40 protein-coding genes (2 of these 40 only partly in view) are annotated in these 57671 nt (G+C 65.4%); 18 read left to right on the forward strand and 22 right to left on the reverse strand.

Annotation, left to right across the window (positions count from 1 at the left end; all coding sequences use genetic code 11):
* The 8 genes in view from GJ695_RS07960 to GJ695_RS07995 are tightly spaced (at most 46 nt apart) and all read right to left on the reverse strand, a layout consistent with a single transcriptional unit that may run on beyond the window.
* Positions 1–114, reverse strand: the 5' end (the start) of a protein-coding gene (locus tag GJ695_RS07960) for a hypoxanthine-guanine phosphoribosyltransferase (RefSeq protein WP_154363586.1). The gene continues 456 nt to the left of window position 1, outside the view; 114 of the gene's 570 nt are visible here — the first part of the coding sequence; it begins with the start codon at positions 112–114; its stop codon lies off the left edge, out of view.
* Positions 115–160: 46 nt separating this feature from the next.
* The gene (locus tag GJ695_RS07965; RefSeq protein WP_208023357.1) at positions 161–1414 is read right to left on the reverse strand and encodes a phenylacetate--CoA ligase family protein; all 1254 of its coding nucleotides are present in this window, start codon (positions 1412–1414) and stop codon (positions 161–163) included.
* An 8-nt stretch (positions 1415–1422) separates the two neighbouring features.
* Positions 1423–2232 (reverse strand): ABC transporter ATP-binding protein, encoded by an 810-nt coding sequence (locus tag GJ695_RS07970; RefSeq protein ID WP_208023356.1) that lies wholly within the window; start codon positions 2230–2232, stop codon positions 1423–1425.
* Positions 2229–3533 carry an ABC transporter substrate-binding protein gene (locus GJ695_RS07975; protein WP_154363590.1) on the reverse strand — a complete coding sequence of 435 codons (1305 nt, stop codon included), beginning with the start codon at positions 3531–3533 and terminating at the stop codon, positions 2229–2231. The genes GJ695_RS07970 and GJ695_RS07975 overlap by 4 nt, the downstream gene beginning before the upstream one ends.
* Positions 3534–3554: 21 nt before the next feature.
* A complete protein-coding gene (locus tag GJ695_RS07980) occupies positions 3555–4613 on the reverse strand; it encodes a branched-chain amino acid ABC transporter permease (protein WP_154363591.1) in 1059 nt (352 codons plus the stop codon).
* 3 nt (positions 4614–4616) lie between these two features.
* Entirely contained in the window at positions 4617–5513 is an 897-nt protein-coding gene (locus tag GJ695_RS07985) for a branched-chain amino acid ABC transporter permease (protein ID WP_208023355.1), read from the reverse strand.
* On the reverse strand, positions 5513–6337 hold the full coding sequence (locus GJ695_RS07990) for an ABC transporter ATP-binding protein (RefSeq protein ID WP_154363595.1): 825 nt from the start codon (positions 6335–6337) through the stop codon (positions 5513–5515). Before GJ695_RS07990 ends, GJ695_RS07985 begins: the two co-directional genes overlap by 1 nt.
* Before the next feature lie 19 nt (positions 6338–6356).
* Positions 6357–8300, reverse strand: coding sequence for an AMP-binding protein (locus tag GJ695_RS07995; protein ID WP_166455024.1), 1944 nt, complete (start codon positions 8298–8300; stop codon positions 6357–6359).
* Positions 8301–8413: 113 nt separating this feature from the next.
* On the opposite strand from GJ695_RS07995, the gene GJ695_RS08000 reads away from it, so the two are divergent.
* Positions 8414–9103 (forward strand): Crp/Fnr family transcriptional regulator, encoded by a 690-nt coding sequence (locus tag GJ695_RS08000; protein ID WP_154363597.1) that lies wholly within the window; start codon positions 8414–8416, stop codon positions 9101–9103.
* Between the two features lie 25 nt (positions 9104–9128).
* On the opposite strand, the gene GJ695_RS08005 is transcribed toward GJ695_RS08000, so the two are convergent.
* Complete coding sequence (locus GJ695_RS08005) at positions 9129–10043, reverse strand: LysR family transcriptional regulator (protein ID WP_154363599.1); 915 nt, start codon at positions 10041–10043, stop codon at positions 9129–9131.
* Positions 10044–10146: 103 nt separating this feature from the next.
* Here GJ695_RS08005 and GJ695_RS08010 point away from each other — a divergent pair, with 103 nt between their 5' ends.
* From GJ695_RS08010 to GJ695_RS08040, 7 genes are all read left to right on the forward strand, one after another.
* Entirely contained in the window at positions 10147–10920 is a 774-nt protein-coding gene (locus tag GJ695_RS08010) for an SDR family oxidoreductase (RefSeq protein ID WP_154363601.1), read from the forward strand.
* Between the two features lie 70 nt (positions 10921–10990).
* Complete coding sequence (locus tag GJ695_RS08015; RefSeq protein ID WP_166455023.1) at positions 10991–12817, forward strand: aminopeptidase P family protein; 1827 nt, start codon at positions 10991–10993, stop codon at positions 12815–12817.
* The gene (locus tag GJ695_RS08020) at positions 12814–13065 is read left to right on the forward strand and encodes a hypothetical protein (protein WP_154358090.1); all 252 of its coding nucleotides are present in this window, start codon (positions 12814–12816) and stop codon (positions 13063–13065) included. The genes GJ695_RS08015 and GJ695_RS08020 overlap by 4 nt, the downstream gene beginning before the upstream one ends.
* An 8-nt stretch (positions 13066–13073) precedes the next feature.
* A complete protein-coding gene (locus GJ695_RS08025) occupies positions 13074–13820 on the forward strand; it encodes an MgtC/SapB family protein (protein ID WP_154363605.1) in 747 nt (248 codons plus the stop codon).
* 11 nt (positions 13821–13831) lie between these two features.
* The gene (locus GJ695_RS08030; protein ID WP_154363607.1) at positions 13832–14404 is read left to right on the forward strand and encodes a DUF924 family protein; all 573 of its coding nucleotides are present in this window, start codon (positions 13832–13834) and stop codon (positions 14402–14404) included.
* Positions 14404–15231: a Rossmann-like and DUF2520 domain-containing protein gene (locus GJ695_RS08035; protein ID WP_154363609.1), complete on the forward strand. Its 828-nt coding sequence runs from the start codon at positions 14404–14406 to the stop codon at positions 15229–15231. Before GJ695_RS08030 ends, GJ695_RS08035 begins: the two co-directional genes overlap by 1 nt.
* Positions 15232–15462: 231 nt before the next feature.
* Entirely contained in the window at positions 15463–15825 is a 363-nt protein-coding gene (locus tag GJ695_RS08040; RefSeq protein ID WP_154363611.1) for a hypothetical protein, read from the forward strand.
* 100 nt (positions 15826–15925) lie between these two features.
* Here GJ695_RS08040 and GJ695_RS08045 read toward each other — a convergent pair whose 3' ends face one another.
* The gene (locus GJ695_RS08045; protein WP_154363613.1) at positions 15926–16504 is read right to left on the reverse strand and encodes a putative pterin-binding protein; all 579 of its coding nucleotides are present in this window, start codon (positions 16502–16504) and stop codon (positions 15926–15928) included.
* 43 nt (positions 16505–16547) lie between these two features.
* On the opposite strand from GJ695_RS08045, the gene GJ695_RS08050 reads away from it, so the two are divergent.
* From GJ695_RS08050 to GJ695_RS08060, 3 genes are all read left to right on the forward strand, one after another.
* On the forward strand, positions 16548–17144 hold the full coding sequence (locus GJ695_RS08050; RefSeq protein WP_154363615.1) for an alpha-ketoglutarate-dependent dioxygenase AlkB family protein: 597 nt from the start codon (positions 16548–16550) through the stop codon (positions 17142–17144).
* Positions 17145–17237: 93 nt separating this feature from the next.
* Positions 17238–18902, forward strand: coding sequence for a methyl-accepting chemotaxis protein (locus GJ695_RS30465; protein WP_308492371.1), 1665 nt, complete (start codon positions 17238–17240; stop codon positions 18900–18902).
* 186 nt (positions 18903–19088) lie between these two features.
* Positions 19089–19694: an outer membrane beta-barrel protein gene (locus GJ695_RS08060; RefSeq protein ID WP_154363620.1), complete on the forward strand. Its 606-nt coding sequence runs from the start codon at positions 19089–19091 to the stop codon at positions 19692–19694.
* A gap of 42 nt (positions 19695–19736) precedes the next feature.
* On the opposite strand, the gene GJ695_RS08065 is transcribed toward GJ695_RS08060, so the two are convergent.
* From GJ695_RS08065 to rarD, 4 genes are all read right to left on the reverse strand, one after another.
* Positions 19737–20000 carry a hypothetical protein gene (locus GJ695_RS08065; RefSeq protein ID WP_154363622.1) on the reverse strand — a complete coding sequence of 88 codons (264 nt, stop codon included), beginning with the start codon at positions 19998–20000 and terminating at the stop codon, positions 19737–19739.
* Between the two features lie 65 nt (positions 20001–20065).
* Entirely contained in the window at positions 20066–21733 is a 1668-nt protein-coding gene (gene ettA, locus GJ695_RS08070) for an energy-dependent translational throttle protein EttA (protein ID WP_154363624.1), read from the reverse strand.
* Positions 21734–21842: 109 nt separating this feature from the next.
* Complete coding sequence (locus tag GJ695_RS08075; RefSeq protein WP_154363627.1) at positions 21843–23753, reverse strand: CocE/NonD family hydrolase; 1911 nt, start codon at positions 23751–23753, stop codon at positions 21843–21845.
* Between the two features lie 63 nt (positions 23754–23816).
* Positions 23817–24701: an EamA family transporter RarD gene (gene rarD / locus GJ695_RS08080; RefSeq protein WP_154363629.1), complete on the reverse strand. Its 885-nt coding sequence runs from the start codon at positions 24699–24701 to the stop codon at positions 23817–23819.
* A gap of 207 nt (positions 24702–24908) precedes the next feature.
* Here rarD and GJ695_RS08085 point away from each other — a divergent pair, with 207 nt between their 5' ends.
* The gene (locus tag GJ695_RS08085) at positions 24909–26789 is read left to right on the forward strand and encodes a potassium transporter Kup (RefSeq protein ID WP_154363631.1); all 1881 of its coding nucleotides are present in this window, start codon (positions 24909–24911) and stop codon (positions 26787–26789) included.
* A gap of 115 nt (positions 26790–26904) precedes the next feature.
* Positions 26905–27744, forward strand: coding sequence for an FKBP-type peptidyl-prolyl cis-trans isomerase (locus GJ695_RS08090; RefSeq protein WP_229260296.1), 840 nt, complete (start codon positions 26905–26907; stop codon positions 27742–27744).
* A gap of 42 nt (positions 27745–27786) precedes the next feature.
* Here GJ695_RS08090 and GJ695_RS08095 read toward each other — a convergent pair whose 3' ends face one another.
* Genes GJ695_RS08095 through GJ695_RS08110 form a run of 4 tightly spaced genes read right to left on the reverse strand, consistent with a single transcriptional unit; the run spans position 27787 to position 34535 of the window.
* Positions 27787–30186: an ABC transporter permease gene (locus GJ695_RS08095; protein ID WP_154363636.1), complete on the reverse strand. Its 2400-nt coding sequence runs from the start codon at positions 30184–30186 to the stop codon at positions 27787–27789.
* Between the two features lie 3 nt (positions 30187–30189).
* The gene (locus GJ695_RS08100) at positions 30190–32580 is read right to left on the reverse strand and encodes an FtsX-like permease family protein (protein ID WP_154363638.1); all 2391 of its coding nucleotides are present in this window, start codon (positions 32578–32580) and stop codon (positions 30190–30192) included.
* A complete protein-coding gene (locus tag GJ695_RS08105) occupies positions 32580–33260 on the reverse strand; it encodes an ABC transporter ATP-binding protein (RefSeq protein ID WP_110846122.1) in 681 nt (226 codons plus the stop codon). The genes GJ695_RS08100 and GJ695_RS08105 overlap by 1 nt, the downstream gene beginning before the upstream one ends.
* A gap of 30 nt (positions 33261–33290) precedes the next feature.
* Entirely contained in the window at positions 33291–34535 is a 1245-nt protein-coding gene (locus tag GJ695_RS08110; RefSeq protein WP_154363639.1) for an efflux RND transporter periplasmic adaptor subunit, read from the reverse strand.
* Between the two features lie 227 nt (positions 34536–34762).
* Here GJ695_RS08110 and GJ695_RS08115 point away from each other — a divergent pair, with 227 nt between their 5' ends.
* Together GJ695_RS08115 and GJ695_RS08120 are read left to right on the forward strand one after the other, a co-directional pair.
* Entirely contained in the window at positions 34763–36217 is a 1455-nt protein-coding gene (locus tag GJ695_RS08115) for a sigma-54-dependent transcriptional regulator (protein ID WP_154363642.1), read from the forward strand.
* The gene (locus tag GJ695_RS08120) at positions 36207–37418 is read left to right on the forward strand and encodes a sensor histidine kinase (RefSeq protein ID WP_154363644.1); all 1212 of its coding nucleotides are present in this window, start codon (positions 36207–36209) and stop codon (positions 37416–37418) included. Before GJ695_RS08115 ends, GJ695_RS08120 begins: the two co-directional genes overlap by 11 nt.
* Here the strand turns inward: GJ695_RS08120 and GJ695_RS08125 are convergent.
* Both GJ695_RS08125 and GJ695_RS08130 read right to left on the reverse strand, forming a co-directional pair.
* Complete coding sequence (locus GJ695_RS08125; RefSeq protein ID WP_154363645.1) at positions 37415–37867, reverse strand: GNAT family N-acetyltransferase; 453 nt, start codon at positions 37865–37867, stop codon at positions 37415–37417. The two genes, GJ695_RS08120 and GJ695_RS08125, sit on opposite strands and share 4 nt — an antisense overlap.
* A gap of 93 nt (positions 37868–37960) precedes the next feature.
* Positions 37961–38386 carry an organic hydroperoxide resistance protein gene (locus GJ695_RS08130; RefSeq protein WP_154358113.1) on the reverse strand — a complete coding sequence of 142 codons (426 nt, stop codon included), beginning with the start codon at positions 38384–38386 and terminating at the stop codon, positions 37961–37963.
* A 190-nt stretch (positions 38387–38576) separates the two neighbouring features.
* Here GJ695_RS08130 and GJ695_RS08135 point away from each other — a divergent pair, with 190 nt between their 5' ends.
* Together GJ695_RS08135 and GJ695_RS08140 are read left to right on the forward strand one after the other, a co-directional pair.
* Complete coding sequence (locus tag GJ695_RS08135; RefSeq protein ID WP_371866509.1) at positions 38577–40970, forward strand: PepSY domain-containing protein; 2394 nt, start codon at positions 38577–38579, stop codon at positions 40968–40970.
* A gap of 25 nt (positions 40971–40995) precedes the next feature.
* A complete protein-coding gene (locus tag GJ695_RS08140) occupies positions 40996–42042 on the forward strand; it encodes a serine hydrolase domain-containing protein (RefSeq protein ID WP_208023354.1) in 1047 nt (348 codons plus the stop codon).
* On the opposite strand, the gene GJ695_RS08145 is transcribed toward GJ695_RS08140, so the two are convergent.
* Together GJ695_RS08145 and gshA are read right to left on the reverse strand one after the other, a co-directional pair.
* Complete coding sequence (locus tag GJ695_RS08145; protein WP_154363646.1) at positions 42008–43051, reverse strand: histone deacetylase family protein; 1044 nt, start codon at positions 43049–43051, stop codon at positions 42008–42010. The genes GJ695_RS08140 and GJ695_RS08145 overlap by 35 nt on opposite strands.
* Positions 43051–44652 (reverse strand): glutamate--cysteine ligase, encoded by a 1602-nt coding sequence (gene gshA / locus GJ695_RS08150; RefSeq protein WP_154363648.1) that lies wholly within the window; start codon positions 44650–44652, stop codon positions 43051–43053. The genes GJ695_RS08145 and gshA overlap by 1 nt, the downstream gene beginning before the upstream one ends.
* Positions 44653–44891: 239 nt before the next feature.
* On the opposite strand from gshA, the gene GJ695_RS08155 reads away from it, so the two are divergent.
* A protein-coding gene (locus tag GJ695_RS08155; protein ID WP_166455021.1) for an Ig-like domain-containing protein crosses the window boundary here: on the forward strand, positions 44892–57671 show its 5' portion. It continues 285 nt past the right edge of the window; the window shows 12780 of its 13065 coding nt (coding positions 1–12780); its start codon is at positions 44892–44894; its stop codon lies beyond the right edge, outside the window.

Genomic DNA, 57671 nt, shown 5'->3' on the forward strand with positions numbered 1-57671 from the left:
GGCGTTGAGGGTATCGGCCATGGCGGTGACGGCGTTGTCGACGTCCTGCTTGGTGTACAGTTCTTCGGCGCTCTGCATCAGCGCGCGGGCGCGGTTGTGGTGGAAGTCTTGCATGATATTTTTGTTAAACCAAAACGTGAAGGACGATATTATCCCTCAATTAGTCGTAATCACGCACATCCGCGATCACCTTGCCGTCGTTGGGCAGGCTGCCGACCATGACAAACCGCACCTCGCCACGCAGCTTGGTCAGCTTGCGGATCGATTCAACGATGTCCTCGCTGCTGGCGCTGGCGGGATCGGCGACTTCGCAATGCAGCGTCATCATGTCCTGCGCCACGCGTCCTGACACCACCAGGCGCGCCTTCACAATCGCCGGATGACGCTGCGTGATGTCATGCACCTGCGACGGATGCACGAACATGCCGCGTACCTTGGTGGTCTGGTCGGCGCGGCCCAGCCAGCCCTTGATGCGGGTGTTGGTGCGGCCGCAGGGCGAGGGCGCCGCATCGGTCAGAATCGCCGACAGGTCGCCGGTGGCAAAGCGGATCAGCGGGTAGTCGGGATTGAACACGGTGACCACCACTTCGCCCACTTCGCCCGCAGGTACAGGCTCGCCGCTGCCGGGGCGGACGATTTCCAGGATCACGTCTTCATCCAGCACCATGCCCGGATCGCGCACGCCGCCGCTGCGCGTTTCGTAGGCGATGTTGCCGATATCGGCGGAAGCGTAGACCTGCAGCACGCCCGGCAGGCCATGCTCGCCGAACCAGGTGCGCAGCGATTCAGGCAGCGCCTCGGCGCTGACCAGCGCATGCCGGATGCTGTTGATGTCGGCGCCCATCTGCTGCGCCTTCTCGATGATGATCTTTAAAAACGACGGCGTGCCGACGTAGGTGTCCGGTCGCAGCGCCTGGATGGCCTGCACCTGCATTTCGGTCTGGCCGCTGCCGGCCGGGATCACCGCGCAGCCGATGCGCGCGGCGCCGCCTTCGACCATGAAAGCGGCCGGCGTGAAATGGTAGGCGAAGCAGTTTTGCAGCAGGCCGCCGGCACGCACGCCGGCCGCGTACATGGGCCGCGCGAAGCGCCACCAGTCCTGGCCGCGTCCTTCCGGATCGAAGATGGGGCCGGGCGACATGTAGACGCGCGCCAGCTGGCCCACCGGCGTGGTGTTCAAGCCGCCGAATGGCGCCTGCCGCGTTTGCAGGTCGTGCAGGTCCGACTTGCGCGTGACCGGCAGCGTGGCCAGCGCCGCGCGGCTGTTGATATCCGCCGCGTTGACGTCCTTGAGGATGCGCGACCATCCGGCCGCCGCCTTGGCGCGCGCCACCAGCTGCGGCAAACGCGCCATCAGTTCACGCTCGCGCTGATCGGGTGGGCGGGCTTCCAGGTTGTCCAGTGTGTCGGTCATGACGGTCCTTATGCCAGCCAGCGCTTGCGGCGCCGGTAAAATTTCATGTCGCGGAAGCTCTTGCGGCCGGCGCCGGAGACGCCAAGGTAGAACTCCTTGACGTCTTCGTTGCAGGACAGGTCGGCCGCCGCGCCTTCCATCACCACGCGGCCGTTTTCCAGGATGTAGCCGAAGTCCGCATAGCGCAAGGCGATGCTGGTGTTCTGCTCGGCCAGCAGGAAGGAGACGTTCTCCTTGCTGTTCAAATCCTTGACGATGCCGAAGATCTCTTCAACGATCTGCGGCGCGATACCCATCGACGGTTCGTCCAGCAAAATCATCGACGGCCTGGCCATCAGCGCACGGCCGATGGCGCACATCTGCTGCTCGCCGCCGGAGGTGTAGCCGGCCTGGCTGCCGCGCCGCTCGCGCAGTCGTGGAAAGTAGTGGTAGACCTTTTCCAGCGATGCCTTCAGTTCCGAACGGGAGGCGTTGCGCGTGTAGGCGCCGGTCAACAGGTTTTCCTCGATGGTCAGGTGGCCGAAGCAGTGGCGGCCTTCCATCACCTGCGACAGGCCGCGCCTGACCAGTTCATTCGGCGTCAGCTGGTCGATGCGTTCGCCCTTGAACTGGACTTCGCCCTTGGTCACGTCGCCACGCTCGCCGCGCAGCAGCGTGGAGATGGTTTTCAGCGTGGTCGACTTGCCGGCGCCGTTGGCGCCCAGCAGCGCGACGATCTTCCCTTGCGGGACTTGCAGCGACACGCCTTTCAGCACAAGGATGACGTGGTCGTAGATAACTTCCACGTTATTCACAGACAGATACGGAGCGGCCATCATTTCGCGCAGGCCGGCGTGATTTTCTTCTCGGCCGCATAGGCCGCGGAGCTTTCTTCCAGCAGTTGGCGGGTCAGCGCCTTGTCGCCGACGATCCAGTTCGGCGTGACGGCATTCCACTTCTTGCCATCCCACTGCTGCACCTTGACCGCGCCGGAGCCTTCATGATCCTCGCAACTGGTCTTCACTACCGGCAGCATGCCGAAGGCGCCGATGGCTTTCTGCCGCGCCTCGTCCACGTTCAGGTTCTCCAGGCCCCAGCGCATTTGCTCGCCGGTGATGCGCTTGCCCTTGCCAAATTTCTCCTGCGCGGTGCGGATCGCCTCCACCCACAGGATCGCTGCGCTCACGCCGCGCATGTGGTACACGCTGCCGATGCGCGATGCATCGGCCATATTGCCCTTGCCGGCGTCGTAGAGTTTTTTGCGGATCTCATCGAGCACCGGGTAATTGCCGGGCGTGTTGAAGGTCATGGCGCTGTAGCCCTTGGCCGCATCGCCTGTCGGTACGGTGTCTTCTTCCGAACCGGCCCACCACACGCCGAGGATTTTCTCGCGCGGGAAGCCGTTGCGCTGCGCGGTCTTGATGGCCACCGCGTTCATTGATCCCCAGCCCCACAGGATCACGTGATCCGGCTTGGCCTGGCGGATCTGCAGCCACTGTGACTGCTGCTCGCTGCCAGGTGGCGTGACGGGGATCTTGATCAGTTCAAAGCCATATTGTTTCGACAGCGCCTCCAGCACCGGCAAGGGTTCCTTGCCGAACGCCGAGTCGTGATACAGGTGCACGATTTTCTTGCCTTTCAGCTTGGCCATGCCTCCTTCCTTGTCGCCAAGGTATTTGATCATCGCGGCGGCCTGGTTCCAGTAGCTGGTAATCAGCGGGAAGACATAGGGGAAGACCTTGCCGTTGGCGGCGTCCGAGCGGCCGTAGCCGATCATCGTCATCGGGATTTTATCGACGGCCAGACGATCCAGGATGCCGTAGGCCACACCGGTGGACAATGGTTCGACCAGCGTCGCGCCGCCGTTTTTGGTTTTCAGCCGCTCGTAGCACTCCACGCCGCGCGATGGGTTGTATTCCGTCTCGCACTCTTCCCATGAAATCTTCACGCCGTTCACGCCGCCGGACAGATTCACCAGGTTGAAGTAGTCGATAATCCCGCCATAAAAGCCGGAACCGCCCGCCGCATAAGGGCCGACGCGATACGAGGGCAGGGCGATGTACTGTTCCGCGGGCTGCGCGATGGCCGCGCCGTTGGCGGCCAGTAACAGCACTGCGATGAGGGATGCGAAGCGTTTCATAGACTTGTCTCCTGTATTTTTTTAGTGAGGGAACGGCCACAGACGCAATTTCTCTTTACCTATTTGCCACAAACGCGCCAAGCCATGCGGCTCGACGATCAAGAAGAAGATAATCAGTGCGCCGAACACCATCAGCTCCAGGTTGGAGGCAACGCTGGTCGGCAGCGCAAGGCTGTGCGCCACAATGTTCAGCATCACCGGCAGCAGCACGATGAAGGCCGCGCCCAGGAAGGAGCCAAGCACCGAACCGACGCCGCCGATGATAATCATGAACAGGATGCGGAACGACAGATCGAGGTTGTAGGCTTCCGGCTCCACGGTGCCGAGATACGCATATGCATACAGCGCGCCGGCCACGCCGCAGTAGAACGAGCTGACGGCGAACGCCAGCAGCTTGGTGCGCATCAGGCGGAAGCCGATCACTTCGGCCGCCACGTCCATGTCGCGCACCGCCATCCACGAGCGGCCGACATTGGAACGGATCATGTTCTTGGCCAGCAGCGCCATCACCGCCACCACGGCCAGCACCAGCAGGTATTTGCTGGCCGGCGTATCGAAGACATAGCCAAGGATGACGATGGGTTGCGCGGTGATGACGCCGGAAGAGCTGTAGTTGGTCAGATAGGGAATCTTGGTCAGGCACCAGACCACGAAGAACTGCGTGGCCAGCGTGGCGGCGGCCAAATAGAAGCCACGGATGCGCAGCGACGGCAGCCCGAACGCAATGCCGACCAGCGCCGCGCTCAAGCCTCCCAGCACAAACGCCAGCAGCACCGGCAGGCCGGGAATGCGCAGGATGAAGTTATACGAAGCGAAGGCGCCCACCGCCATGAAAGCCGCCGTGCCGAGCGACAGCTGGCCCGCGTAGCCGGTCAGGATATTCAGGCCGATCGCGGCCAGCGAGAAAATCAAAAACGGTATCAGGATCGCCGACAGCGCATACGGCGACGCAAGCAGCGGCACGGCGACAATCGCCACCGCCATCAGCGCCAGCAGCGCAATGCGGTCCTGCAGAATAGGGAAGATCTGGCCGTCGGCCTGGTAGCTGGTCTTGAACTGTCCTGCTTCGCGATAGAGCATGGTTCAGATTCTCCGGATGATTTTTTCGCCGAACAGCCCTTCGGGCCGCACCAGCAGGAACAGCAAGGCCAGCACGTAAGGGAACCAGCCCTCGATGCCGCCGCCGACTATCGGTCCGATGTAGACCTCGGCCAGCTTTTCGGAAGCGCCGATAATCAGCCCGCCGACAATCGCGCCCGGCATGGAGGTAAAGCCGCCAAGGATCAGCACCGGCAGCGCCTTCAGCGCCACAAACGTCAGCGCGAACTGCACGCCATTGCGCGCGCCCCACAGCATGCCCGCCACCAGCGCCACCAGTCCCGCCACCGCCCACAGCACGGCCCAGATGCGTTGCAGCGGAATGCCCACCGCCAGCGCGGCCTGGTGATCGTCGGCGACAGCGCGCAGCGCGCGGCCCACTTTGGTTTTCGAGAACAGCAGGGCCAGCGTGGTCACCAGCAGCCCGCACACGGCGGCGGCCATGATGTCGAACTGCGAAACGAGGATGTTGTAGTTGTCCATCAGGTACTGCGACGGCACGTCTTCTATCGGCAGCTCCAGCTTGCGCACCTGCGCGCCGAACATCAGCTGCGCCAGGCCTTCGATGAAGAACGCCAGGCCGATGGTGGCCATGAACAGCGTGATCTCCGGCTGGTTGACCAGGGGCCGCAGCACCACGCGTTCGATCGCCAGGCCAAGCACTATCATCACCGCGACGGTGATCGGCAGCGCGATCCACAGCGAGACGCCCAGCTTGTCCATCACGCCCACGCAGGTCAGCGCGGCGAAGTACACCATCGCACCCTGCGCGAAGTTGAACACGCCGGATGCCTTATAAATCAGCACGAAGCCGATCGCCACCAACGCATACATCACGCCCGACAGCAGGCCGCCAATCAGCACCTCGAAGAAGAAGTTCATCAGCATCCCACCCCAAGGTAAGCATTGATCACGTCCTGATTGCCGCGCACTTCATCCGGCGTGCCGTCGCCGATTTTCTTGCCGTAGTCGAGCACCACCACGCGGTCCGAGATATCCATCACCACGCCCATGTCATGCTCGATCAGCACGATGGTGGTGCCGAATTGATCGTTGACGTCGAGGATGAAGCGGCACATGTCCTGCTTTTCCTCGACATTCATGCCGGCCATGGGCTCGTCCAGCAGCAGGATCTCCGGTTCGGCGGCCAGCGCGCGGCCCAGTTCCACGCGCTTTTGCAGGCCGTAGGGCAGGCGACCGACCGGCGTCTTGCGGATGGCTTGAATCTCCAGGAAGTCGATGATCTCTTCGGCCTTGATGCGGTGGGCGATTTCCTCGCGCCGCGCCGGTCCCCAGTACAGCGCCTGCATCAGGAAGTTGGATGTCATCTTCAGGTTACGGCCGGTCATGATGTTGTCGAGGACCGTCATGCCCTTGAACAGCGCGATATTCTGGAAGGTGCGGGCGATGCCGGATTTGGCGGCGGCGTGGCAGTCCATATTCCTGCGCACCTCGCCGCGATAGACGATCTCCCCTTGTTGCGGACGATACACGCCGTTGATCACGTTGAGCATCGAGCTTTTGCCGGCGCCATTCGGGCCGATGATGGCGCGGATCTCGTGCTGGCGCACGTCGAAGGAAATGTCGGTCAGCGCCTTCACGCCGCCGAACGACAGCGAGATGTTTTTCAGGTCGAGGATCACCGCGCCCGTTTCGCGCCGCGCCGGCGTCGTGCCGAAATGTGCCTCTGGCTCGTTCATTTGCATTTGCGCCTCCCGCCCTCTGTTATGCCGCGGCCTGCACTGCAGGATAGGTCTTGCAGGATTCGATCTTCAGATCCGCCGCCACCAGGCCGGTGCGGCCATCCTCGAACTTGACCAGCGTTTCGATGTGCTGCGCGGCCTTGCCGCCGTAGAGCGCATCGATCAGCACCGCATACTTTTCGGCGACGAATTTGCGGCGCACCTTGCGCGTGCGGGTTAGCTCATCGTCGTCCGGGTCCAGCTCCTTGTGCAGCACCAGGTAGCGGTGGATCTGCGTGTCGCTCATCGCAGCTTCGGCGGCCAGGTCGGCGTTGACCTGTTCGATGCAGTCCTTCACCAGTCCATACACGGCGGGATGCGCGGCCAGGTCGGTGTAGCCGGAATAGGCGATGCTGCGGCGTTCCGCCCAGTTGCCCACAGCCTCCATATCGATGTTGATGAAGGCGCACACCGCATCGCGCCGGTCGCCGAACACCACCGCCTCCTTGATGAAGGGGAAGAACTTGAGTTTGTTCTCGACGTAGTTGGGCGCGAAGATGGCGCCGCTGTTCATGCGGCCGACGTCGGCGGCGCGGTCGATGATCTTCAGGTGGCCGTCGCTGTCGAACAGGCCGGCGTCGCCGGTGTGGAAGTAGCCCTGCGCGTCGATCGCTTCACTGGTGGCGTCGGGACGCTTGTAGTAGCAGTCCATCAGCGTCGGCGACTTGACCAGCACTTCGCCGTTGTCGGCCAGCTTGACCTCGACGCCGGGCGCCGGCAGGCCGACGCTGTCGAACTTGATCTGGCCGTCCGGTTGCAGACAGATGTAGGCGCAGGTTTCGGTGGAGCCGTAGAACTGCTTCAGATTCACGCCGATGGAGCGATAGAAGCGGAACAGATCCGGTCCGATCGCGGCGCCGGCGGTGTAGGCGACGCGGATGCGCGACATGCCCAGCACATTCTTCAGCGGTCCGTAGACCAGCGCCTTGCCCAGCGCGTAGCGCAGGCGGTCGCCCAGCGGCACCGGCTTGTTGTCTAAAATTTGAGCACCGCAGCGCCGCGCCACGCCCATAAAGTAGTGGAACATGCGGCGCTTGATGGCGCCGGCGTCCTCCATCCGTATCATCACCGTGGTCAGCATGTTTTCGAACACGCGCGGCGGGGCGAAGTAATAAGTGGGGCCGATTTCGCGCATATCGGTCATCACGGTCTCGCCGGATTCGGGGCAGTTGACGGTGAAGCCGGCGGTCATGGCCTGGGCGAAGGAGAACAGGCAGTCGCCTACCCACGCCATCGGCAGGTAGGACAGGATGTCTTCCTGATCGGTGAGGTGTTCGAAACCGACGCCGCCCGTGCCGGCCGCCGTCAGCGCGGCGTGGGTCTGGCACACGCCCTTGGGCTTGCCGGTGGTGCCCGAGGTGTAGAGGATGATGGCGTTGTCGCCGCCCCGGCCTTCGGCCACGTTGGCTTCGAAAAATCCGGGATGCGCCTTGTCCCAGGCGCGGCCCAGCTCCTGCAACCGGGCGAAGGACAGCAGGCCTTGCTGCCGGTAGTGGCGCATGCCGCGCTCGTCGTCGTAGGCGACGTGGCGGATGTGTGGGTATTGGGATTGCAATTCAAGCAACTTGTCGACCTGTTCCTGGTCTTCGACGATGGCATACTGGATCTCGGCGTTTTCCAGTACGTAGGCCATGTCGGCGGCCGGCGCGTCCTGGTACAGCGGCACCGGCACACCGCCCAGGCATTGGGCGGCCAGCATCGACCAGTACAGGCGCGGGCGGTTGTCGCCGATGATGGCCAGGTTCATGCCCCGTTTAAAGCCGAGCGCGGCCAGGCCGCAGGCGAGGGCGCGCACTTCGCCGTTGACCTCGGCCCAATTCCAGGTCTGCCAGATGCCCAGGTACTTTTCGCGGAACGCGGGCTTGCCGGGCCGGATCTGGCCGTGCGCGAGCAGTCGCCGAGGAAAGGTCTCGTGTTCGTTGTGCACCAGTGTCTCCTGTTGCTGTTTTGTTTTTTTGTGTGATGATATTAGCCTGCCGCGAGGAGGCAGGTTGTCTTTTCGACGACAATTCACGGACTTTTCTATGGTGCATCGCAAAAATGTCTGATCGAGATCAAATTACTTTGAAGGAAGCATTGCGTTCCGCGATCTGGGCGAAAGACCTGACGCCGGAACAAATGGCGCGCGTCGAGGCCGACACCTTTGAAACCTTTGTGCCGAAGGGTGGTTATGTCTGCCGCAAAGGGGAAATGGTCGAGAATTGGCTGGGTATTATCGATGGCATGGTGAAGATGAATAATTTTTCTTCCAATGGTAAAAGCGTGACTTTTACCGGTGTGCCGACCGGCGGCTGGTTTGGCGAAGGCACGGTGTTAAAAAATGAAACCTTGAAATATGACGCCATGGCATTGCGCGACAGCCGCATCGCACGCATGCCGGTCGCGACATTCATGTGGCTGCTGGATAATAGTCTGCCTTTTAGCCGATTCCTGCTGATGCAATTAAACGAGCGCCTCGGTCAGTTTATCGGCATGGTGGAAAACGATCGTTTATTGAATCCGGATACGCGCGTGGCGCGCTGTCTGGCGTCGTTATACCATTCGCATTTATATCCCAGCCTGGAGAAAAGCGTGCATATCTCGCAGGAGGAACTGGGATTATTATCCGGCGCCTCGCGCCAGCGCGCGAATCAGGCTTTGCAGCTGCTGGAAAGGCAAGGCCTGCTCAGTCTTGATTATGGCGGTATTCGTATACTCGATCTGGAGGGGTTACGGCGTTATGAGGCTTAGCAGGCTTTTTTTTCGCCAAAGCATGCTAATAATTGGCATGTATCCGCCAATTTCCGGCGCGTGCAAGGTCGATGAAGGCCCTCAGCTTGGCCTGCTGCTGGGTGCGGGCGGGAAAGTAAAGATATAGTCCGGACGTCGGCGGAATAAATTCCGACAGTGTTTTATGCAGCCGTCCTGCCGCCAGATCGGCGGTGATTTCCATTTCAGGCAGATAAGCCAGACCTTGCGACTGACGGCAGAAATCGGCGATTAAAGCCGTATCGTTGGCGATTAATCCGCCGCCGGTTTCCACTTCAAAATCCTGCGCATTACGCGAAAAGCGCCAGCGGTGCAAAGCGCCGGAACCGGTAAACCGATAACGTATCGTTTGCCGTGTAATTAAATCTTCCGGCGTGTCCGGGTGACCATATTCTCTAAAATAATCGGCCGAGCCTACGACACACCATTCCAGTTGCGCTGTCAGCGGCACCATCACCATATCCTGGGCCACAGCTTGTCCCAGCCGTATGCCGGCATCGAAGCCGCCTGCGATTAAATCGATGGCGCCGTCATCCAGTGATATATCCAATGTTATCTCGGGATATTCTCGACGGAATTGCGGAACCAGCGTGGTTAAAACCAGTCGACCCAGATTGCGCGGCACGGTTAAACGCAGCGTGCCTATTGGTTTGTCGCGGTAAACATTCAAGGCGGAAAAAGCGTCGTCTATTTGCGACGTTGCCGAACGCAGTTGCGCATATAAGGCTGCGCCGGCCTCCGTCAGCGCCACGCTGCGCGTTGTGCGTTTGAACAAAACCACGCCGTGGCGCTGCTCCAGCATCTTGATGGCCTTGCTGGCGGCCGTGGTGGTGATGCCTGTTTTTGCGGCAGCAGCGCTGAAACTGCGCTGCTCGGCCACCGCCAGGAAGGTCCGGACGCCGTCGAGGGAAGCTGTCTTCATGATCTTAATTGTGAACTTATGGTTCAGAGAGCATATCAGTTTGCGGTCTTTAAGATCACAATCGTCCCGCCTAAGATGGCCGTTTCAATCAACGGGGGACATCATGTTTTCTTTGCAAAACCAACGGGTACTGGTCACGGGCGGCACCAAAGGCGTCGGTCGGGAGGTGGTGGCGCTGATGCACGCCGAGGGCGCGCGCGTGCTGACCACCGCCCGCAGCCCGGGCGATCAACTGCCGCCGGGTGCTGTCTTTATTGCTGCCGACCTGACCACGGCGCAGGGCTGCACCGCTGTCGCGCAGGCGGTGCGGGAACACCTGGGCGGCGTCGACCTGATTGTCCACGTGGCGGGCGGCTCCAAGGCGCCGGTCGGCGGCTTTGCCGTGCTGGACGATGACGAATGGGCGCAGGCGCTGAATTTCAACCTGATGCCGTCCGTCCGCCTGGACCGTGCCCTGCTGCCGGGCATGCTGGAGCAGGGCAAGGGCGTGATTATCCACGTCACCTCGATCCAGAGTCGGCTGCCGCTGCCGGAGTCGACCACCGCTTACGCGGCGGCCAAGGCGGCGCTGTCCACCTACAGCAAAAGCCTGTCGAAGGAAGTCAGCCCCAAGGGCGTGCGGGTGTTGCGCGTGTCGCCGGGCTGGATCGAGACCGATGCCGCCACCGCCTTCGTCAACGACCTGGCCGCCAAGGCCGGCAGCGGCTACGAGGCCGCGCGCCAGAGCGTGATGCAGGCGCTGGGCGGCATTCCGCTCGGCCGTCCGGCCCAGCCGCGCGAGGTGGCCGAGCTGATCGCCTTCCTGGCCTCGCCGCTGGCGGCCGGCCTGACCGGCCAGGAATACGTCATCGACGGCGGCACTATTCCTGTGGCCTGAGCGTCCGCCGGAGGGAGGGCATTCGGAGTATCATAGCGACAAGCTATGCCGCAGCGGCGGCGCACGGAATTTGAACTCTGCCATGCATACTCCAGACCCCTCCCAAGTCGCCGAGCGCCTCGCGTTGCTGCGGGCCGCCATGCGCCAGTCAGGCATCGACGCGCTGATGATTCCATCGGCCGATCCGCACCTGTCCGAATACCTGCCCGAGCGCTGGCAGGGCCGCGAATGGGCCACGGGTTTCACCGGCTCGGTCGGCACCTTCATCGTCACGCCGGAATTCGCCGGCCTGTGGACCGACGCCCGCTACTGGACCCAGGCCGAGCAGCAACTGGCCGAAACCGGCATCCAGCTGATGAAGCTGACCTCCGGCGCCAGCGTGCAGTATGTGGACTGGCTGGCCGGCCACCTGAAATCCGGCCAGACGCTGGCCGTTGACGGCGCCGTGCTGGGCCTGGCCATCGCGCGCCTGCTGCAAACCGCGCTGGACGCCAAAGACGTCAAGCTGCGCACCGACCTCGATCTGCTGCAACAGGTGTGGCAGGACCGCCCGCCGCTGCCGGCCGCGCCGGTGTACGAGCATCTGCCGCCCTACGCGTCGAAAAGCCGCAGCGGCAAGCTGGCCGACCTGCGCGGCGCGATGCAGCAGGCCGGCGCCAACCGCCATTTGATCTCGACGCTGGACGATATCGCCTATTTGTTCAATTTGCGCGGCGCCGATGTCAATTACAACCCGATTTTCCTGTCGCATGCGCTGGTGACGCCGACCCGCGCCACGCTGTACGTCGCCGACGGCAAGATCTCGCCCGACCTGCGCGCCGCGCTGGCGGACGAAGGCATCGAGGTCGCGCCCTACGAATCGGCCGCCGCCGCGCTGGCCGCCCTGCCTGCCGACAGCACCCTGCTGCTCGACCCGCGCCGCGTCACCTACGGCACGCGCCAGTGGATACCGGCCAAGGTCAAAGTGGTCGAAGCGCTCAATCCGACCACGCTGGCCAAGTCGCGCAAGAGCGAACAGGACGCCACCCACGTGCGCGCCACCATGGAGCAGGACGGCGCCGCGCTGTGCGAATTCTTCACCTGGCTGGAACAGACCCTGTCCAACCCGGACCGCGATCCGCTGACCGAAGTCGACATCGACACGCACCTGACCGCCGCCCGCGCGCGCCGTCCCGGCTTCATCAGCCCGAGCTTCGCCACCATCGCCGGCTTCGGCGCCAACGGCGCCATCATGCATTACCGCGCCACCGAGGCGCGCCACGCCACCATCGAAGGCAACGGCCTGCTGCTGATCGACTCCGGCGGCCAGTACCTGGGCGGCACCACCGACATCACGCGCGTGGTGGCGGTCGGCCGCATCGGCGACGAGCACCGGCGCGATTTCACGCTGGTGCTGAAGGGGATGATCGCCTTGTCCGCCACCCGCTTCCCGCGCGGAACGAAATCGCCGATGCTGGACGCCATCGCCCGCGCACCGCTGTGGGCCGAAGGCCTGGACTTCGGCCACGGCACCGGCCACGGTGTCGGCTACTTCCTGAATGTGCACGAAGGCCCGCAGTCGATTTCGCCGTCGGCCATGCCGGAGCCGCACACCGCCATGGAGCCTGGGATGATCACCTCGATCGAGCCGGGCCTGTACCGGCCGGGCCGCTGGGGCATCCGCATCGAAAACCTGGTGCTGAACCGTGCCGCCGGCCAGGCCGAGTTCGGCGAATTCCTCAACTTCGAAACGCTGACGCTGTGCCCGATCGACACGCGCTGCATCGAACCCACGCTGCTGCGCGACGATGAAAAGCGCTGGCTGAACGATTACCACGCGACGGTGCGCAAGCGCCTGTCGCCACTGCTGTCCGGCGACGCGCTGGATTGGCTGAAAACCCGAACGGAGACCTTATGAGCGGACGCGCGACCCGAGCCACATCAGCGATAGACCGCCTGAAACGCCGCACCGGCAACGAAAAATACTCGATGTCGGTGACCGGCAGCGGCCATTTCTTCCTGGCCGAAGGCGCCGGCAATCCGCCGCTGTGCGCGCCGATGGAGCTGGACGACTTCGTCGCCTTCGTCAACAGCATCGCCCCGCTCGCGCCCAAGCGCGTGAGCAAACTGGATATCGCCTTCGAAAAACAGCTGGTTAAAAAATAAGGCACTTCATGCCCCCCATCGACTTCCTCACGGCTTACTGGTCGCAGTCCGAACTCGCCACCAACCTGGTGATTTTGCTGAATTTGCTGGGCGCCCTGCTGCTTGGGCTGATGGTGGGCTATGAGCGTTCGTACCATGGCCGCGCCGCCGGCATGCGCACCTATGGGCTGGTGTGCATGGCCTCCGCCGCGTTGACCGTGATTGGCGGCTATCCGTCGCACTGGTTCGGCGGCCACGTGTCGCAATACCTGGTCAGCTCCGACCCGACGCGCATCGTGCAGGGCATCGTCACCGGCATCGGCTTCCTTGGCGCCGGCGTCATCATGCGCGAAGGCTTCAACATCAGCGGCCTGACCACGGCGGCGTCGATCTGGGCCTCGTCCGTGATCGGCGTGATGGTGGGCGTTGGCTTCTACATGGGCGCCATGGGCCTGGCCTTGCTGTGCGCCGGCTCGATGGTGTTCCTGACGCGTGTGGAGGCCTGGCTGCCGTCGCGCCACGCCATCGCCATCACCATGCGCTTCAGGACCGGCTACAAGCCACAGGAACAGGCGTTGCGGACGATGGCTTTGCAACGCGGCTACGAAATCGCCGGCGGCTCGCTGATGATCGGCAGCGACGGCGGCATGCAGGAATGGCGCTTCGTCGCCATCGCCTTCAGCAAGCGCAGTGGCGCGCCGATGTCGGTGCTGTCGGCGGAACTGGCCGAATTTGAAGGCATCCACAGCTTCCAGCTGACCCACGCCCGTAACTGAAGAAGCACGCCATGAACGCACAAGCCCAAGCCATCATCGATTTCTGGTTCACCGGCGCGCCGCGCCGCGAGTGGTTTATGAAGGACGCCGCCTTCGACCGCGACATCGCCCAGCGCTTCGGCGCCGAGATCGAACAGGCGCTGGAAGGCGGCCTGCATCAGTGGGATGCCGAAGGCCCGCGCGCGGCGCTGGCGCGCATCCTGGTGCTGGACCAGTTCTGCCGCAACGTCTACCGCGACACGCCGCTGGCGTTTGCCGGCGACCACCAGGCCTTGCAGGCCGCGCTGGACATGATCGATGCCGGCGAGGACCAGCAGCTGTCCCCATTCGAGCGCGCCTTCGTCTACCTGCCGCTGGAGCACGCCGAGGATGTCGCCATGCAGGAGCAGGCGGTGGCGATGTTCACGCGCCTGGCCGAGGCGGAGCCGGGCGACAAGGGCATCGCCGGCATGCTGGATTACGCCAAGCGCCATCACAGCGTGATCCGGCGCTTCGGTCGCTTCCCGCACCGTAACGAGATCCTCAAGCGCGCATCGACGCCGGCCGAAGTGGAATTCCTCAAGCAGCCCGGATCGAGGTTCTGATGGCCTCCGCTTTGAATCTGATCGGCGCCGGCCACGTGGGCCGCGTGTTCGGGCGGCTGTTCGCGCAGCACGGCGTGTTCCAGATCGGGCAGGTGCTGACACGCTCGCAGGACTCGGCGCGGCAGGCGGTGGACTTCATCGGCGCCGGCATCGCGGTCGGCGCCTACGACCAGTTGCAGGCGGCGGCCGTGCACGTGCTGGCGGTGGGCGACGACCAGATCGTGCCGGCCTGCGAGGCGCTGGCGCGCGCCGTGCCGCTGGACGGCAGCATCGTGTTCCATTGCAGCGGCGCGCTGGCCTCGGACAAACTGCAGGCCGCGCGCGACGCCGGCGCGCTGGTCGCCAGCGTGCATCCGATCCGCAGCTTTGCCGATCCGGCCGCGGTGGCTGCACAATTTGCAGGCACCTTCTGCGGCATCGAGGGCGACGCCGGCGCGCTGGCGGTGCTGATGCCGGCGTTGCAGGCCATCGGCGCGCAGCCGGTGCCGATCGACGCCGCCGCCAAGACCGTGTACCACGCGGCGGCGGTGTTCGCGAGCAATTACCTGGTCACCGTCCTGGACGCCGCTTTGCGCGCCTATCAGGCCGCCGGCATTCCGGAGGCGGTGGCGCGCCAGCTGGCGCAGCCGCTGGCCACCGAATCGATGGCGAATGTGTTCCGGCTGGGCGCCGCCGCCGCGTTGAGCGGCCCCATCGCGCGCGGCGACCTGGCCACTGTGGCGCGCCAGCAGCAGGCCGTCAGCCAGTGGGATGCCGACACCGGGGCGTTGTATCAGGCGCTGGTGGCGCCCACCACAGCGTTGGCGCTTAGAAAACAGCAGAAATAGGGCTTCATCGCTTATCTCCTTGCAAATTACTACTTAACAACTATATTTTAAGTAGTTGCGCCCTTTGTCCGGGACAAGCGGCTTGCAGTTGTAATGCCACGAATTCACAAAATAAGTGCGGGATCAGTCGACAAACCGCACGATTAGCAATAAGCTTGTTTCTTAGAATGTTTTCTATAAGAATCAATCTGCAAGCTAACCGGCGCTAAATTTGGATAGTAGGGGTAGAACATGTTATTTCTGAAAAGTACGACCGTCACGAAAGCGCCTGGGATTTACGACGTAGACATCGCCGCCAAACCGCCAGGCAAGACCTTTGGCGTGTTCGTGGCAACCGACCCGGACAATCCTCCAACCGAAGTGCTGGCCCAACTGGCCGCGCTCGGCTTCAAGCAAACCTATAGCGGTGGCTACACCCACAAGGACCGCGGCAAGGTACTGGATCTGCACTTCCAGAAGGCCGGCACCGATCTGTTCGAAGGCTGGAAGGCTGAAGAGCTGGAAGCCAATATGGCGGCCATTACCGCGCTGTTCAGCGGCATCGGCATCACCATCGCGCCACGCGTCATGAGCCTGGCCGAAGCCTACGCCTAAGAGATCGTTTCAAAAAGACCGCAGCTTCGTTCCGGCTCCTCGCCGTGCAGCTGCACTGTCTTCGCCGCCGCGCCTCGCCGCGGCCATGTTGAAACAATCTCTATGGCGCCACGTCGATGTGATACAGCGCCCACGGCGCGCCGCCGAAACGTCCCGCCAGCGGGAGGGCGGCCAGCTCGGGCACTTTATCCGCATCGCACAGCGCCCATAACGGGCCCAGTCCGCCCAGCGCCATCGGCGCGCCGTCCATCTGGGTGGCGACGATCCAGCGCTGCGCGCGCGCCTGCGCCACCGTCACGGCCGCCGCATAGCCATCCACCGCCCGCAAGATCAGTTTGGTGTCGTCGCCCAGTTTCGCGCCGGCCGCCTGCACCACGTCCAGCAGCAGCGGGCCGCGCAGCGTGTGCGGTTTGGCGTCGTATTCCAGCGTCGGCTTGATGCTGACCGCCGGCAGCGCCGTCAGCGCCGCGTAATCGAAGGCGTGTGCCTGCTCGAAGCTGATTTTCTGCTTGGCCATCATCACATCGCGCGTCGGATCGAGCTTGCCGCGATTCGGCTTGCCGATGGCGCCGGTGACGGTCAGCAGCGTCGGGCCGGCCGCGGTGGCGGCGCGTGCCGGCAGCGCGGCGGCGGACAGGCCGGCCAGCGCGGCCGTGCCCAGGAACTGGCGTTTCTTCATGCGGAGAACTCCTCGAATGCGTAGTGCCGGTATCATACCGTGCATGGACTTATTTGCCGACGACACCACCCTCCAATCCATCCCGATCGACGATGGCGAACTATGGTTCCAGCAGCGGCTGGCGCTGGACCTGGCGCCGGACGAGGTGATGCGTCGCCTGCAGGCCGAGACCGACTGGCGCGCGGAAGAAATCCAGGTCTGGGGCAAATGGCACATGCAGCCGCGACTGTCGGCATGGCATGGCGAAGCCCGCTACCGTTATTCCGGCAAGACCTTCGATCCGCTGCCGTTCACGCCTTTGCAGCTGCACATCAAACAGGCGGTCGAGCGCGAGACGGGGCGGCGTTTCAACAGCGTGCTGCTCAACTACTACCGTGACGAGCGCGACAGCATGGGCTTTCACGCCGACGACGAGCGCGAGCTGGGACCGGACCCGGCGGTGGCATCGGTCAGCTTCGGCGCGCCGCGCACCTTCATCCTCAAGCACCGTACCTTGCCCAAGACCATCAAGCTGGCGCTGGGCGACGGCTGTCTGCTGCTGATGGCCGGTGCCTTGCAGCAGCACTGGCTGCATGGCATCAACAAGGAGCGCACGCCGCGCGGGCCGCGCATCAACCTGACCTTCCGCATGATCGTCTGAAACGGGCCGCGCACGGTTCGATAAGCAACAGCCAGACGCGGTGCAGGCTGCTATCGTAGTCCTCTTCACTTGGGAGGACCTATGCTTAGCAACATGAAAGTCGGTACCAAACTCATCATTGGCTTCACGCTGGTCGCGGTGATCGGCGCCATCGTCGCCTGCATCGGCATCATCAGCATGAGCCAGTTGAACACTGCGGCCGATGCCATGTACCGCGAAGACCTGGTCGGGCTTTCCTACATCAAGGAAGCCAACATCAACCTGATCTACGCTGGCCGCGCGCGCACCACCTTCCTGGCCGCCACCTCCGGCGAGGAGCGCGCCAAGGTCAAGGCCGATGTCGTGAAATACCTGGACGTGATGGACGACTATCTGGCCAAGGCCAAGCCGCTGTTCGTTTCCGAAGCCGGGCAGAAAATGCTGCGCGACTATGTGGCGCCGGCGCAGGAATACCGGCGCGTGATCGTCGCCGCGCTGGACGTGGCGGACCGCGAACCGCTGGCGACGCGTTCCGAAGAAACCACGCGCGCCCACGTGCTGGCGCGCACGCAAGCCGACAACCTGGACAAGCTGCTGGATGTCATGGTCGACCTGAAGGAAAAGCGCGCCAGCGAGAAGGCCGCCGCCACCAGCGCGCTGTACCACTTCAGCCTGACGCTGATGATCGCGTTGGTTGTGGGCAGCCTGGTGGCCGGCCTGGCGCTGGGCGCGCTGATCACCCGCGCGTTGACACGCCAGCTGGGCGGCGAGCCGGGCGACGTGGCCCAGGTGGCGGGCAAGATTGCCGATGGCGATCTGACGGTGGACGTGGACCTGCGGCAGAACGACAACCGCAGCGTGCTGTTCGCCATGAAGTCCATGCGCGACAGCCTGGGCGGCATCGTCGGCCAGGTGCGCAACGGTACGGACACCATCGCCACCGCGTCGGCGCAGATCGCCAGCGGCACGCAGGACTTGTCGGCGCGCACCGAGGAGCAGGCCGGCGCGCTGGAACAGACCGCCTCGTCAATGGAAGAGCTGACTTCGACCGTCAAGGCCAACGCCGACCACGCGCGCCAGGCCACCGAGCTGGCGCGCTCGGCCTCCAGCGTGGCGCAGCGCGGCGGCGTGGTGGTGGACGAGGTGATCGGCACCATGGGCGCGATCAACGCGTCGTCCAGCAAGATTGCCGACATCATCGGCGTGATCGACGGCATCGCCTTCCAGACCAATATCCTGGCCCTGAATGCGGCGGTGGAGGCGGCGCGGGCCGGTGAGCAGGGACGCGGCTTTGCGGTGGTGGCGTCGGAGGTGCGGACGCTGGCGCAGCGCTCGGCCACGGCGGCCAAGGAAATCAAGCAGCTCATCGACGAATCGGTCAGCAAGGTGGGCGATGGCGCGCGCCAGGTGGACGAGGCGGGCGTGACCATGCGGGAAATCGTCGCCAGCATCCAGCGCGTGGCCGACATCATGGCGGATATCCAGGCCGCCAGCCACGAGCAGACCACCGGCATCGAGCAGATCAACCAGGCCATCGTGCAGATGGACCAGGTGACGCAGCAAAACGCCGCCCTGGTGGAGGAGTCGGCGGCGGCGTCGGAAGCGATGCAGGATCAGGCCCGCAAACTGGCCGAACTTGTAAGCGTTTTCCGTGTCGAGCAGGGTTCGGCGGTGCGGCCGGCGCCGCGCGTCGCGCCCAAACCGGCGCTGAAATTGCCCAAACCGGCGCCGCGTAAGCCTGTTGTTAAGGAATCGACAACGGATTGGGAGGAATTTTAAGCTATCCTTAAGTTTGGCAGATCTTGAAATTTCCCAATGATCGTTTGGCTTACATCTCGTCACACTTCTTACTAATTCGGCCGTGACGAGGGTTGGCTGGAGTGCTATCTTGGATACATCGCAATTCAATAGCAACTGCGATCCCAAGCAAGTCCGCTTCAACCATTTTGCTGAAAGATCAAAATCATGAAAAAAATTATCTTTGCTTTAGTCGCTTCCGCAGCCGCCCTGGGTGGTTCCGCCGCTTACGCTCAATCGAACACCCAGGATGCCCCAGGCACTGGCTACATCGGTGCGGGCGTGGTTGGCAGCCGTTATGACTTCGACACCGCCGGCGCTGGCGCCGTCAGTGGCGACAACCACAGCGGCACCAAGGCAGCCGGCAAGATCTACGGTGGCTACAACATCGACAGCACCTGGGCAGTGGAAGCCGGTTATACCGACTTCGGCAAACGCAGCTACAACTACACGCAGAACGGCGCTGCCGGCGGCCTGAACACCGACGCGCACTCGTACTACGTGGCTGGTAAAGGCACCTGGCCTGTGGCCCGCGACTTCGCCGTGTTCGGCAAACTGGGTGTGGCCCGCAACCACAACGAAGTGACCACCTCGGGCATCGCCTCGGTGAACGGTAGCGACAACAAAACCGCGCTGTACGCATCGGTGGGTGGCGAGTACGCCATCAACAAAAACGTGAAGGTCTCGCTGGAGTATGAAAACTACGGCAAGGCTGACATCGACACCGGCCGCAAAGCCGGCGCCGTCACCGCCGGCCTGCGCTACAACTTCTAAGCGCGCCGCGTAGTCTCTTCAAGTAAGAAAAGCCGGTCCCTGCTAACGTGGGGGCCGGCTTTTTGTTTCACGGTCGATCAGGTGCATGATCAGGACGATGCCGACCATGATGAACAGCGAAATGCCGTGGATTCTGCTGTAGGTATAGACCGCTTCGCTGACCTCGGTGTATTTGCCGTGGTTGCCAAGGAAGAAGTGGCCGTCGACTTTCTTGCCGTTGAGCCCGTCGCCGCCGAGCAGCATCGAACTGGCAAACAGGCTGAAGAAGTTGATGTAGACCAGCGCGATGAAGATTTTTCGAAACATGGCGGTTTCTAAAGTAAAAAACCTCGAAATCCGTTGCCGGCTTTCGAGGTCTGGTGCGTCGACGTTTAGTTCGTCAGCGGCTTGTAGCGGATGCGTTTTGGCTTGGCGCCTTCTTCACCCAGGCGTTTCTTCTTGTCGGCTTCGTACTCTTGATAATTGCCGTCGAAGAAGGTGACTTGCGAGTTGCCTTCGAACGCCAGGATGTGGGTGGCGATACGGTCCAGGAACCAGCGATCGTGGGAGATCACCATCACCGAGCCGGCGAATTCCAGCAGCGCATCTTCCAGCGCGCGCAGGGTTTCGATGTCCAGGTCATTCGACGGTTCATCGAGCAGCAGCACGTTGCCGCCCTTGAGCAGCGTCTTGGCCAGGTGCAGGCGGCCGCGTTCACCACCGGACAGGTTGCCGACGATCTTCTGCTGGTCGCCGCCCTTGAAGTTGAAGCGGCCCAGGTAGGCGCGCGACGGCATTTCGAAGCGGCCCACGCTGAGGATATCGGCGCCGCCCGACACATCTTCAAACACCGTCTTGGCATCCTGCAGCTTGTCGCGGTTCTGGTCGACCAGCGACACGCGCGCGGTCTGGCCGATCACCACTTCACCGCTGTCCGGCTTGTCCAGGCCGGCGATCATCTTGAACAGCGTCGACTTACCGGCGCCGTTCGGGCCGATGATGCCGACGATGGCGCCCGGCGGAATCGTGAACGACACATTGTCCAGCAGCAGGCGGTCGCCGAAGCCCTTGGACACGTTCTTGAATTCGATCACTTCATTGCCCAGACGCTCGGCCACGGGAATGAAGATCTCCTGGGTCTCGTTGCGCTTCTGGTATTCGTACTCGCTCAGCTCGTTGAAGCGGGCCAGGCGGGCCTTCGACTTGGCCTGGCGCGCCTTCGGATTCTGACGCGACCATTCCAGTTCTTTCTGCAGCGCGCGTTGACGGGCCGATTCGGTGGCTTCTTCCTGCTTCAGGCGGTCCTGCTTCTGATCCAGCCACGACGAGTAATTACCTTTCCATGGAATGCCATGGCCACGGTCCAGTTCCAGGATCCACTCGGCCGCATTGTCCAGGAAGTAGCGATCGTGGGTGATGCCGACCACGGTGCCAGGGAAGCGCAGCAGGAACTGCTCCAGCCATTCCACCGATTCCGCATCCAGGTGATTGGTTGGTTCGTCGAGCAGCAGCATGTCCGGCTTCGACAGCAGCAGTTTGCACAGCGCCACGCGGCGCTTTTCGCCACCGGACAGGATGCCGACCTTGGCGTCCCATGGCGGCAGGCGCAGCGCGTCGGCGGCCATTTCCAGTTGCAGGTTCAGGTTGCCGCCATCGGACGACGAAATGATCGCTTCCAGGCGCGCCTGCTCGGCGGCCAGCGCGTCGAAGTCGGCGTCTTCCTCGGCGTAGGCGGCGTACACGGCGTCCAGCTTGGCTTGCGCCTCAAACGCTTCGCCCAGGCCCGATTCCACTTCCTGGCGCACGGTTTTTTCCGGGTCCAGCTGCGGTTCCTGCGGCAGGTAGCCGATGTTCAGGCCCGGCATCGGACGCGCTTCGCCCTGGATGTCGGTGTCGATGCCTGCCATGATTTTCAGCAGGGTGGACTTGCCGGAGCCGTTCAGGCCCAGCACGCCGATCTTGGCGCCCGGGAAGAAGGACAGCGAAATATCTTTCAGGATCTGGCGCTTGGGCGGGACGATTTTGCCCACGCGGTTCATGGTGTAGACGTAATTGGCCATTACTGAGGCTTTCTAAAAAAATAAACAATAACTAATTTTACAGGCGATGGCGTGCATTATAGGCGCGCCGCCATGCGGTGCGGCGCGCTTTGCCGGCCTGTACGCCGGTTTATTTGACGGCGGTGCTGGCCGGCACCACCGGCAGCAGCACGGCGCTGGCGCCGGCCGTACCGTGTTGCACCGAGATGGTGGCTTTCTTGAAATCTTCAGGTTTGGCGAAGAAGATATTCGGCACATAGGTTTGCGGATTGCGGTCGTACAGCGGGAACAGCGTCGACTGGATCTGCACCATGATGCGGTGGCCCGGCTTGAACACGTAGTTCACGGTCGGCAGGCGGAACTTGTACCGCTGCACGGCGCCGGCCGGAATCGCCGATGGATGCTCGAAGCTCTCGCGGTAGCGGCCGCGGAAGATGTCCATGCTCACCGGCAGCTCGTAGCCGCCCATTTCCGGCTGCTCGGCCACGGTCGGCGGGTAGACGTCGATCAGCTTGACGACGAAATCGCCGTCGGTGCCGGTGGTTTTGGCGTAGATGTCGGCATAGGGCGCGCCTTGCACGGTGACCGCCTCGGTCAGCACCGGCGTCTTGTACGACAGCACGTCGGTGCGGGTGGTCAGCGCGCGCTGGTCCTGCAGCAGCCAGGTGGTCCAGCGCGAACGGTCGCCAAAGCTCATCGGCGGCGCCAGGAACGGCACCGGCTTGGCCGGGTCGGACACATAGCTGTCCTCGCCGGCGGCGGCGGCCTTGAAGCCCAGGCCGCTGTCGGCCTGCAGGTACAGCGGCGTCAACGTGGTGGCGCCCGGCCAGTCGGCGAATTTGTCCCAGCGGTTTTCCGAGGCGTTGTAGATCAGCACCGGCGGCAGCGCTTCAGCCGGCTTCTGGTCCTTCAGGTAGGTGTTGAAGAACGGGATCAGCGTGTCCTTGCGGAAGTCGGCCGAGGCGTCGCCTTTCCACTTGAACGGACCCAGGCGCTCGGCCGAGCCGTTCACCTGGCTGTGATACCACGGACCCATCACCAGGTGGTTGTTGCCGGCCTTGCCCTTGGCCTTCAGCGCTTCCCAGGTGATGATGGCGCCGTACATGTCTTCCTGGTCCCACAGGCCCTGCAGCCACATGGTCGGCACGCTCGACGGCTTGGCCGCGACGAATTTGTCCAGCGCCTGGCCCTGCCAGAAGGCGTCGTAGGACGGGTGTTCCGACAGGCGCTTCCAGAAGCCCAACTGGTCGAAGCCGTTCTGCCTGGCCCAGTTGCCGGCGGTGCCGGCGTCGAGGAAGTTCTGGTAGTCGTCCACGCCCACGCGCGGCACCTTGTCGCCCTTGCCGGTCTTGCTGGTCTGGCCGCTGAAGTAGTCGAGGTTGACCTGGCGGAAGGCGCCGTAGTGGAACCAGTCGTCGCCCATCCAGCCGTCGATCATCGGGCTTTCCGGCGCCGCCACTTTCAACGCGGGGTGCGGGCCGAGCAGGGCCATGGTCACGGTCCAGCCGTCATACGACGAACCGATCATGCCCACGCGCTGGTTGCTTTCCTTGACGTTCTTCACCAGCCAGTCGATGGTGTCGTAAGCGTCGGTGGTGTCGTCGGTCTTGGTCGGATTCAGCGCGCCGATCGGCGGACGCGTCATCACGTACTTGCCTTCCGAGCCGTATTTGCCGCGGATGTCCTGGTACACCAGGATGTAGCCGTCATCGACCCACTCGCGGTTGGCCGAGCGCACCGAGTCGCGCATGTTCAGCATGCCTTTTTGCGCGAAGCCATCGGCGTCGTAAGGGGTGCGTTCCAGCAGCATCGGCAGGTTGGCGGCGCCGTGCGGCACCAGGATCACGGTGTGCAGCTTGACGCCGTCGCGCATCGGTATCATCACCTCGCGGCGGGCGAAGTTGTAGCCGGTTTCCGGCGCTTTCCATTTGGCCGGGATGTCCGTGCCGAGTTGGACCATGGAAGCGTCCGGCGCTTGTTGCGCCAGCGCGGCCGAGGCCAGTGTACTTGCCAGGAATACAGGGAGGAGATGATGTCGCATGTGCCGCTACCCTTCAAAAAGTGAGCCGAGGAAAAAATCCAATCGATTGTAGCTGAAGCGGCGTCAGGCGGCAGCAGCCTGGCGCCGGCTGATCCACAATCCCTCCACCACGTACAGCAGCAGCGCCGTCCAGATGATCAGGAAACCGACCAGCCGTTCGGACGAGAACGCTTCGTGGAACACCCATACGCCCAGCAGCGCCTGCATGGTCGGCGACAGGTATTGAATCAGGCCCAGCACCGCCATCGGAATCTTGCGCGCGCCGGCGGCGAACAGCAGCAGCGGAATGGCGGTGATCGGCCCGGCCGCCGCCAGCAGCCAGCGCGTGCTGTCGTGCGGCGTGTTGACGAAGGTGTTCTGGCCGTGCCAGCCCAGCCACAGCACATACACCAGCGCCAGCGGGAACAGGATCATGGTTTCCAGCGACAGGCCTTCCAGCGCGGCCAGGGCCGCCGTCTTGCGCAGCAGGCCGTAGCCGCCGAAGGTGATGCCTAAAATTAAGGCAATCCACGGCAATTGGCCGGCCTGCCAGGTCAGCCAGGCCACGCCGCTGGCGGCCACCGCCATGGCGATCCACTGGCCGCGGCGCAGTTTTTCCTTCAGCACCAGCACGCCCAGCAGCACGTTGATCAGCGGATTGATGAAATAGCCCAGGCTGGCGTCGATGACGTGGCCATTGTTGACCGACCAGATGTAAATGAACCAGTTGGCGGTCAGCAGTACGGCGCTGGCGACGAAGCTGGCCAGGATGCGCGGCTGGCGCAGCACCGCCGGCAGCCATTTCCACTGCCGCCGCACGGTCAGCACGATGACCAGGAACAGCAGCGACCACAGCATGCGGTGCGCCAAAATTTCCTGCGGCGGCACCTCGCCGATGGCGTGGAAGTACAGCGGGAACAAGCCCCAGCAAAAGAACGCGAACGTGGCGTACAAAATACCTGAATTCATGGGGCGAATCTGCCAAAAGATGTGGACGGTCTGACATTATGTCCCATCTTTACGCGCTCCGCTGACGGCCGCGCTCGCGCTGGCGTCCCGGGCGGCGTACACTCTCGGTATTGATCATTTGGAACGCTTCCGTATGCCAAAATCTCCTTGCCTTTTGTGTAGTCATCACCTATTGTGCAATGCACCAAAACAACAACAGGTGCAATCTTGACCGAGCAACACAAGAAAAGCAGTCTCGCGGCACTCACGCTGGCGGCTGTCGGCATCGTCTATGGCGACATCGGTACCAGCCCCCTCTACACCCTCAAAACCATCTTCGATCCCGAGCACGGCCTAGCGCTGAGCGAAGGCAATCTGCTGGGCATCATTTCGCTGATTTTCTGGGGGCTGACGCTGATTGTGTCGCTCAAATACGTCACCCTGGTGCTGCGCGCGGACAACCGCGGCGAAGGCGGCATCATGGCGCTGATGGCGCTGGCGCTCAATTCGGTCAATAAAGTGGCGCACGGCTGGCACTATCCGCTGATGCTGCTGGGCGTGTTCGGCGCCACCATGTTCTACGGCGACAGCGTGATCACCCCGGCCATTTCGGTGCTGGGCGCGATCGAGGGTCTGGAAGTGGCCGCCACCGGCCTGGAACAATACATCGTGCCGTTGACCATCGTTGTACTGATCACGCTGTACGCGATGCAGCGCCACGGCACCGCCGGCATCGGCCGCTTCTTCGGCCCGATCATGGTGGTGTGGTTTGCCGCGCTGGCCGTCATGGGCCTGGTCAACATCGTCGAGGCGCCGCAAATCCTGTACGCGCTCAATCCCTACCATGCGCTGCGCTTCATGTACGAAAACCGCATGATCGCCTTCGTCGCGCTGGGCGCGGTGGTGCTGTCGCTGACCGGCGCCGAGGCGCTGTATGCCGACATGGGCCACTTCGGCAAGAAGCCGATCCGCGCCGCCTGGTTCCTGGTGGTGTTCCCGGCGCTGGCGCTGAACTACCTGGGCCAGGGCGCGCTGCTGCTGACCCACCCGGACACGGTGACCAATCCCTTCTTCCACCAGCTGGGCGAGTGGAGCGTCTACCCGCTGGTGGTGCTGTCGACCATGGCGGCGGTGATCGCCTCGCAGGCCACCATTTCCGGCACCTTCTCGATGACCAAGCAGGCCATCGCGCTGGGCCTGCTGCCGCGCATGCGCATCCTGCACACCTCGGCCACCGAAATCGGCCAGATCTACATCCCGGCCGTCAACTGGCTGCAACTGGGCGTGGTGCTGCTGGCGGTGGTGGGCTTCGGCTCGTCGGACAAGCTGGCCGGCGCCTACGGCATCGCGGTCACCGCCACCATGCTGGCCACCACCTTCCTGACCTTCTTCGTGATCCGCTATCGCTGGCATTTCCCGCTGTGGCTGTGCTTTGGCGCCACCGGCTTCTTCATCGTCATCGACATCGTGCTGTTCTCGGCCAGCACGCTCAAGCTGTTCCACGGCGGCTGGTTCCCGCTGCTGCTGGGCGCCATCCTGTTCACGGTCATGCTGACCTGGAAGCGCGGCCGCGAGCTGGTGTTTGAAAACCTGCAAAAACACGCGATTCCGCTGGAAGACTTCCTGTCCTCGCTGTTCGTGGCGCCGCCGACGCGCGTCTACGGCACCGCCATCTTCCTGCGCGGCGAGAGCGACGGCGTGCCGCACGCGCTGCTGCACAACCTGTCGCACAACAAGGTGCTGCACGAGCGGGTGGTGTTCTTCACCGTGCACGTGGTGGAAGAGCCGTGGGTGCCGGAGGACGAACAGGTCAAGGTCACCGACCTGGGCCACCAGTGCTACCAGCTGAACGTCTACTACGGCTTCAAGGACGAACCGGATATTCCCAAGGTGCTGGCGCTGTGCGAGTGCCTGGGCCTGCCGTTCGAGATGATGGAGACCTCGTTCTTCATCGCCCGCCAGACCGTGATTTCGGCGCCTGGCTCGGGCATGGCGACCTGGCGCGAGCACCTGTTTGTGGCGATGTCGCGCAATGCGCGCGGCGCCGCCGACTACTACCAGATTCCGCCAAACCGGGTGATTGAACTTGGCACGCAAGTGGAAATTTGAATACAAAATAATGTAACTGAATGTAGTGCCGGGAGTGGAAGTGGCGTCGTCTGCTAAACTTCTGCGCCGGGACTACCGAAACACACGAATTCCATCAAAGGTAAATATGAAAGCGATGTTGCAATTTATCGCCGCTGCGGTCTGCGTAGCGGTCCTGACCGCCTGTGGTGGCGGCGGAGACAAAACCCCGACCACCCCTGTGGTGGTCCAGCCGGCCTACAAGCTGACCGAAACCGCCACCGGCACCGGCCGCGCGGCGGCGGCGGGCGACCTGGTGACCTTCAAGTACGTCGGCTACCTGTACGACTCGACCAAGTCCGACTTCAAGGGCGCCAAGATTGAAAGCTCGGTCGACCTGGGTTCCACCTACACCGCCACGGTGGGTGTCGGCGCGATGCTGGCCGGCTGGGACCAGTCGCTGCTGGGCATGCAGGCCGGCACCAAGCGCACCGCCATCCTGCCGGCCAACCTGGCCTACGGCGCCAATACCCGCGAGGCGCAGACCATCAACGGCATCGCCTACGCCGCCATCACGGCCAATGCGCCGCTGGTGTACGACTTCGAGATGGTCTTTGTCAGCCCGCAGGTCATCATTCCCAACCAGCCTGCACCAACTGTGCTGACCACGACCGACCTGGTGGTCGGCACCGGCACCGCGGTGGTCAACGGCCAGACCGTGACCGTGCGCTACACCGGCTGGCTGTATGACGGCACCCGCAGCAACTTCAAGGGCGCCTCGTTTGACAATAACCAGAGCGCCACAACGCCGCTGACGGTGGCCGTTGGCGGCACTGGCACCATCACCGGCTTCAACACCGGCATCATCGGCATGAAGGTTGGCGGTACGCGTACCGTGATCATCCCGCCGGCCCTGGGTTATGGCGCCGTCGCGCAGACGAATATTCCAGCCAATTCGACGCTGGTATTCGATATCACGTTGATCTCGATCCAGTAAGCGGATCGCGCTACGAAAAGGCAGCCTGCGGGCTGCCTTTTTTTATTCCCGCAGCGCCCGCGCCGGCGCGATGCGCATCGCCGACCAGGTGTGGCGCGCGGTGGCCGCCACCACCACGCCCAGCGCGCAGGCCAGCGCCGCCATCGGCGCCCATGGCCCCAGCGGCGAGCGCTCGGCAAACGGCGCCAGATAGCGCGCAATCGCCAGCCAGGCCGGCGGCAGCGCGATCAGGGCCGCCACCGCCGTCAGCAGCAGGAACTCGCGGCCGACCAGCACCGCGATCGCCGCGCGGCCGGCGCCATGCAGCTTGCGCAGCACGATCTCGCGCGCGCGCCGCTGCACGCTGTGCGCCGCCAGCACATACACGCCGAACGCCGCCAGCACCAGCACCACCGCCGTGGCGCAGGCCAGCAAATGGGCCAGTCGCACATCGTCCACATAGGCCTCCGCGTAGTAGCTCGAAGCACGCCGTATCACCGGCAGCTGCCGTGGGAAGTAACGCTGCCACAGCGCTGCCACGGCCGGTTCCAGCGACTCCGGACTGCCCTGCGCGCGGGCCGTCAGCAGCCGGCTGTCGGCCGCCAGTGTGTACATGGTTGGCAGCACCGGATCGCGCAGCGTTTCCCAGCGCAGGTCGGGCGCCACGCCGATGATCCGCATCTGGGTGCCGTTGATGCGCTGCCCCACCGCCTCGCGCGCCGAGGTCCAGCCCAGGGCACGCACCGCCGCCTGGTTGAGCATCACGCTTTCCTCGCCTTGAACGCCGGCCTGGTCGATGCGCGAATCGAACAGGCGTCCGGCCAGCGAGGGCAGACCGTACACCTGGAAGAATGAAGCGCCCACCCAGTGTACCGAGATGCCGACGTCGGTGCCGTCGTTGCGCTTGACGGTGGTGCTGCCATGCGTGCCGGTATGGTCGTCGCGGCCCGGCAGGTCGCGGCTGTCGGCCACGCCGGACACGCCGGGCAACTGCGCCAGCGCATCGCGGAAGGCGCGGCCGGCCGGATCGTTGACGCCGACCGGCATTTCCACCGTCAGCAGCGGCGCCGTCTCGAAGCCGGGAGAGGCGGAGGCGGCAAACTGCGTCTGCCACAGGATTGCCAGCGCAATGCTGCCCATGCCGATGGCGGCGGCAAACTGCAACGCGGTCAGCGCGCGCCGCAGCCAGGCGCCGCCGGCCGTTTCGCCGCTGCGCTGCGCCAGCGTGGCGCGCATGTCGACGCCATGCGCCAGCCAGCCGGGATACCAGCCCGACACCGCACCCACCACTGCGCCGCCCAGCAGGCCGGCGCCGGCGCTCAACGGCGTGAATACCCCATCCAGAGGCCGTTGCAGCAGTTCCGACGCCAGTGGCAGCAGCAGCCACGCCATCACCAGGCCCAGTGCGGCGGCAGCGGTCGACAGCAGCATGGCCTCGGCCATGAACTGCACCAGCAGCTGGCGCGTGGTGGCGCCAAGTACGCGGCGCATGGCGATCTCGCGCTGGCGGCGCAAGGTGCGCACCGTCGCCAGGTTGATGTGGTTGACCGCCGCCAGCAGCAGGATCAGCACACCGGCCAGGCCCAGCGCCAGCACCATGCGCATGTCGCCGCGCGGCCCGGCGCCCATGGTGTTGGCGACGCTGCGGTCGAAGTAGGCGTCGCTCAACGGTCCGAGGCCGATATCGACCATCTTGCGCTTGGCCAGCGCCGCCTTCATTTCCGGCGTGGCCAGGTTGTCCCATGGCGCCTTGTCGATCACGTCCTGCAGCGCTTTTTGCAGCGCCTGCGGACTGGCGTCGGTCTTCACGTAAATGCGGCCGGCGATGCCCATCCAGTTGGACAGCACCTGCTGTCTTTCCTTTTCAGACCACAGCGTGCTGCCGATGCCGACCAGCGCACCGAACTGCATGGTGCTGTTGCCTGGTCTGTCCGGCAGGATGGCGCGCACCTGTAGCGTTTGCTGGTTGACGACCACGGTGCGGCCCAGCGCCTCGCTGGTGCCCAGCAGCTGCAGCGCCGCCTTCCGCGTCAGCGCCAGGCCGTCGGGTGTGGTCAACGCCTGCCGCAGGTCGCCTTGCAGCGCATGCAGCGCGGCGATCCAGTCGAACACCGGATCGACGGCGGTGATATCGATTTCGCGCAGCGCGCCATGCTGGTTCAACATCGCCTTGCTGGGCCACCAGACGCTCGCCTGCAACGGCAGGCCGCTGTGCAGCGCCACGTCGCGCATCGCGAACGGCGTGTATTCCATCCACTGCGGTTGAGGAATGAAATTCAGCCGGTGCTTGATGACGAACACGCGCTCGCGCTGCGGCACATCGCGGTCATAGCTGAAGGAGTAGTACACAAAGCCCATCAACACAAAGCACACGGCAAAACCGGCCGCGAGGCCGAGCAGTTCGACGGCGGTATTGAACGGGTGGCGCAACAGCAGACGCCAGCCGACACGGAAGTTCATCATGGTTTACTCCTTGAGGGCGAGCACCGGCGACATGCGCATGGCCGTCAGCGTGTGACGCGTGGTGGCCAGCAGCGCGACCAGCGCCGCCAGCAGCAGCGCCGCCAGCAGCGTCCAGCAGGCGACCGGCGCATGTTCGGTGTAGCGGGCCAGATAGCGCTGCGTGGCCACTGCCGCCAGCGGCAAACCAATCACCGCGCCGACGCCGATCAGCACTGAGAATTCACGCGCCAGCATCAGCGCGATGTCCTTGCGGCCGGCGCCGTGCAGCTTGCGCAGCACGATCTCGCGTCGGCTGCGCTGCACGCTGTAGGCCGACAGCACATAGATGCCGAACGCCGCCAGCGCAATCGCCGTGGCGCTGGTGATGCCAAGGATGCGCATCAGCCGCGCGTCGTCCGCATAGCGCTCGGCCAGCACCGCTTCCTGCGTGGTCATTTGCATGATCGCGTTGGGGAAGTTGCGGCGCCACAGCGGGTCGATCATGGCGTAAGCCTGCTCCAGCGAGGCGGATGTGCGTATCATCGCCACCGAGCCGGGACGCACACGGTAGATCAGCGCCTTGGCCGGCGCGCGCAAGCCCTGGAAACGGACGTCCGGCACAATGCCGATGATGCGGAATCCCTGTGGCAGGATGGCGCCCACCGCCTCCTGCGGCGTTGCGAAGCCCAGCGCGGCGGCGCCGGCGGCGTTGACCATCACGCCGCCGCTGTCCTTGTCGTCGTGCGGATCCAGTTGGGGATTGAAGCCCTGGCCGAAAACCGGTGTCAGGCGGCTCAACTCAAGCCAGCCGGGGCTGACGAACTTGGCCTCCAACGGAATCTCGCCGCCGTCGCGGGTGGCGACCAGGTTCATCAGCTTCAGGCCATCGCGCCCGACGGCTTCCGAGATGGTGGCCACGCCCTGCACGCCAGGCAGGCGGCGTAGTTGTTCCAGCATGGCGTCCATCGCCGGTTTGCCGAGGCTATCCTCCGGCAGGTCCAGCACCAGCAGATTGGCCGGGTCGAAGCCGGGCGACGCATGGCTGGCATACCAGGTCTGCCAGCCGACGGCCAGCGTGCCGGCGCTGAGCGCCATCGCGCTGCCGAATTGCAGCACCGTCAGCACGCGGCGCAGCCACAGGCCGGCGACGGCCTCGCCGCTGCCGCGTCCCGCCAGGGCGCTGGCCGGACGCGCATGCTGCGCCAGCCATGCCGGATACGCGCCGGCGGCCATGCCGATGACGATGCTGAAGGCCAGCGCGATCAGGCAGCTCAACGGCGTGAACATGCCATCCAGCCGGCGGTTCACCAGGTCGGAGAACACCGGCAGCAGCAGCCAGGCCAGCATCAGGCCGACGACGGCCGCCAGCATGGCGGTCAGCACCGCCTCGCTGAGGAACTGGCGCACCAGCTGTCCGGTGGTGGCGCCCAGCAGCTTGCGCAGGCCGATCTCGCGCTGGCGGCGCAAGGTGCGCACGGTCGCCAGGTTGACGTAGTTGATCGCCGCCAGCAGCAGGATCAGCACGCCGCCCGCCGCCAGCCCGAATACGCCGTTGCGGTTGCCGTAGCTGTCGCCGGCGCGGCTGGCCGCCATGTCCTCGTCGAAGTAGGCGGCACGCAGCGACTGCATGCGGATGTCCGAGACATGACGCCCATTCAGGCCCTTGCCCATGGCGCTGTTCTTGACGCGCTGGTTGAGCGGCGAGCCTTCCATGGCCGCCTGCAATTGCGCCGTCACGCCGTCGCTGGTGGCGCCGGGTTTGAGTTTCAGGTAGAGGATGCCGGTGAGCCATTTGCCGGCGGCGGTGTCGCGTTCCTCCCATGCGCTGCTGCGGGTGCCGACCAGCGCTTCGTATTGCTGGGTGCTGTTGGCCGGTGGATCGGGCAACACGGCGCGTACCTGCAACGTCGTGTCCTTGATATGGACGCTGCGGCCCAGGGCCGCTTCGGCGCCAAACAGCTTGGCCGCACCGCTTTGCGTCAGTGCCAGGCCGTCCGGCTGCGCCAGCGCGGCGGCCACGTCGCCCACCAGTGTCTGAATGCCGAAGATGTCACGGAAAGCGGGATCCACCGCGAACAGCGGCAGCGCGTGCAGCTCGGTACCGGTGCGCAGCGGCGTATCGATGTTCTTGATGAAGGCCGCGTCGCTCACCATGCCGCTGTTGAGCGCAATGTCGCGCAGCGGCAGGGACGCGCGCAGTTGCCAATCCGGGCGCGCGAAGACATTGATGCGCTGCTTGACCACCAAGACGCGGTCGTTGTCCGGGATGCTGCTGTTGTAGTTGAGGCAGAAGGCCACGTAGCCGAACAGCAGGAAGCAGGCGGCAAAGCCGAGCGCCAGGCCGCCGGTGACCACCAGCGAGTAGGCCGGCTGCTGCAACAGCAGCCGCCAGCCGATGCGGAAGTCGCGCAGCATCACGCTGCCTGCAGCGCATCGACCATCACGCGGCCGTCCAGCAGGTTCAGGGTGCGCGAGGCTTGCGCGGCGTGGTCGGGCGAGTGGGTGACCATCACCACCGTCGTGCCTTCGGCGTTGATGTCGCGCAGCAGGCGCATGACTTCATCGCCGTGGGCGCTGTCCAGGTTACCGGTCGGTTCATCGGCCAGCAGCACGGCGGGGCCGGACACCAGCGCGCGCGCGATCGCCACGCGCTGCTGCTGGCCGCCGGACAGCTGCGAAGGACGATGGCCGGCGCGGTGGCCGACACCCAGCTTGTTCAGCATCGCCGTCACGCGTTCGCGCCGTTCGCGCGCCGGCGTGCCGTTGTATTCCAGCGCCAGTTCGACGTTTTCGAACACGGTCAGTTCTTCGATCAGGTTGAAGCTCTGGAAGATGAAGCCGATGCGCCCGCGCCGCAGCTTGTTCAGCTGCGCCTCGCTCCAGCCGGCGATGTTCTGGCCTTCGAACCAGTATTCGCCGCGCGTCGGCACGTCCAGCAGGCCGAGGATGCCCAGCATGGTGGACTTGCCGCAGCCGGACGGGCCGGTGATGGCGACGTATTCGCCCGCTTCAATTTCCAGGTCGATGCGGTCCAGGGCCGTGGTCTGGATTTCTCCCGCTTGGTGAACTTTGCTGACGCCGACGAGTTTGAGCATGTGCGTGCCTTATGGTGAGGTAGTGAGAGGTTACTGCGTAATTTGCAGGCGTGGTGAATTTCCATAGGCCGCGTAGCTGGACAGGATGACCTTGTCGCCTGCGCTCAGGCCATCCAGCACTTCGATCTGGCTGTTGTTGCGGCGTCCCGTGCGCACCGCGCGGCGCTGGGCATTGCGTCCACCGGCGTCCACCACGTAGACCCAGGCGCCGCCGCTATCGTTGATGAAGGCGCCGTTGGGCAGCAGCAGCGCCGGCGCCGGCTCGCCCAGCGTGATGCGCGCGTCCAGGCTCTGGCCGGGATTGAGCACCCGCGGCTGGCCGTCGGTGAACACCAGCTCCACGGTGAAGCGGCCGTCCTTGATCTGCGGGTAGATGGTGCGGATGTCGGCGCCGTAGGTGCGGCCATCCTGCTGCACGTTGCCATGGCGGCCGACCGCCATGCGGTTCAGGTAGTACTCGTCGACACTGGCGGACAGTTTGAAGCGCGTTGGATCGTCGATGCGGCCGATGTTTTTGCCGGTGGCGATGGATTCGCCCACCTGCAGGCGGAAGTTGGTCAGCCGGCCCTCGACCGGCGCGCGCACGGCCAGCGCATCGACGGTGGCGGAGACCAGCTTCAGGCCGGAGTTCAGCCCCTGGATCGAGCTTTCCAGCTGCTGTTCGGCGCTCTGCCGCACGCGGCTCTCCGCAACGCTGGATTGCTGCTCCTGTTTGAGGATGCGCTCCTGCTGCGCCACCTTGTCTTCCGACTCTTCCAGCGCCACGCTGGAGATGAAACCCTGCGCCGCCAGCCTCACATTGCGCGCATGCTGCTTGCGCGCCTGATCCAGTGCGAATTGCAGGTCGTCCAGGCGGCGCTGGTGGTCGCTGGCGCTGGCCTCCTGCGATACGCGCAGGTTGGACAGGTTGAAGATGCTGACCGAATGTTCGTACTGGCGCGCCAGCAGCTCCAGGTTGCGCTGCGGGTTGGAGATGCGGAACAGCAGCTGGCCTTTTTTCACCAGCGCGCCATCGGCGGCGAACACTTCCTCCACGCGCCCGGATTCCACCGCGTCCAGAATCACGGCGTTGAGCGGTTCGGCATTGGCGCGCACGATGATTTCGTCGACGAACACGCCGCGCGCGGCCTGGCCGATGCGCAGGTCGGCGCCGTCGATTTGCAGGCCGCGCGGCATCCACGACCACAGCGTCCAGGCGACGGCCGCCAGTGCGACCACGGCGGCGGCGATGATGGCGATGCGCCTGCCGCGCCGGCGCGGGACGACGGTATCCATCGCAACGCCGCTGGCGGGGAGGGCAGTCGCGGCGGTCTCAAATTTTTTTTTGATGTGCATGGCGTCCTTACAGCAAACCCTGTGCCATGCCGGAAAGGCGCTTTTCGGCTGTCTGCGGGCGCAAATGGCCGGCAGGTGTTCATTTCCGGACACCGCGCGCTGTTCGCAAGTGGACAGCCGCCGGGAGTGGCCATTTACAGCGCTTTTGCTGCTGCTAGAATGCCTGCATGACCGCCTATATCCTGATCCTCGATGACGACGCCGACGTCGCCACTGCCGCGCAGTTGCTGCTGCGCCGGCGCCATGGCCAGGTGGTCACGCTGTCCGATCCGGCGGGCCTGCCGGCGTTGCTGGCGCGCGGGGTGCCGGACGTGGTGCTGCTTGATCTGAACTTCACGCCGGGCCGCATCAACGGCGCCGAAGGGCTGGCGCTGATGGACGTGCTGCGCACCCAGGCGCGTCCGCCGGCGGTGATTGCGATGACCGCCTATGCCGATGTGCCGCTGGCGGTGGAAGCGCTGAAGCGCGGCGCCGGCGATTTCATCACCAAGCCGTGGGACAACGCGCGCCTGATCGCGGCGGTGGACCAGGCGTTGGCGCGGCGTCAGGCGGCGCACGGCGCGGCGGCCGGTTCGCCGGAGCTGATGGGCGAGTCGCGCGCCATGCGCGAGCTCAAGGCGCTGATCGCCAGCGTGGCGCCCACCGAAGCCAATGTGATGGTGCTGGGCGAGAACGGCGTCGGCAAGGAGCTGGTGGCGCGCGCGATCCATGCGGCGTCGCGCCGCGCGACAGGCACCATGCTGGCGGTGGACATGGGGGCGCTGCCGGAATCGACATTCGAGAGTGAGCTGTTCGGCCATCGCAAAGGTTCATTCACGGACGCGCGGGCCGACAGGGCGGGGCGCTTCCAGGCGGCGCGCGGCGGTTCGCTGTTTTTGGACGAAATCGGCAATATGCCGCTGGCCGCGCAAGCCAAGCTGCTGACGGCGCTGGAGCGGCGCGAAGTGACGCCGATAGGCGCCGACAAGCCGGAGGCGATCGACGTGCGCATCATCAGCGCCACCAATCTGGACGAGGCGCGCCTGTTCGATCCGTCGGTGTTCCGCGCCGACCTGCTGTTCCGGCTGAATACCATCGTCATCCGCGTGCCGCCGTTGCGCGAGCGGCTTGAGGATGTGCCGCTGCTGCTGTCGCACTATCTGAAAAGGTACGAGAGCCAGTACCAGCGTCCGGCGCGCGAAATCACCGCCGCCGCGCTGGATGCATTGGCGCGGCACGATTGGCCGGGCAATGTGCGTGCCTTGCGCCACGCCTGCGAGCGCGCTGTCATCCTCGGCCAGGGAGTGGAATACGTGGCGGCCGATTTCGGCCTCGCCGCCGCGCCAGCCGCCGCAGCGCCCGGCCTGTCCGGCGCAGCGGGCGCAGCGAACGCACCAGGCGCGCCGCCCGGCTATCCGACACACGCGGCAGGTTCGGGCGGCGACGGCGGCGACCGCGCCGTCGCCGCGAACGCATCGCTGCCTGCTGCCGCCTCGGCTACCGATGCCACGCTGGACGCCATCGAACGCGCCGCCATCGCCGCGACGCTGGCGCAATTCAACGGCAACATCAGCCACGCCGCCAAAACGCTGGGTATCAGCCGCGCCGCCTTGTACCGCAAGCTGGGCAAGCATGGCATCTGAACGCGCGCTCAAGTGGGGCGTGGCAGCCGGCGTGACCGGGCTGATGGCGCTATCTGTCGCCGCCGACCTGCTGTCGCCATCGCCCGAACCGCGCCGCATCGTGCTGTGTGCCCTGCTCGCCGTGGCACCCGCCACGCTGTTGTGGCAATGCCTGCGCCGCCTGACTCTGCGTACGCCGCGCATGGAAGACATCCCGGCCACCGCCACTGAAGCACAGATACCGACAGACGCCATGCTGGCACTGGAAGCCCGCCTCGAACACGCCCCGATCGCCCTGTTCCGCATTGAACAGGCAGCCGGCGCCGGCGTGGTGGCGCCGCTCAACGCCAGCGCGCGCCGCCTGCTGGCGCCCGGCCGTGCCATCGCACCGCAAGACCTGCACCAGTTGCTGGCCGCGCAGCCGGTCGGCCAACGCCAGCTGGTCAGCTTCGACACCGAACGCGGCGCCGAACGCGCGCTGGTCGCCGTCTCCGCGCTCACACTGCAAGGCGCATCGCAACGCCTGGCCGCGCTGATGCCGGTGGAGAGCGAACTGGAAGCCGAAGCCCTCAACGCCTGGCGCGAACTGGTTCAAGTGCTGACGCACGAAATCATGAATTCCCTGACGCCGGTGGCCTCGCTGTCGCGCACCGCCTGCGGCCTGCTGGACGAAGCGCATGGCAAGCTGCCGCCCGACATCCAGGCCGACCTGGACACCGCGCTGGACGCCATCGCCCGCCGCGCCGCCAGCCTGGTCGACTTCGTGGGCAGCTACCGCAGCCTGTCGACCGTGGCGCAGGCGCAGCCACAGCGCGTGCTGCTGGAAGAATTGTTTGAACGGTTATCCGCACTGCTGGAACCGCAGTGGCAGGGCAAACTGGCCTTCTCGGTGGAGCCGGCGTCGCTGGAAGTGATGATCGATCCCGGCCAGCTGGAACAGGCGCTGATCAATCTGTTGAAGAACGCGTCCGAAGCCGCAACGCAGGCGCAGGTGCGCGCGCGCCTGAGCCGGGGCGGCCGCCTGCGCATCGATGTCTCGGACAACGGCCCCGGCGTGCCGGAAGCGCTGGCCGCCCACATCTTCACGCCATTTTTCTCGACCAAGAAGCAGGGCAGGGGCATCGGCCTGGCGATGGTGCGGCACCTGGTGCACGCCAACGGCGGCACGGTGCGTTACGCGCGCTCGGTCGGCGCCGGCGCGCGTTTCATCCTGACGTTTTAACGCACCATATCCACGTGCATGATGCCGTCTTCGTCATACGGCTCGGTCACCGTCTTGAAGCCGAAGCTGCCGTAGAATTTTTCCAGGTGCGCCTGCGCGCCGATGCGGAAGGCATAACCGGGATGCAGCTTCTCGGACAAAGGAATCGCCTTGGCCAGCAGCTCGCGGCCAACGCCGGCGCCACGGCCGGCCTGCGTGGTCAGCACGCGGCCCAGCGACATCTCGTCGAACTTCACGCCCGGCGGCACGCAGCGCAGGTAGGCCACCAGCGTGCGCTGGCCGTCGATCTCGCGCCAGCCCATCAGGTGGTGGCATACCGGATCGCAGCCGTCGATGTCGGGATACAAACAGGTTTGTTCGAGGATGAAAACCGCTTGCCGCTGGCGCAGCACCTCATACCAGTCTTCGCGGGGAATGTCGTCAAATGCCAGCCAGTGCCACTCAATCATTGCTTGTCTCGTTCAGGATCAAAACATGATTGTATGTGAAAAAAGGCCGGCGCCTCCGTAGAGGGGCCGGCCTGGCGATCAGCTGACGGTCGATTAAACGATGGTCAGGGTCACGTCGATGTTGCCACGGGTGGCGTTCGAGTAAGGGCAGACGATGTGGGCTGCGGCCACCAGTTTTTCGGCGGTTGCGCGGTCCAGGCCTGGCAGGGAGATTTTGTGCTCAACCTGGATGCCGAAGCCGGTAGGGATCTGGCCGATGCCGACGGCGGTTTCCACCGACACGTCCGCAGGCACGGCGATCTTGTCGCGGCCGCCAACGAATTTCATGGCGCCGATGAAGCAGGCTGCATAGCCCGAAGCGAACAGCTGCTCAGGATTGGTGCCTTCGCCGCCGGCGCCGCCCAGTTCTTTCGGGGTGCTCAGCTTGACGGACAGGTGACCATCCGACGAAGCGGATTGGCCTTCGCGGCCGCCGGTGGTTTTAGCGTGTGCGGTGTACAGAACTTTTTCGATCGACATGATAATTCCTTTCAGTGAGTAGTTTGATAATTTACTACAGTTTGCGCTGTTTGCAGCGCCGATGAATGAACTATACATAGTGTGCGATCTAATAGCAAGCTATATATTTGTATCGAGTTGTAACAGCCTATAATTGATAATGATTCGCATTATCTATAGAATGGGCAGATACTGTACGTGAAAGTGATCCGTGAAAAAGCTTTGGTTCCAGTTGCATTGGTTTGTCGGCATCACCGCCGGCACCGTCCTGATGGTGATCGGCCTGACCGGCGCCACGCTTGCCTTCCGCGAGGAGATCCTCGACGCCTTGAATCCCGGCGTGCGCACTGTCGCCGTCCAGAGCGCGCCGGTGATGGCGCCGCAGCAGATCATGCAGGCCGCGCGGCTGGTCAAGCCGCACGAGCGCGTCACCAGCATCATCCTCTATGACACGCCGGGTTCCAGCGCGCGCGTCGGCCTGGCGCCGGCGCCGGGAGAGCGCAAGGGCGAGACGGTTTATCTGAATCCCTACACCGGCGCGCTGCTGCCGGAGTTGCATTACGAAGGCTTCTTCGAATGGGTCGAGCAGCTGCACCGCTTCCTCTTGCTGCCGCGCGATCCGGGCAAGATGGTCAGCGGCGTGCTGGCGTTCTGCCTGATGGGCCTTGCGTTGAGCGGCCTGTATCTGCGCTGGCCGCGCCGTGTGTGGGACTGGCGCACCTGGCTGACTTTCGATATCCGCATGAAGGGCCGCTCCTTCCTGTGGGGCCTGCACTCGGTGGTGGGCACCTGGGTGATGGTGGTGTTCCTGGTGTTTACCATGTCCGGCGTGTACTGGGCCTTCGATCCGATCCGCGACATGGCGGACGGCTGGATGGGCACCCTGCGTCCGCCGCGCGACGCCGCGCCGAAACCGAAAATGCCGAAAGCCGACAAACCGGCCAAGGCGGAAGCTGCCGACCTGACCGCAAGCTGGGCCACCTTCGAACAGAACGCGCCCAACTGGCATATGGCCTTCCTGCGTCCGCCGGAGCGCGCCAGCGCGCCGTTGCAGATCCTGTGGGTGGCCAAGGATGCGCCGCACGTGCGTGCGCGCAGCAGCATGTCGATCAACCAGCAGACCGGCGCCTTGCTGAAGAATGAGCTGTACGCCGACAAGCGGGTGGGCGCGCGCTTCCAGTCGACCATCTATCCGCTGCACCTGGGGACGTATTTCGGCGTGGTCGGCCAGCTGATCGTGTTCATCGCCGCGCTGGCGTTGCCGGGCTTCGGCATCACCGGTTGGATGCTGTACCTGAACCGCCGCAAGCAGAAGCGCATTGCGCGGGCCGAGCGCGCGCAGTTTGCGGCATCGGCGCCGGCCGGCACGCAGGATGATCCGGTGCTGATGGCCTACGCCAGCCAGACCGGCCAGGCCGAGCGCCTGGCGCTGCAAAGCGCGGCCGCGCTGCAAAAGGCCGGCGTCGCCGTGCACGTGCAGTCGCTGGAAAAACTGACGCCGCCACAGCTGGGCAAATACCGCCGCGCGCTGTTTGTCGCCAGCAGCTTCGGCGAAGGCGAACCGCCGGACAGCGCGCGCCGCTTCAGCCGCCTGCTGAACGCCGCAAAAGAAGAATTGAAGCACGTGCAGTACGCCGTGCTGGCGCTGGGCGACCGCAATTACGCGGAGTTCTGCGGTTTCGGCCGCACGCTGGACCAGCGCCTGGCGGTGCTCGGCGCGCAGCCGCTGCATCCGATGATTGAAGTGGACAACGGCGACGCCGGCGCGCTGGCCCGCTGGGGCAATGCGCTGCGCGGCCTGATGGGCAACGACGCCGCCGAGGTCACGCTGAACGCCGCTGCCGACGACAGCGACTACGCCAGCTGGCGCCTGGACCAGCGCGTGCTGCTCAATCCCGGCAGCATCGGTTTCCCGCTGTACGAGATCACGCTGACCGGCGCCATCGGCGACGGCTGGCGTCCCGGCGCGCTGGTGGACATCTGGCCGGGCCACTACGGTCCGGACGCGGCGCCGCGCCGCTATTCGCTGGCGTCGATTCCGCAGGATGGCAGCATGCAGCTGGTGGTGCGCCAGGTGCGGTGCGAACGCGGCCTGGGCCTGGCCTCCGGTTGGCTGACCGAGCAGGCGGCCATCGGCGACGAGGTGCGCGTGCGCCTGATCGCCAACCCGTCCTTCGATGCGTATCCACAGCCGGCGCCGGCTATCTACATCGGCAACGGTTCCGGCATTGCCGGCCTGCGTTCGCATCTGCGGGCGCGCGTGCTGGAAGGTGCGCAGCGCAACTGGCTGATTTTCGGCGAGCGTCAGCAGGAACACGATGCGGTCTGCGCGGAAGAGATCCAGGGCTGGCGCGCCAAAGGCTTCCTGCCGGAGCTGGACCTGGTGTATTCGCGCGACGTCACCGGCGGCGGCTACGTGCAGGACTGCATGCGCGACCGCGCCGACACGCTGCGCAGCTGGATCGCCGACGGCGCCGTGATCTTTGTCTGCGGCAGCCTGCAGGGCATGGCCGGCGGCGTGGATGACGCGCTTGCCGCCATCATCGGCCGCGCGCAGCTGGAGCAGCTGGCGGAGGAAGGCCGCTACCGGCGCGATGTATACTGATCCGGTCTAACCGACTGGAGCGGTCATGAAAAGCGTGCTTCTTCCTCTGATGTTGGTGTGCGTGACCGCGACGGCGGAACCCCTTGCGGACATGGACGCCGCGATCCGCAAGGGCGACTTCAAGCAGATCACCAGTGTCCTGATCTCCCAGGACGGCAAGCTGGTTCACGAATCCTATTTCGACAACGACGGCGCCGAAGGCTTGCGCAACACGCGCTCGGTCACCAAGAGCGTGACCGACATGCTGGTGGGGATCGCCATCGACCAGGACAAGCTGAAACTCGATGCGCCGGTGTTCGCCTTCTTCCCCGACAAGCATCCGGTGCGCTATCCCGATCCGCGCAAGGAAAAGATCACCGTCGAGGATTTCCTCACTATGAGTTCTCTGCTGGAGTGCGACGACCAGAACCAGTACTCGCGCGGCAACGAGGAGGCCATGTACTTGCTGGAGGACTGGACCCAGTTCGCGATGGACCTGCCGATCCGCGGCTTTGCCGACTGGACCACCAAGCCCAAGGACTCGCCTTATGGCCGCAGCTTCTCCTACTGCACCGCCGGCCCGACCATGCTCGGTCCCGTGCTGGAGAAAGCCACCGGCGAAAAAACAGACCAGTTTGCGGCACGCACCCTGTTCAATCCACTGGGCATCACGAAACTGCGCTGGCAATACACGCCGACCGGGCCGGCCATGACCGGCGGCGGCCTCAATCTGCGCAGCCGCGACCTGCTCAAGCTGGGCGAGTTGTATCTGAACGGCGGTGTATGGGAGGGCAAGCGCGTGGTGTCGGCGGCGTGGGTCAAGCAGTCGCTGTCGCCGCACGCGCAGGTCGATGAGCATACCGACTACGGCTATCTGTGGTGGCTGAAGAAGTTCACGCAGGATGGCAAGACGTACAGCACGGCGATGATGTCTGGCAGCGGCGGCAACAAGGTGATCGTGATGGCGGAACAGCGCGCGGTCATCGTCATCACCACCACCAACTTCCAGGTGCGCCAGCCGCACGCGGTCAGCGAGAAGCTGCTGACCGACTATATCTTCACAGCGCTGTCTCGTACCCTTCCAGCACGTTGACCACGTTGACGCCCAGTTCCTTGACCGCATAGCCGCCTTCGAAGATGAAGGCGGTCGGCAGGTTGAGCCACGCCAGGCGCTCGCCGATCTTCAGGTAGTCCGCGCTTTGCAGGCTGAATTTCGACAGCGGATCGCCGCCGAAGGTATCGACGCCCAGCGACACCACCAGCGCGTCCGGCGCAAAGCTGCCGATGCGGATGCAGGAGGTTTCCAGCGCCGAGAACCACGCCTGCGTGCTGCTGCCTGCCGCCAGCGGCACGTTCATGTTGTAGCCCAGTCCCGCACCTTCGCCGCGTTCGTCGGCGTGACCCAGGTAGAACGGGTACTCGCTGCGCGGATCGGCGTGGATGGAAATGAACAGCACATCGTCGCGGTGGTAGAAGATGCTTTGCGTGCCGTTGCCGTGGTGGTAGTCGATGTCGATGATGGCGACCTTGCGCGCGCCGTCGTCCAGCAGGTGCTGCGCCGCCAGCGCGGCGTTGTTGAGGAAGCAGTAGCCGCCGAAGAAGTCCGCGCCCGCGTGGTGGCCCGGCGGACGGCTCAACACAAAGGTGCCGCGCTCGCCGAGACGCAGCGCGTGCGCGGCGTTGACCGCGCAGTCGGCGCCGGTCTTGGCGGCGGTCCAGGTGCCGGCGGTCAGCGGCGTGCCGCTGTCCATCGAGTACAAGCCCATTTTGGCGGCGAAGTTGTCCGGCTCGATGTCGCTGCGCAGCGTGCGCACCGGCCACACCGAAGGGAAGGCGTCCTTTTTGGCGTTGGCCGGATCGAGCGCCACCCAGTCGTTCCAGGCGCTGCGCAGGAAGTGCAGGTAGCGCGGCGTGTGCACGCGCTCCAGCGACATCAGGGGTACGCCGTGCGGCGTGACGATGCGTCCCAGGCCGCGCCGGCCCAGTTCTCCCAGCACCGAATCCACACGCTCCGGCTTTTCAAAGCAGGGCACCTGCTCGCCGCGAAAAAATTCGTGGCGACCGCGATGCTGCGCGTGCAGTTCGTTGTAGAAGGTGAGCATCAGTCACCGTCCTGGCGGGACTGGCACAGATTGCTGTTGCGGTAGGCCGCCACATAGTCGTCGAAATTGGCTTGCGGCGCCGCTTCCATCTCGGCCTGCTCGGCCAGCGACACGGCGGCCAGGCCGTCGAAATAGGCCGCTTCGTCGGCGGTCGGCGGATGGCTGCGGAAGTAGGCCGCATGCTGTTCGCTTTGCGCCAGCGCGAAGGCGCCGAACGACTGGCCGTGGTCGCGCAGCGCCGCCAGCACCTTGGCTGATGGCGTCTGCTCGGTGTCGGTCAGCTTGATTGATTGGGCATTGAGGGCGTCGCTGTGGGCGCTGTCGCCGCGCAGCGCGTCGAGCAGGGCGGCCACCGGGCGGATGCGCTCCAGCAGTTCCGCGCCCCACGTTGGCAGTGGTACTTCGGCGTCGCCGTTGTTCAGCGTCAGGCCCGGACGGCGGCCTTCCTTGACGGTGCGGGCGAAGTTTTCGGTGTAGCGCGCGCTTTGCTCCGGCGTGATCTGCGGGCTTTCTTCCAGCGCGCAGAACAGCAGGAAGGCGTCGAGGAAGCGGCCGGTGGCGACACTGATGCCGACCGGTTCGAACGGATCGACGTCCATGCAGCGCACTTCAATATATTGCACACCGCGCGAACACAGCGCCTGGATCGGCCGTTCGCCGGTCTGGATCACGCGTTTCGGGCGGATGGTGGAGTAGTACTCGTTTTCGATCTGCAGCACGTTGGTGCTCAGCTGTATCCATTCGCCGTCGCGCTTGGTGCCCAGCGCCGCATACGGCTCGTAGGGCTGGTTGACGGCCTTGGTCAGCGCCGCCACATAGCTGTCCAGGCAGTTCTCGTGCGGACGCAGGCCGGACTGGGCGTCGTTCTGGTAACCCAGGTCGCTCATGCGCAGGCTGGTGGCGTAAGGCAGGTACAGCGTGTCCTCGGACAGCGTTTCCAGCTTGTGGGCGCGGCCGCGCAGGAAGCCGGCCGACAGCACCGGCGAGGCGCCGAACAGATACATCAGCAGCCAGCTGTAGCGGCGGAAGTTGCGGATCGTCGCCAGGTAGGATTCCGACTGGAAGGAACGCGGCGTCAGGCGCTTGCCGCTGACTTCATTCTCGTCCAGCACGCGCCACAGGCGTTCGTCCAGCGAGTAGTTGTAGTGGATGCCGGCGATGCACTGCATCGCCTTGCCATAGCGCAGCGCCAGGCCGCGGCGGTACACATGCTTGAGCGTGCCCAGGTTGGAGGTGCCGTACCAGGCGATCTCGATATCTTTTTCGGCCGGCAGTTCGCACGGCATCGACTGGCTCCACAGCAATTCATTGCCCAGCTTGCTATAGGCGTAGCGGTGGATGCCGTCCAGCTTGGCGATGGTGGCGCCGATGTCTTTTTCGGCAGGGGTGATGAACTCCAGCAGGGTCTCAGCGTAATCGGTGGTGATTTGCGGATGCGTCAGCGCCGAACCCAGCGCGCCGGGATGCGGCGTGCGCGCCAGATGGCCGGCGCGGTCCACGCGCAAGGTCTCCCGCTCGATGCCTCGCAAGCCGCCAGCCAGCACGGCGCGGTGTTTTTCTTCGGCCAGCAAGGCCAGGCGTCGTGTTAGAAGAGTTGGCAATTTGAAATCCTTTCTGGTGCAGCAAATAAATTATTGGTGCTGAGAGTAACCGAAATTGGCCGAACTCGCCGCCAGGCGGTAAAAAGAGCATTTTAACAAAAGCAGCGCCAGTCTTCGGTGCGCCACCCCGCCCACGTATTTGCCACACCGGACAGAACGTTTGGCAAACAGGAAAATTTTGTATTCCATTTGAAGCTACTCATAATCGGTTATCGGCAGGAATGATGCGGAGAGGCAATATGAGTAACCAAAACCGTACCTATAACTCGGTGTTGTTCATCGATGCAGGCGTGGCGAATGCCGATGCGCTGGCGGCCGGTGTTGCGGACGATGTACTGGTCGTGAAACTGGCTTCATGGCGCGACGGCGTCGAGCAGATCGCCACGGTCCTGCGCGATTACCAGGGCCTGGACAGCATCCAGATCATCTCGCACGGCGCCGCCGGCCAGCTTCAGCTCGGCAACACGGTGCTGGACGCCGCCCACCTGGAACAATACCAGGCCGCCGTGCGCGAATGGGGCGCGGCGCTCGGCGCGGACGGCGACCTGCTGCTGTACGGCTGCGACGTGGCGGCCGGCGTGGCCGGCCAGAGCTTTGTCGATGCGCTGGCCTTCATCAGCGGCGCCGACGTGGCCGCCTCCACCAACCTGACCGGCGCGCACGGCGACTGGGAGCTGGAATACCACAGCGGCGCCATCGAGGCGGCCGGCGCGGTCAGCCTGGCGGCGCAGCAGTCCTACGAGGCCGACCTGGCGCTGGTAAACAACGGCAACAACGGCACCATCACCTTCAGCACCAACGCCAACGTCACGCTGCTCAACGCCACCGGGCTGGTGGCTGGCGCCGTGGTGCACGTGGATAACATCCTCGGCCTTGGCCTGGACCTGTACACGCAAAGCACCAACGGCGGCGGCGTGGCGGTGGTCAACGTCAACGGCAGCAACCTGATCGGCATACCGCTCAGCGACGACCGGCTGACCGTCAACGGTTCGCTGTTCTCGCCGGTCAGCTATGTCGACCTGCGCGCCAACAGCGGCGTGTTCGACGCCGTCAGCCTCAACCTGGGCAGCGGCAGCCTGCTGGGTAACCTGCTGGGCACGGTGGTCTACACCGTCTATGCGCTGGACGCGAACTACCAGCCCACCGGCGTCGGCGTGTCGCTGACCAGCCTGCTGGTCAATGAATACGGCCTGCTGAATTTCGACTCGATGGCCAATTTCAAGGGCATCTACGGCATCCGCATCGTCAACCCGTTGGGCATGGAGGTCGCCATCGACGACCTGCAGATCGCCAACGCGCGCGCCGCCAACAGCGTCACCTCGGCCGCCTACAACGCCGGCACCGGCGTGCTGAACATTACTGCCAGCGGCATCCGCGCTGGCGACGCCATCGACCCGACCAAGTTCACCATCACCGGCGCCAACGGCGCCAGCTACACGCTGACCTCGCCTGTGGTCGGCGCCAGCAGCACCACTGCGGCGGCGATCACGCTGAACGCGGCCGACAAGCTGGCCATCAACGGCCTGCTCAACAACAACGGCTCGTCGAGCGTCGACGGCACCGGCTTCAATATCGCGGCGGCCGCCAACTGGGACAGCAACCTCAGCAACGGCATCGACCTGACCGGCAACCCGATCACGGTCAGCAATGTGCAGCTGCCGACCATCGCCTCGGCCAGCTACAACGCCGCCACCCACGTGCTGACGGTCACCGGCGCCAACCTGGTCGGCGTGGCCGGCCTCGCCAACGACATCACGGTCGCCAAGCTGGGCCTGACGGGCGAGGGCGGCGTCACGCGCTTCCTGTCCACCTCCGGCAACGTGGAGGTCAACAGCGCGACGTCATTCTCGGTCACGCTGTCGGGCGCCGACATCGCCGCCGTCGAGGCGCTGCTCAACAAGAACGGTTCGATCTCGGCTGGCGGCACCAGCTACGTGCTGTCGGCCGGCGACGACTGGAACAGCGTCATCGGCAACGCCAACACGGCGGTCAGCGCCGCCATCGTGGTGGTCAACAACACCAGCAACAGCCCGCCGACCATCACCGGCGCCGCCACCGCCGGCGTCGGCGACAACGCCACCATCAAGCCGTTCTCCAGCGTCACCGTGGCCGACGTCAACGGCGACAACGTCAGCATGACAATCAGCTTCAACGCCGCCAACGGCGCGTTGAGCGGCGCCGGCCTGTCGGGCAGCAACGGCAGCTACACGCTGAGCGCGGCCACGCCGGCCGCCCTGACCGCCGCGCTGAAGGCGCTGACCTTCACGCCGACCGCCAACCAGGCGGCGGTCGGCGTCAATATCAACACCACCTTCACGCTGGTGGCGACCGACGCCAACGGCGCCAGCGTCACCAATACCTCGACCGTCATCACCGCCACCTCGATCAACGATGCGCCGATCCTGACCGGCACGGCGGCGGCGCAGAACATGACGGCCGGCGGCGCGCTGCATCCGTTCTCGACGGTCACCCTCAGCGATCCGGACGTCGGCGCCTCGGTGATCGTCACCATCACGCCGGACAGCGCGACCAAGGGCGCGTTCACGCCGGCCTCGCTGAGCGCCTCCGGCTTCGTCACCACCGACGGCGGCGTCACCTACACGCTGTCGGCGGCGGCGCCGGGCGCGGCGCAGGCGGCCCTGCAGGCGCTGATCTACAAGAGCGCGGCCGGGGTCAGCGCCACCACCACGTTTACCGTGGCCGTCAACGACGGCAGCGTCATCGTCAGCAACAACGCCACCACCGTGGTGTCGGCGGTGCCGAGCGGCACCACCGCGCTCAGCGTGGCGTTCTCGTCGGATACCGGCATCAGCAACACCGACCTGATCACCCAGACCGCCGCACAGAACATCTCCGGCACGTTGAGCAGCGCCTTGCTCGGCAACGAGAAGGTGGAAGTCTCGCTCGACAACGGCAGTACCTGGACCGTCGCCACCGCCGCCACCGGCAGCACCAGCTGGCAGCTGAACGGCCAGACCCTGAGCGGCTCGGGCACCCTGCAGGTGCGCGTGACCAATCCGGGCGGCAGCAGCACGCCGCTGAGCACGAGCTATTCGATCGACACCACGGCGCCGACCAATACCTCGGCCAGCGTGGCGTTCTCGGCCGACACCGGCGCCAGCTTCACCGACCTGATCACCAAGACCGCCGCGCAAACCATCAGCGGCACGCTGAGCGGCGGCCTGGTGTCCGGCGAGCATGTGGAAGTCTCGCTCAACAACGGCGCCACCTGGGTCACCGCCGCCGGCAGCACCGGCAGCAACGCCTGGTCGCTGGCCGGGCAGACGCTGACCGGCAGCAATACGCTGCAGGTGCGCGTGGTGGATGCGGCCGGCAACGCCGGCGCCGCCAGCAGCACCGCCTACACGCTGGACACGACGCCGCCAACCGTTTCGATGAGCAGCAGCGTCAATGTGCTGAAGAGCGGCGAGAGCGCCGTCATCACGCTGACCTTCAACGAAACGCCGGACAACGCCTCGCTGACGCTGTCGGACTTTACCGCCGTGGGCGGCACCCTGGCCAACCTGGTCGCCACCGCCAATCCGCGCGTGTACACGGTGGAGTTCACGCCAAACGCCGGCCTCAGCGGCCTGCTGGGCAACGTCACGCTGACCAACAACAGCTATACCGACCTGGCCGGCAACAGCGGTGCCGGCGCCACCTCGCCCAACATCTCGATCACCACCCTGGGTCCGAGCGTGGTCATCACCAGCGACGTCGCCGCGCTGAAAACCGGCGAAAGCGCCAACCTGACCTTCACCTTCACCAGCGCGCCGACCGGCTTTACCGCCAGCGACATCCAGGTCAGCGGCGGCGCCATCAGCGGCTTTGCGCCCACCGGCAATGCGCTGATCTACACCGCCGTGTTCACGCCCGGCGCCAACGTCAGCGCGCCGGCCTCGGTCACCGTGGCCAGCGGCAGCTATACCGATATTCTGGGCAACCAGGGCGGCAGCGGCGTCTCGCCGGTGATTCTGGTCGACACCAAGGCGCCGACGCTGGCCATCACCAGCGACCTGGCGGCGGTCAAGGCCGGCGATGTCGCCACCATCACCTTCACCTTCAGCGAGACGCCGCTCGGCTTCACCTCCGGCGACGTGGCGGTCAGCGGCGGCACCCTGACCGGCTTTACCGGGACCGTCAATCCGCTGGTGTACACGGCGCAGTTCACGCCGTCGGCCGGGATTGCCAGCGGCGCCGCCAGCATCACCGTGGCCGGCAGCAACTACACCGACCTGATCGGCAACAGCGGCACCGCTGGTACCTCGCCGTCGATCAGCATCGATACGGTGGCGCCGACCACCACCGGGGCCAGCTTCAGCTTCTCCGCCGATACCGGCGTCAGCAACAGCGACCTGATCACGCGCACCGCCGCCCAGACCGTCAGCGGCACGCTGAGCGCGGCGCTGGCGGCGGGCGAGACGGTGCAAGTGTCGATGGACAACGGCGTCACCTGGAGCAACGCCAGCGCCAGTGCCGGCAGCGGCAACTGGAGCCTGGCCGGCGTGACGCTGGCGGGCAGCAACACGCTGCAGGTGCGCGTCAACGACGCCGCCGGCAACCACGGCGCCGCTTACAGCGCCGGCTATGTGCTGGACACCACCGCGCCGACGGTGCTGGCCACCAGCGACCTCGGCGCGCTGAACGCCGGCCAGACGGCGACGCTGACCTTCAGCTTCAGCGAGGCGCCGGCCAACTTCAGCGCGTCGTCGCTGACGGTCACCGGCGGCACCATCAGCGGCCTGACGCAAACCGCCAATCCGCTGATCTACACCGCCACCTTCACCCCGGCCGCCGGTCAGCTGGGCGTGACCGCCACCGTGCAGGTCAACGCCGGCGGCTATATCGACGCCGCCGGCAACAACGGCCAGGCCAGCCTGACAGTGCCGATCGCCATCAACACCACGCTGCCGTCGCTGCTGATCACCGCCGATGACGTCGCGCTCAAAGCCGGCGAGGCGGCCACGCTGACCTTTACCTTCAGCACGCCGCCGACCGGCTTCACCGCAGCCGATATCAGCTACAACAACGGCATCCTGAGCGGCTTTGCCGCCACCGCCAACCCCCTGGTGTACACGGCGGTGTTCACGCCCAACGCCGGCGTCGGCAGCGGCAGCGCCGACATCAGCGTCAGCGCCGGCGCGTATACCGATGCTTTCGGCAACAGCGGCAGCGGTGCCAGCGGTCCGGCCATCAGCATCGACACGCTGGCGCCGACCGTGGCCATCACCAGCAATGTGGCGGCGGTCAAGGCGGGGGAGACCGCCATTGTCACCTTCACCTTCAGCGAACTGCCGCTCGGCTTTACCGCCGGCGACGTGGTCACCACCGGCGGCACCCTGGGCAGCCTGACGGTCAACCCCGGCAATCCGCTGGTGTACACCGCCACCTTCACGCCGACCGCCGGCATCCAGAACACCGCCGCCAGCATCACCATCGCCGCCGGCGCCTTTACCGACGCCGCCGGCAATGGCAACACCGGCTCGGTGACACCGCCGATCAGCATCGACACGCTGGCGCCGACCGCCGTCGCCAATACGGTGGTGTTTTCGGTGGACAGCGGCAGCAGCCCGACCGACCTGGTGACCAACACCAGCGGCCAGACCATCAGCGGCACGCTGGCCAGCGCCTTGGGCGGTGGTGAATTCGTCGAAGTCTCGCTCGACAACGGCGCCACCTGGAGCACCGCCACCGGCGCCGGCAGCGCCTGGAGCCTGAGCGGCCAAACGCTCACGGCCAGCGACACGCTGAAAGTGCGTGTGACCGACGCCGCCGGCAACCACGGCGCCACCTATTCGGTCGCCTACGTGCTGGACAATACGCCGCCGACCGCCACCATCAGCAGCAACGTCAGCGCGGTCAAGGCCGGCGAGACCGCCACCATCACCTTCACCTTCAGCGAAGCGCCGAGCGGCTTCGACCTGAACGATGTCAGCGCCAGTAATGGCGTGTTGAGCAATCTGACCGCGACCGCCAATCCGCTGGTCTACACCGCCACCTACACGCCGGCGACAGGCGTTAACGGCGTCACCGACAACATCGTGCTGACTGCCAGCAGCTACACCGACAAGGCCGGCAACGCCGGCAGCGGCGCCACCTCGCCTGGCATCAGCGTCGACACCCAGGCGCCGCTCACCAGCGGCGCCAGCGTGGTGTTTTCCAGCGACAGCGGCGTGGCCGACCTGGTCACCAATGTGGCGGCGCAAAACCTCAGCGGTACGCTGAGCGCCAACCTGCAGGGCGGCGAGACGGTGGAAGTATCGCTCGACAACGGCGCCAGCTGGACCAGCGCCACCGCCAGCGCCGGCAACAACACCTGGTCGCTGGCCGGCCAGACGCTCAGCAGCGGCGCCGGCCACAACGTGCAGGTGCGCGTCAGCGACGCCGCCGGCAACCATGGCTCAGCCTATAGCGCCGCCTACACGCTCGACCAGACGCCGCCGACGCTGGCGATCACTTCCAGCAAACTGGTGCTGAACAGCGCCGATACACCGCTGATCACCTTCACCTTCAGCGAGGCGCCGATTGGCTTCAGCGCCGCCAGTGTGGCCGTCAGCGGCGGCACCTTGAGCGGCTTCACCGCCACTGCCAATCCGCTGGTGTACACGGCGATCTTCACGCCGCTGGCCGGGCAGGCGGCCGGCATCGGCGCGGTGTCGGTGGCCACTGGCGCGTATACCGATCTGGCAGGTAACAACGGGGCCGGCGGTGTCGTGCCGACCATTACCTACGCAACGGTGGCGCCGGGCGTGGCCATCCTCAGCGATGTGACCGCGCTCAAGGCCGGCGATGTCGCCAACATCACCTTCAAGTTCAGCAGCGCGCCGGTTGGTTTCACCTTTGGCGATATCACCGTCAACGGCGGCACGCTGAGCGGCCTGAGCGCCACCGCCGATCCGCTGATCTATACAGCGGTGTTCAGCGCCACCGCCGGCGTTGCCAATGGCAGCGGCGCCATCAGCATCGCCAGCGGCACCTTTGCCGACACGCTGGGCAACCTCGGCGTCGGCGGCACGATGGCGGCGATCACCGTCGACACGCTGGCGCCGACGCTGGCCATCAGCAGCAGCGCCAGTGCGCTCAACAGCACCACCACCGCCACCATCACCTTCACCTTCAGCGAGGCGCCGGCTTCGTTCACGCTGGGCGACATCGGCGCCAGCAATGGCACCATCAGCAATCTGGTGCAGACCGCCAATCCGCTGGTGTACACCGCGCTGTTCACGCCGGCCGCCAACGTGGCCGGCGCCAGCGCCGTGATCAGCGTGGCGGCCGGCGCCTATGCCGACCTGGCCGGCAATGGCGGCGCCGCCGGCGTTTCGCCCGGCATCAGCATCGACACGCTGGCGCCGACCCTGGGCGGTGGCACGGTGTTGTTCTCGGCCGATACCGGCAGCAGCAACACCGATCTGATCACCAAAACTGCGGCGCAAAACATCGCCGGCACGCTGAACGGCGGCGTACTGGCGGTTGGCGACGTGGTGGAAGTCTCGCTCAACAACGGCGCCAGCTGGACCACCGCCAGCGCCAGCGCCGGCAGCAATCTGTGGTCGCTGTTCGGCCAGACGCTGAACGGCAACGGCACGGTGCAGGTGCGGGTCAGCGACGCCAATGGCAACCATGGCGTCGTCACCACCCACAATTATGTGCTCGACACCACCGCGCCGACAGTGGCGGTGAGCAGCGACACCAGCACGCTGCGGAACGGCCAGAGCGCCACCATCAGCTTCACCTTCAGCGAGGCGCCGTCCGGCTTCACGCTGGGCGACCTGATCGCCACCGGCGGCACGCTGAGCGGCTTTGCCGCGACCAGCAATCCGCTGGTGTACACGGTGGTGCTGACGCCAACCCCTGGCTTCAACGGCAACGCCAGCGTCACGCTGGGCAATAATCTGTACACCGACGCCGCCGGCAACGACGGCAGCGGCGGCAGCTCGCCGGTGATCAGCGTCGACACGCTGGCGCCGACGCTGGCCATCACCAGCAGCGCCAGCGCGCTCAAGGCCGGCGACAGCGCCACCATCACCTTCACCTTCAGCGACGCGCCGAGTGCTTTCGCGCTGGGCAGCATCAGCGCCAGCAACGGCACCCTGAGCGGTCTGGCAGCCACCAGCAATCCGCTGGTGTACACGGCCACCTTCACGCCGGGCGCCGGCATCGCCAGCGCCAACGCGGTGATCAGCGTGGCTGGCAGCGTGTATGCCGACGCCGCCGGCAACACCGGCGCCAATGTCAGCAGCGCGCCGATCGCAATCGACACGCTGGCGCCGACCGCCAGCGTGCTGGCGCTCAGCTTCTCGGCCGACAACGGCGCCAGCAATAGCGATCTGGTCACCAATGCGGTGTCGCAAATCATCACCGGCACGCTGAGCGCGCCAGTTGGCGCCGGCGAATTTGTGCAGGTGTCGCTGGACAATGGCGCCACCTGGCTGAACGCGGTGACGCCGGCGCCCGGCCAGTGGGCGTTGCTGCCGCAGGCGTTGACCGGCAGCGGCACGCTGCAGGTGCGGGTCAGCGACGCCGCCGGCAACCATGGTTCGGTGTTCTCGGCCGGCTATGTGCTGGACCTGGTGGCGCCGACCATGACCGTCACCAGCAGCGCCACCACGCTCAAGGCCGGCGAAGCGGCGACGCTGACCTTCACCTTCAGCGAGGCCCCCACCGGCTTCACGCAGAGCGACCTGGTGCCCATCAACGGAACGCTGAGCGGCTTCGCCGTCAGCGTCGGCAATCCGCTGGTGTACACGGCGCTGTTCACGCCGGCCGCCGGCCTGGGCGGCGCCAGCGCCGGCGTTACGCTGGCGCCCGGCATGTACACCGACCTGGCCGGCAATGCCGGCGGCGGTGCGCTGTCGCCGCTGATCACGGTGGACACGGCGCCGCCGACGCTGCAGATCACCAGCAGCGCCGCCAATCTGAAGATCGGCGAATCGGCCACCATTACCTTTATCTTCAGCGAGCTGCCGCTCGGCTTCACGTTGGGCGACATCAGCGTGGCTGGCGGCACGCTGAGCGGCTTCGGCCTGACCGCCAATCCGTTGGTGTACACCGCGCTGTTCACGCCGACGCCGGGTGTGTCCGCCGGCAGCGGCAGCATCGTGGTCGGCGCCGGCAGCTTCCTCGACGCCGCCGGCAACGCCAGCCTGGCGGCCGCCATTACGCCGATCAACTACAGCACCCAGGCGCCCAACACCGGCATCGCTACGGTGGCATTCGGCAGCGATACCGGCGTCAGTAACACCGACCTGATCACCACCAGCCCGGTGCAGACCATTAGCGGCACGCTGGACGCCAATGTGCAGAGCGGCGATATCGTGGAAGTCTCGGTGGACAATGGCGCCAGCTGGACCAGCGCGGTGGCGCCGGTGGGCGGTGTCAACTGGGCGCTGGGAACGCCGGTGTTCCTCAGCGGCAGCGGCACGCTGCAGGTGCGCGTGACCGACGGCGCCGGCAACCACGGCGCCGCCTACTCGGCCGCCTATGTGCTGGACACCACGCCGCCAACGATGGCCATCAGCAGCAATGCCGCCGCCCTCAAGGCCGGCGAGAGCGCCACGCTGACTTTCACCTTCAGCGAAGCGCCGCGCGGCTTCACCGCCGGCGACATCGTGCTGCCGCCCGGCAGCGGCAGCATCAGCGGCTTCACCGTCACCGCCAATCCGCTGGTGTACACGGCGCAGTTCACGCCGGCGGCCGGCTACAGCCTGCCGGCGGCGGTTTCAGTGCTGTCCGGCAGCTATACCGACACTGCCGGCAACGCCGGCGGCGGCGCCGTCAGCAGCCCGATCAGCATCGACGCGGCGCCGCCGACGCTGCTGATCAGCAGCAGCCTGGCGTCGCTGAAGATCGGCGACACCGCGCTGATCACTTTCACCTTCAACGAGGCGCCGCTGGGCTTTGCCGCTGGCGACGTCACCGCCACCGGCGGCACGCTGAGCGGCTTCACCGCCACCGCGAATCCGCTGGTGTACACCGCCGTGTTCACGCCGACGCCAGGCATCAACGCCGGCAGCGCGGTCATCAGCGTGGCGCCAAATGTCTACAGCGACCTGGCCGGCAACGGCGGGCTGGGCGCCAATACGCCGTCGCTCAGCCTGGATACGCTGGCGCCGCTGGCGGCCGCTACCGGCACGCCGGTGTTCAGCAATGATACCGGCGTCGCCGGCGACCTGATCACCGCCATTTCGGCGCAGACGGTCAGCGGTACGCTGTCGGCGCCGCTGGGCGCCGGCGAATCGGTGCAGGTATCGTTTGACAATGGCGGCACGTGGAATACGGCCGCTGCCAGCAGCAATAGCTGGAGCCTGGTGCACATGCTGACCGCCAGCGGCGTGATGCAGGTGCGCGTGATCGACACGGCAGGCAACTACAGCGCGCCGACCAGCACGCCGTATGTGTTCGACCAGAGCGCGCCGACGGTCACCATCACCAGCAATGTACCGGTGGCCAATGGCGTCGAGCCGGCCATTATCACGTTCAATTTCTCCGAAGCGCCGGTCGGCTTTAGCAACAGCAATATAACGGTGGCCGGCGGCACGCTGGGCACGCTGACGCCGACCAGCAATCCGCTGGTCTATACCGCCACCTTCACGCCGCTCAACGGCGTTGCCTCCGGCAGCGCCACCATCAGCGTCAGCGGCTACACCGACGTCGCCGGCAACACCGGCGGCAGCGCTGCGATTCCGTCACTGCAGATCGACACGGTGGCGCCGACGGCGGCGGCCAGCGGCGGCGTCGCCTTCTCCAACGACAGCGGTACCGGCGGCGACCTGATCACCAATAACCCGAACCAGACGCTGAGCGGTACGCTGAGCGCGCCGCTGGCGGCCGGTGACGTGGTGCAAGTCTCGGTCGACAGTGGCGTGACCTGGCACCTGGCGACGGTCAGCGGCACCACCTGGTCGCTGGGGCGCACGCTGGTGCCCGGTACGCGCGCGCTGATGGTGCGGGTGGCCGACGCCGCCGGCAACGTCAGCACCACCCACAGCGTGCAGTACACGCTGGACACCACCGCGCCGACCGTCACGCTGAGCAGCAGCGCCGCCACGGTCGGACAGGGCGGCAGCACCACCATCACCCTGACGCTGAGCGATCCGGGCGTGCTGACCCAGGGCGATCTGCTGGTCACGGGGGGCGTCATCAGCGGCTTCAGCGGCAGCGGCACCACCTACACGGTGGTGATCACGCCGCCGGCCAACAGCACCACGCCGATCACGATCAACGTCGGCGGCGGCTTGTTTGCCGATGCGGCCGGCAATACCAGCACGGCGGCAACGCCGCTGGTGGTGGCGGTCAACACCAACCCGCCGCCGGTCAATCCCGGCACGCCGTCGACGGTGGACGGCGTGCAGATCACCACCCAGACCGGCGTCGACAGCCGCACCGGGCTGACCACGCACACCATCACCGTGCCGACCATCACCAGCAGCCGGCCGGAAGACCACAGCACCGAGCACGCCAACCTGGCCGACATCCCGATCGGCATCGCCGCCAGCAACGGCAATCCCGGTACCAGCCTGGTGGTCAGCCTGCCGGTGGGCGCCGGCTTCGAGGCGTCCGGTCCGGCGTCGCTGGTGAGCGGGGCGATGGCGCTGACCGATCTGATCGGCCGCATCGACGACCACACGGCGGCCGGCCAGGCCACCCGCGCGGCGATGGAAACCCAGGCGCAGGAATTCCTCGCCGGCCTGGCGCCGAACGTGCTGCTGCAGCAAGCCACGCTGGCCATGAGCGGCTCCAGCGGCGCCACCGGCACCGTGATCATCGACGGCAGCGACCTGGTGGTGGCCGGTGGCGCCAGCGGCGGCCCGCAGCACGCCGCCACCCTGGACACCACCGCCACCGCGCTGGTCATCGACGCCCGCGCCCTGCCGCAAGGCATCGGCCTGCAACTCGATGACGTGCACTTTGCCGCCATCATCGGCGGCGCCACCATCACCGGCGGCGCCGGCGACAACTTCTTCATCGGCGACGGCGAGGCGCAACGCTTTGTGCTGACCACCGGCAGCGACAACGACACGCTGTACGGCAACGGCGGCGACGACGTGCTGATCACCGCCGGCGGCAACGATTACCTGAACGGCGGCGACGGCGCCGACCAGATGGCGGGCGGCGGCGGCAACGACACGCTGGTCGGCGGCGCCGGCAACGACGTGCTGCAGGGCGGCCGCAGCGACAGCGGCCAGTGGCAGTTCTACCTGAAGGGCGGCCAGGTGGTCGCCGTGCACCAGACCGCGATGGCCGGCGCCACCGGCAGCGAAGCGGTGACCTCGGCCGAGCTGAACCACAGCGTGCCGGTGCTGGCCTTCAGCAGCACCGACGTGGCGCGGCTGGAGACCCTGTCGCTGCTGTACCACGCCGCCTTCGACCGCGCGCCCGACGTGGACGGACTCAACTGGTGGGCCACCGAGACCAAGGGCGATACCCACCAGCTGGCCGCCAGCTTCCTGCAGTCGACCGAATCGCTGCAAGGTCTGATGACGCTGAACAACCACGATTACGTGGCGCGGCTGCTGACCTACACGCTGGACAAGACGCCGGACGAGGCCGCGCTGGCGCCCTACCTGGCGCGGCTGAACGCGGCGCCGGGCGACCTGTCGACGCGCGCCGACGTGCTGGCCGACATCGCCCTGACCAGCGCCCACCGCGCGCTGTGGCTCACCGACGACGGCCTGCCGCTGGGCGGCAAGCTGCTGACGCAGGAACAGGGCTGGTTCGCCAACTCCGGCAACGACCGGCTGGAGGGCGGCGCCGGCTCCGACCTGCTGGTGGGCGGCGACGGCACCGACACCGTGGTCTACGGCGGCGCCGCGCGCGACTACAGCCTGGCCCTGAGCAGCGGCGGCGATGTCATGATCGCCGAGCCGGAAGGCAGCCTGGACACCATTCGCCAGATCGAGCTGGGCGAATTCAACGGCGTCACGCTCGTCCTCGGCTTCACCCAGGCCAGCACCGCCACGCTCCAGGAGTTGGGCATGCTGTATCACCTGACCCTGGGCCGCGCCGGCGACTTCCTCGGC

The organism is Duganella alba, assembly GCF_009674495.1.
GTDB lineage: Bacteria > Pseudomonadota > Gammaproteobacteria > Burkholderiales > Burkholderiaceae_D > Rugamonas > Rugamonas alba.

Coding starts and splice junctions, on each gene's coding strand:
- GJ695_RS07965 (WP_208023357.1), bottom strand. CDS start 1,414: ATGACCGACACACTGGACAACCTGGAAGCCCGCCCACCCGATCAGCGC.
- GJ695_RS07970 (WP_208023356.1), bottom strand. CDS start 2,232: ATGATGGCCGCTCCGTATCTGTCTGTGAATAACGTGGAAGTTATCTAC.
- GJ695_RS07975 (WP_154363590.1), bottom strand. CDS start 3,533: ATGAAACGCTTCGCATCCCTCATCGCAGTGCTGTTACTGGCCGCCAAC.
- GJ695_RS07980 (WP_154363591.1), bottom strand. CDS start 4,613: ATGCTCTATCGCGAAGCAGGACAGTTCAAGACCAGCTACCAGGCCGAC.
- GJ695_RS07985 (WP_208023355.1), bottom strand. CDS start 5,513: ATGAACTTCTTCTTCGAGGTGCTGATTGGCGGCCTGCTGTCGGGCGTG.
- GJ695_RS07990 (WP_154363595.1), bottom strand. CDS start 6,337: ATGCAAATGAACGAGCCAGAGGCACATTTCGGCACGACGCCGGCGCGG.
- GJ695_RS08000 (WP_154363597.1), top strand. CDS start 8,414: ATGTCTGATCGAGATCAAATTACTTTGAAGGAAGCATTGCGTTCCGCG.
- GJ695_RS08005 (WP_154363599.1), bottom strand. CDS start 10,043: ATGAAGACAGCTTCCCTCGACGGCGTCCGGACCTTCCTGGCGGTGGCC.
- GJ695_RS08010 (WP_154363601.1), top strand. CDS start 10,147: ATGTTTTCTTTGCAAAACCAACGGGTACTGGTCACGGGCGGCACCAAA.
- GJ695_RS08020 (WP_154358090.1), top strand. CDS start 12,814: ATGAGCGGACGCGCGACCCGAGCCACATCAGCGATAGACCGCCTGAAA.
- GJ695_RS08025 (WP_154363605.1), top strand. CDS start 13,074: ATGCCCCCCATCGACTTCCTCACGGCTTACTGGTCGCAGTCCGAACTC.
- GJ695_RS08030 (WP_154363607.1), top strand. CDS start 13,832: ATGAACGCACAAGCCCAAGCCATCATCGATTTCTGGTTCACCGGCGCG.
- GJ695_RS08035 (WP_154363609.1), top strand. CDS start 14,404: ATGGCCTCCGCTTTGAATCTGATCGGCGCCGGCCACGTGGGCCGCGTG.
- GJ695_RS08040 (WP_154363611.1), top strand. CDS start 15,463: ATGTTATTTCTGAAAAGTACGACCGTCACGAAAGCGCCTGGGATTTAC.
- GJ695_RS08045 (WP_154363613.1), bottom strand. CDS start 16,504: ATGAAGAAACGCCAGTTCCTGGGCACGGCCGCGCTGGCCGGCCTGTCC.
- GJ695_RS08050 (WP_154363615.1), top strand. CDS start 16,548: ATGGACTTATTTGCCGACGACACCACCCTCCAATCCATCCCGATCGAC.
- GJ695_RS30465 (WP_308492371.1), top strand. CDS start 17,238: ATGAAAGTCGGTACCAAACTCATCATTGGCTTCACGCTGGTCGCGGTG.
- GJ695_RS08060 (WP_154363620.1), top strand. CDS start 19,089: ATGAAAAAAATTATCTTTGCTTTAGTCGCTTCCGCAGCCGCCCTGGGT.
- GJ695_RS08065 (WP_154363622.1), bottom strand. CDS start 20,000: ATGTTTCGAAAAATCTTCATCGCGCTGGTCTACATCAACTTCTTCAGC.
- ettA (WP_154363624.1), bottom strand. CDS start 21,733: ATGGCCAATTACGTCTACACCATGAACCGCGTGGGCAAAATCGTCCCG.
- GJ695_RS08075 (WP_154363627.1), bottom strand. CDS start 23,753: ATGCGACATCATCTCCTCCCTGTATTCCTGGCAAGTACACTGGCCTCG.
- rarD (WP_154363629.1), bottom strand. CDS start 24,701: ATGAATTCAGGTATTTTGTACGCCACGTTCGCGTTCTTTTGCTGGGGC.
- GJ695_RS08090 (WP_229260296.1), top strand. CDS start 26,905: ATGTTGCAATTTATCGCCGCTGCGGTCTGCGTAGCGGTCCTGACCGCC.
- GJ695_RS08095 (WP_154363636.1), bottom strand. CDS start 30,186: ATGATGAACTTCCGTGTCGGCTGGCGTCTGCTGTTGCGCCACCCGTTC.
- GJ695_RS08100 (WP_154363638.1), bottom strand. CDS start 32,580: ATGCTGCGCGACTTCCGCATCGGCTGGCGGCTGCTGTTGCAGCAGCCG.
- GJ695_RS08105 (WP_110846122.1), bottom strand. CDS start 33,260: ATGCTCAAACTCGTCGGCGTCAGCAAAGTTCACCAAGCGGGAGAAATC.
- GJ695_RS08110 (WP_154363639.1), bottom strand. CDS start 34,535: ATGGATACCGTCGTCCCGCGCCGGCGCGGCAGGCGCATCGCCATCATC.
- GJ695_RS08115 (WP_154363642.1), top strand. CDS start 34,763: ATGACCGCCTATATCCTGATCCTCGATGACGACGCCGACGTCGCCACT.
- GJ695_RS08120 (WP_154363644.1), top strand. CDS start 36,207: ATGGCATCTGAACGCGCGCTCAAGTGGGGCGTGGCAGCCGGCGTGACC.
- GJ695_RS08125 (WP_154363645.1), bottom strand. CDS start 37,867: ATGATTGAGTGGCACTGGCTGGCATTTGACGACATTCCCCGCGAAGAC.
- GJ695_RS08130 (WP_154358113.1), bottom strand. CDS start 38,386: ATGTCGATCGAAAAAGTTCTGTACACCGCACACGCTAAAACCACCGGC.
- GJ695_RS08140 (WP_208023354.1), top strand. CDS start 40,996: ATGAAAAGCGTGCTTCTTCCTCTGATGTTGGTGTGCGTGACCGCGACG.
- GJ695_RS08145 (WP_154363646.1), bottom strand. CDS start 43,051: ATGCTCACCTTCTACAACGAACTGCACGCGCAGCATCGCGGTCGCCAC.